The organism is Vibrio sp. S234-5 (assembly GCF_000960595.1).
In the GTDB taxonomy this organism is placed as follows: domain Bacteria; phylum Pseudomonadota; class Gammaproteobacteria; order Enterobacterales; family Vibrionaceae; genus Vibrio.
On record NZ_JZAM01000181.1, the window covers coordinates 1 to 57,273 of the forward strand.

Genomic DNA, 57,273 nt, shown 5'->3' on the forward strand with positions numbered 1-57,273 from the left:
GTAGAGGGTGTGAACAACCGAATAAAGACGCTGAACAAAGTCGCCTATGGGTATCGTGATTGGGAATTTTTTGAGTTAAAAATCAAAGCCAGTCATGAGGCGAAGTATCGATTTTCCGGATGAACCGGAAAAACGCGGCAATTTCGTAGTGAATCTGCGTGTCCGCGTGGATCATCACCGCATCCACCTTCATCTCCAGCAGTTGGCGATAATCCTGACACACTTCAGTCACGCGATACTGCTGTGCTAACTGCGCTAAAGTTTGCGCGTTGCGGGTGCAAAACACCAGTTCAATCCCAGCTCTTTGGCAAATCACAGGTAGGTAAGCTTTCTGCGCGATGTCGCCCAGCCCAATGATGGCTATTTTCATATTTTCCCCAGCGCTATTCAGCGATTGATGCTTCTATCGGTAAGATGAGCAACGTAATGAATGGGTTGGCATTCGGTCAACAATTCTCTACCAAGCTTGTGCAGCGAATCGCTTTGTTTAGCCTGTTGCTCATTTTGTATAGTAAAAACCAGCCCCAAAGCGGGGCTGGATAGGTTCAGTCGAGGGATTTTTTAAACCTGAAAGACGCGAGAATCAGGCCAAATAGGGTGAAACCAATCATCCAGATGGTGTCGCGCCATAGGTCGAATAAATCCGCGCCGCGCAGCACAATGCCGCGGATCATTCGCATAAAGTGGGTAGCGGGCAGCACTTCAGCAATCCATTGCGCCGCGACGGGCATCCCCTCGTAGGGGAACATGAAGCCTGAGAGCAAAATCGAGGGCAGCAGGATAAACACCGTCATCTGCATGGCTTGTAATTGGGTAGTGGCGATGGTGGAGATCACCAAACCGAGCGTCAAACTGGCGGAAATAAACAGCAGTGTCCCGAGCAAGATCTGGCTGACCGCGCCATTAATGGGCACGCCGAAAATAAAGTGACCCAAACCCAAAATGATGAACACCTGAATCAGGCCGACAAAAATATACGGCACAATTTTCGCCACCATCAGCTCAAATGAGCGCACGGGCGTGGTGATGAGCAGCTCCAAATTGCCTCGTTCGCGCTCACGCACAATCGCCGCGCTGGTGAACAAAATCATCGTCATGGTGAGGATCACCCCAAGCAAACCCGGCACGATATTGACCGCAGAGCGGCGACTCGGGTTGTAATAAAGCGCCACTTCAAAGGTTTTCTGCACTTTGGGCCTGAGCTCAAAATCAAAGTCGGTCAACGGCATATTTTGCAAACCAAGGATCGCCGAGCTGATCATGGTATCGGAGCCATCGACAATCCACTGCCCGAGCTCGCGCCCCTGCGCCATACGTTGTGTCAGATCAGGCGGCAAGATCAGCGCCGCGCGCACAATACCGTCTTGAATCGCCTGCTCAGCTTGCTCTGCGGTGGCGTAGTGCTGGGTAACGTTCACCACTTGTGTCACCCTGACTGATTGGGTCAAGAGGCGTCCTGCGGTACTTTCGCTTTGATCGACCACTGCCACGGGAATATCGCGAATATCGGTGTTGATCGCATAACCAAAGAGCAGCAACTGGATAAGCGGGATCATCACCACCATGCCAAAGGTGATGCGATCACGAGATAACTGACGAAGCTCTTTAACCACAATCGCTTTCATGCGAAACAGCGCGTTCATTGGCGACCCTCCCCAGTGACAGAAACAAACACATCTTCCAAACTGGGTCGGGCCAGATTCATTTCCGCTTGTTGCAGATGAGGAAATTGGCTTTTCAACCACGCGATTGGATCGGGCACGCTTTGGTCAATCAGCACCCGCAAACGAATACCGAGCTGAGCGGCGGAGCGCACTTGCGGCAGTGGCAACAGGGCTTCTTTTAGGGCGCGCAACTGGTTTGCTTTTACTTCAACAATCTTGACCCCCATTTGCGCCATCAGCTCTTCAGGCGCGCCATCGGCGCGGATCAGGCCCGCTTCCATAATCGCTAAACGGTGGCAGCGTTCGGCTTCGTCCATGTAGTGAGTGGTCACCAAAATGGTGGTGCCTTGATCGGAAAGATCGAACAACTGCTCCCAAAAATCGCGGCGATTTTCTGGGTCAACCGCCGAAGTCGGTTCATCTAAAAACAACAGCTCAGGATTGTGCATGGTGGCCGCTGCCAAAGAAAGACGCTGTTTTTGTCCGCCGCTCATGCCAGAAACCCGCTGTTTGCGGCGCTGATCCAGCCCATAGGTGGCGAGCTGCTCGTCCACGCGCTGCTTGAGCGCTTTACGATCCATACCGAAGATCTGCCCGATAAATTGCAGGTTCTCTTGCACGGTTAAGTCGTCGTACAGGGAGAACTTCTGCGTCATGTAGCCAATTTTAAGTCGCAGTTGTTCCGATTGACGCGGTATCTGCAATCCGAGCACATCCACCTTACCTTCGGTTGGGCTCAGTAGCCCGGTCAGTACGCGGATGGTGGTCGATTTACCACAGCCGTTTGGCCCGAGAAAACCGTAAATGCTGCCCTTGGGAACGTTAAGCGTGATGCTATCTATGGCGGTAAACTCGCCAAATTTCTTCACTACATTTTCGGCTTGAATCGCGTAATCGCCGCAGTTGATTTGATTCATGCTCAGTCTCCCAAATCGATCTGCGCGGGCACGCCGGAAGGGAGCGATTGGGCAGCTGCGTCGAGATCCACCTCGGCGAGATACATCAAACGTGAACGCTCCTCTTCTGTCAGAGCAAAATAGGGGGTGAATGACGGCTCGTCAGAGACCCAACGCACGTTGCCACTGAGCGGGTTGTCCACACCATCGACGTGCACCGTGACCTGCTTACCGGGCACAAAATCGACGCGATATTTAGCGGGTACGTAGACGCGCGCATAAGGAATGCGGTTGGCCTGAATCACCGCGACCATGCCATTGACAGGAACGCGCTCACCCAAGTTATACGGAAGATTATCGAGAATGCCGTCACGGGTAGCGACGATGGTCAACTCGGCCAATTTTTGCTCTTGCAGCGCGACATCGGCATCGGCAACCGCCAGTTGCGCTTTGGCTTGCTCAATGTCTTCCGGACGTGCACCCGAAGTCAATTTACTGAACTCTTCGTTGGCCGAGTCAAGTTCGGCTCTGGCGGAATCACGCGCGGCGAGAGCGGTGTCTTTCTCGGATTGACTGATGAGTTTTTTCGCCACCAGCTCGGATTTGCGCTTGTAGGTTTTCTGCGCTTCGATCAACTGCGCTTCGGCTCGTGCCACCCGCGCTTGCGCCGCAGCGATGTCTTCAGGGCGCTCGCCGTTGGTCAGCTTGAGTAAAGAAGCCTGCGCTTTGGCTTTTTCGGCCAGCGCACGCGCTAACATGGCTTGCTGATTTTTACTGTCCAAACGAACCAGAACATCGCCTTGCGCTACTGCGCTGCCCTCTTTAACGGGCAACTCTCGAATGATTTCATTGGCGGTAGCGGTAAAGGTCACCCTATCGCGCTCAAGCGTGCCGAGTGCTTGGGGTTTGGAATCGCTGGTGCAAGCGGTAAGGGCGGTTAAAACCAGTGTTGCAAATAGCAGATGTCTCATTGTTTTGTCCTGGTTAATTCAGCAGTGATGATTTAAGCACAGTGTAGCCTCGCCGAGTGAAAGAGCGAAAGTGGCATAATTCTGCAAATATTACGCAAGTGATGAATTTGCGTGACTAACACCTTGAGTATAGTAACTTACTGATTAAGCGTTATTTGTTGCATGTGGTACGGGATCAAGATCGCGCGAAATACTCTGTGTGGAGGCGAGTATGGTGAGCAACTGCTTTCCCGATCGCGGGTATTTGTTAAGAGGAAGTTGCATGAAAAGTGGCACAATTAGAGGCGTGTTTTGATTGAATTTAGACTCACCTCAAATTAATTCTGCCCTTTAAAACGGATTGCTTTGCTATATTGCGTGGCAGGTATGGATTGCAGAGAAAATGAAGGAATAACAATGAGTAAACGCACATGCGTTTTGACGACCGCAATGTTGCTGGTGGGTTGTGGTGGCGGTGGTGGAAGCGCGACGCCAAGCGAGCAAGGTTCCGCGAATAACAGCAACTGCGGCAATATGCCAGAGATGGCGTGTACCTATCCCTTAGAAAAATTAACCACCAAAGTGACTTTTTCGCATAGTTCATCCTCTCTAGAGGACGTCTATACGCTGTATATCCGAATGGAGGGGAATAACGGACAGACCTCAACGCCGATTCAAATTCTCAATGATCACAAGTTTGAATTGACTATCGGAGGTGTCTCTTTTCCGCTCAAAGCAGGTAACGGTGGGGAGGTGCTAACCGCTCATAACTTGCCGATAAACGGGCAGATTTATGAGCTGTACTGGTATAAAGGCGACGATTTGATCGAAAGAAACGCCGTGCAATCGCTGGCTGAGCCAGTCAAAGTCAATTTGTACACAGATGCTTCTGATAATGCGCAAATTGAGGTCAGCAATTGGCAGCCGGACAATTATCAATACCGTGTTGATCTGTTTAATTTGTCTTGCGACAACCTGCTTGGGGAAAAACAAACCTATGTTCCCAAAGGGACGGGCTATTTTACACTCGAAGAGCCGGTTGCTTTTATCTCCTTTTCCGACAAGTATGGCGTAAGCTATCAGCAGTTGGTCGAAGGTAACCAGAGTTGTGAGTTTATGGTTAATGTCGATGCTGAAAAGAAGCTGACGCCAACCGATGCAGTGAATAAGTTGAGCTTTAGTAGCTACTCCCACACAACTGAAAGCAAAAAACTGTTTTAAGCGTATTGGCCTAGAGCCGTTGACACAACATTTCGCTCATTAACGTCCAGTGTATTCCACTGGACGTTAATGTTTATAGGGCTTAATCCCCCAGCGGCTGCCTCTCTTCACCGCCTCGGTGGGAATCTAACGCCACTTTCAAGCGACGCAGTTTATCTCGTGAGCGGCGTTTGTTTTTCACCGCCAGCGCCATGGCGAGTACATCGATCAAAGCCAGCATTGCGTAGCGGGATGCGGAGGGTTTGTAAATAAAATCGGTCTCATGGTGCTGGATGGGCAGCAGCAAATCTGCTTTCTGTGCCAAAGGGGTGCGCGGCGGACAAATCACGATGACTTTTAGCCCATACTCGCGCGCCAGTTGCGCACTTTCCAGCAGATCCGGTGTGTAGCCAGACGCCGAAAGCATCAGCATCACATCGCTGCGCTCCGCGGTTGCCGCAACCATGCGCGTTAGCAAACCATCGTGATAGGTCACCACGGCAAAACCGAGGCGAAATAACCGATGTTGTAGCTCTTGCGCGGCGATGGTTGAGCCGCCGCCCATGCCGACACTGATGATCTGCCGTGCGCTATTGAGCCACTCTACCGCTTGGTCGATCGCTTGTTCGTTTATTAAGCGACGGTTTTGTTCCAACGTCTGTTTGATCGATTGGTAAACCATCTGATAACTGCTCGGCTCGGGTGATTCGAGAATAAATCGCTGGCCGATGGTTAACGATTGGGCCAGTTTGATTTTCATCTCACGCACATTCTTGCAGCCAATCGCCTTGGCAAAACGGGTCACGCTCGCCTCACTCACCTGCGCGCTTTGGGCAATGTCGCTAATGCTGGCATTGGCGGCGGCGCTGACCTCATCCATCACCCATTGGGCGACTTTTTTCTCCGCGTCACGCAGAGTGCTGAAACGCTCGTTGATTTGCGAAAGGATGTCGACATCTAAGTTCACAAGAAGATCCTGTACTGCTTACTGTGGGAGGAAACTAGAAACGGGTTTCTAACCACTGGGTTACTTGATATTGCTCATCTCGCAGGGCCAGAGCGCGCCATTTATCGAACGTCAGGCATGGGTGTGAGGTGGAAAACACCAAAATGTCCCCCACATCCAGCGAGCAGTCAGCGGGAATTTCGACAAAGGTGTGCTGGTCCATAATCGCTACCGCTTGGCTGTGCTGTGGCAGCGCGAGCGGCTCACCATCGCGAAATGCCAGTTGTAAAGTCGGCAGCCCTGCGTCGAAAGCCACGTCACGTTTGCCCATACCGACCAGAAGGCGAGTGGGCTCAGGGCGAGAAATCACGTGCGCCCAGATTTCCAGCGCGGAGATGAGATCGCCGCCTAACTCACACGCCGCGCCCTGATGCGGTTTGGCGCGCGCCATCACTTGTTGCTGCGCCATTTGGTAAATTCCGGTGTCATGGGTAACGTAGCAGCCGGGGCGGATCATCGTCTCAATGCCGTCGAGCTCGGCGAAGGTTTTTGCTACCACGTCATACCACGCCGAGCCTGCGCCTGTGAGCAGGGGTTTAGCTGGCAATAGCCCGGCGGTTTGCAACTGGCGCGTCAGCTCACAGGCAGTGTGGAGAAATGTGCGGATCTCGCTTTCGGCATTGTCGCCGTGGATCACCCCTTCATAGACTTCAATGCCCGCCAGTTTCAGGTTCGGTTGCCTAGCAATGTGCGTCGCCAAGGCGTGCACTTGTTGCAGCGTGCGGCACCCGCAGCGACCGCCCGCCACGCCGTATTCGATCAAGACGTTGAGCGTCAGTTGCTGCGCTGCGAAAAACTCCGCCAACGCATCGACGTTGCGTGTTGAATCCACGCAGCAGTAAAACTCAATCGGTTGTTCACTAAGCAGCTTGGCGATGATCGCCATATTGCCTTTGCCCACCAATTGATTCGCCATGATGACCCGTTTGGCACCCGCCATAACCGCCACTTGCGCTTGAGCAGGGCTGGCCACGGTGATGCCCCAAGCGCCATGCTGCAGTTGCTGGCGAAACAGTTCTGGTGTCATCGAGGTTTTACCATGGGGAGCGAGTTTGACCTGATGACGATCGGCAAAGTCTTGCATCCAACGCAAGTTGTTTTCCAGCGCGCTGTGGTTTAACACGGCGGCTGGCAGGCTGATCTCGTCATGAGCAAGAGAAGGGAGATGAGCATGAAGCGCTTGCCCTTTTTCACCTTCGGCAGGGAAATTGTCTGCGTGCTTCTGATAGTTTTTATCAGGTAAGTCCTTTATTTTGCTCATAATCTTCCGCTCCTAACATGATTTAATTAATTGAAAAATAATACTTATTTTTGATAATGCTAAGCGTCGTGATAGAAACTATCAAACTTTGCTCGATGCTTTGCGGGAGACATCACTGATTCGAAATGACCAAGCTTTAAGATCACTTCCTCTTATTTTGGCATGGACGCAAACCCGCATGCAGTTCGATACCCTCATCAAACAGGCAGAGATTTACGACGGCACAGGCGCGACGCCATTTATTGCCGATGTCGCGATAAAGCAAGATCGCATAGTCCAGCTTGGACAGCTCGCGAACGCTTCGGCGCAGCAAGTGATTGAAGGACAAGGTCTAGCGCTAGCGCCCGGATTTATCGATGTGCATACTCATGACGACACCAATGTGATCCGCTTCCCACACTGTTTGGCCAAAATTAGCCAAGGTGTCACCACTGTGATTGTGGGCAACTGCGGCATCAGCGCCAGCCCTGCGGTGCTGAGCGGTGAACCGCCGGATCCGATGAATTTGCTTGGTGAGCAGAGTGATTTCGTTTATCCCACATTTGCTCACTATGCCGCGTCGGTCGAGCAGGCCAAGCCAGCAGTGAATGTTGCAGCGCTGGTTGGCCATACCACGCTGCGCAATAACCTGATGGACCATTTGCAGCGCCCAGCCACGCAAGCGGAAATCGAGCAGATGCGCGCGGCACTGACAGAAGCGATGGAGCAGGGCGCACTGGGGCTCAGCTCGGGTCTGGCGTACGCCAGTGCCAAACAAGCCACCGCCGAAGAGGTGGTGCAACTGGCTAAGGTGTTGGCCGGGTATCAAGGCATTTACACCACGCATATGCGCAGCGAGTTTGCGGAGATCCTCACCGCGATGGAAGAAGCGTTTGCGACGGGCAGACAAGCGCGGGTGCCTGTGGTGATCTCCCATTTGAAATGTGCGGGCGCGGGAAACTGGGGACGCAGTGTGCAAGTACTGGAGCGGATGGAGAGCGCAGCAGCCCTGCAAGAGGTCAGCTGCGATTGCTACCCATATTCGGCCAGCTCCTCAACCCTAGATTTAGCGCAAGTGAATGACGAAATTGATATTTTTATTACCTGGTCAAAAGGATTGCCACAGCAGGCGGGCAAAACCCTCAAACAGATCGCAGAGGATTTACAGTTGCCGTTGCTGCAGGCCGCAAAAGCACTGCTGCCTGCCGGCGCTGTCTACCACTGCATGGCAGAGCAAGATGTTAAACGAGTGCTCAAATACCCGTTAACTATGGTGGGATCCGATGGTTTACCCAACGACCCGCATCCCCACCCGCGTTTGTGGGGCGCTTTTCCCCGAGTGCTTGGACACTACTGCCGCGAGGAGAAACTCTTCTCCCTTGCCGAGGCGATTTTTAAGATGACCGGAATGTCGGCGCAGCGTTTCAAACTGGCGGATCGCGGCGTGATTCGGCTGGGCGCTTTTGCCGACTTGGTACTGTTTAACCCGCACACCATCAAAGATACCGCGACCTTTGCCAACCCAATTTCAGCCGCGCAAGGCATTGAAGCGGTGTTTGTCAACGGGCACCTCTCTTATCACGCTGGCGAAGTATCGCCGACTCGAACGGGTAGGTTTCTCTATCGAAGTCAATTTAAACCAGAAACCGTGTGAATCGCCGCTGGGCAGACAACGGGTTTCTCTAACAAAAGGACAATAACAATGACGATAAAACGATACGGCGTGGAAGGTGGCGTAGGAACGGGTGGACAGCATTTGCCCTTTGCCCGTGCCACCGAAGCGGGCGGCTTTTTGTATGTTTCGGGGCAAACCCCGATGAGAGAGGGTGAAGTGGTCGAAGGCGGGATCGTCGAGCAATCGCGTCTCGCGCTGCAAAACTGTGTCGATATCATGCACGAGGCCGGTTACACGCTGGAAGATGTGGTGCATGTGAAAGTGATCCTTACCGATGCGCGCTATTTTCAGTCGTTCAATAAAGTGTTTAGCGAATTTTTCGCCGCTCATCCACCGGCGCGCATCTGTATGGTGTGTGACTTGGTGGTGGATGTAAAAGTGGAAGTGGACGTCACCTGCTACCGTGCGGATCGCGTATGAGCGCCAGCAAGCTTAAGGTTGGCTTTTTCGGCGAATGCATGCTTGAACTGAGCGGCCAGCCGCTCAAACAACGTTTTGGTGGCGACACGCTCAACAGCGCGCTTTATCTTGCTCGACTATGCCAAGATAGCCCGATAGCGGTTTATTACGCGACTGGGCTGGGAGACGATGACCTGTCGCAACAACTGCTCTTGGCTTGGCAAGCAGAAGGCATTGATACCTCGCTCGTGACGCGCCATGCAGGGCGGCTGCCCGGGCTGTATCTGGTGAGCAATGATGCCTCTGGTGAGCGCCGTTTCCACTATTGGCGTGACAGCGCCGCCGCTAAATTTTATTTTTCCGAAGTGCAGCTAAGCCCGCTGGAGCGTGCATTGCAAGCCGGGGAACTCGATTGGCTTTACTTGAGTGGTATCAGCCTCGCGATTTTACCTGACGCTGACAAAGCGCGGCTGATTGACAAGTTACGCGCTTTCTCGCTAGCGGGAGGCAAAGTGGCGTTTGACAACAATTTTCGTCCTCAGCTTTGGTCGGCGCAGCAGGCGCGGCACTGGTATGGGGAATTACTGCCTTGGGTCGATCTCGCTTTCATCACGCAAGAGGATGACGAGCAAATATGGGGGCAAGAGCGGCCTTTGTATGAGCGATACCAACAATGGGACTGCCCTGAAGTAGTGATAAAACGTGGCGCGCAGCCTTGCCAGTTGCTTTTGCGTCAGCAGGGGGAAGTGCAATCGTTGAGTGTGGCGGCCGAAGAAGTTGCTCATGTTGTCGATACCTGCGCCGCGGGTGACGCATTCGCTGCCGGGTATCTGGTTGGGCGATTCACCGGGAGTGGGCCACAGGCATCGGCTGAGCTTGCTCACCGTTTGGCTGCGCTGGTTATTCAGTATTCAGGCGCAATCATTCCGGCTCAGAGCATGCGTCATCTACAGCTTGAGTCTGGCGAGGTTTAGCGCTGCTCGCGCAGAGTTCTATTTCTTATTTTAGGAGGCAGCATGGCGGCCAACCGTGAACTTAATCTCATGCCCTATCCGCAGCAAGTGCAGCTCCTTTCTGGGCGAATTGCTATCGATGCCGACTTCAGCATGCTGCTTAAAGGTTATCGATGCAACGCGGTGGTGAAAAAACTCAAGCGCACATTGGAGCGCCTCTATCGGCAAACGGGCGTGCCGATGTTGCACTGGCAAGCCTCGTCGCAGCAAAGCGCGACGTTAGTGGTGGATATCGCGAGTGCGCCGCCAAGCGATGTGCCGAATCTGGGTTGGGATGAGTCTTATCATTTGCACGCCGCAGAGGGGCAAGTGGTGATCCGCGCGCCGCAGCCAGTGGGGGCCTTGCATGCGCTGGAAACCTTCTTGCAACTGATTGAAAGCGATGCTCAGGGCTACTACCTACCAGCGCTGTCTATCACGGATGCGCCGAGATTTGGCTGGCGCGGCGTTTCCTATGACACGGCCCGCCGCTACATTGAGCTACCCGTTATTTTGCGCCAACTTGATGCGATGGCCGCCGCCAAACTCAACGTATTCCACTGGCACTTTTGGGACGATCAAGGCATTCGTATTCAGTTCGAAAGCTACCCCAAACTGTGGCAGCACAGTGCTGATGGCGATGTGTACAGCAAAGCCGAGGTGTCGCAGGTGATCGAATATGCTCGCGCGCTGGGGATACGGGTGATACCGGAGATCTCCTTGCCCGGCCACGCCTCTGCGGTGGCGCATGCCTATCCGCATCTGATGTCTGGCCCCAGCGGGCAAACCTACCCACAGCAACGTGGATGGGGCGTGTTTGCGCCGCTGATGGACCCAACCAATCCCGAGCTGTTGAGCTTTCTGGCGAGCATTTTTCACGAAGTGGTGGCGCTTTTCCCCGACCAGTACGTGCATATTGGTGGGGACGAACCCGACTACCAACAGTGGCGCGATAATCCACGCATTCAGCGTTTTATCCAAGAGCATCAGCTCGATGGTGAACGCGGTTTGCAGTCTTACCTCAATACCCAAGTAGAGAGTATGCTGGCGGCGGATGGGCGTAAAATCATTGGTTGGGACGAAGTGTGGCACCAAGATCTGCCGACGTCGGTGGTCATCCAAAGCTGGCAAGGGCACGACAGCATCGGCCGTGCGGCTAAGCAGGGTTATCAAGGGATTTTATCCACGGGTTACTATCTTGATCAGCCGCAACCCACCAGTTATCACTATCGCAACGATCCCATGCCGCAAGGTTTAGCAGTGGATGATCAGTTGGCAACTGGCGACAAGTTTGTCTGTTACACGTGGCATAAGCCGCGGCCTAAAGGTGAGGCGCTAAGTGGCAATCTGATCATTATTGAAAGTGCGCAAGGGCAGGTACGCGCTTTTAGCGATTACCACGGCCGATCTCGTCAGGCAGTCACCGTGTTGGAATATCTTCCCGGCGTGCGTTTTCGCGGTCATCTCGACACCTTTATGTCCTACACGGAATTCCACTACCAGTTTGCTGGCGAGCAGCTTGCTAACGGCAGTTATCAACGGATTGGCAATGTGCGTTATCCCGTTACTGGCGTGTTAAGTGCCAGCAGTGATTGGCCGCAAAACACACTGCCAGAGGCAAAGGGCGGCTACCCCGCTGAACTTAGTGAAAAAGAGCGCGCGTTGATCCTCGGTGGTGAAATCACCATCTGGGGAGAACTGGTCGACTCAATGACGATCGAATCGCGTTTGTGGCCGCGCAGTTTCGCTATCGCAGAACGTTTTTGGTCGAGTGTTGAGCAGCGCGATGAGCAGAGCATGTATCGCCGTATGCAGGTTATCGATACTTGGTCGCAGCTTTCACTCGGTTTACGCCATCAGGCCGACGCGCAACTGGGCTTAATGCGGCTGGCGATGGGCTTTGACAGTACGCCGCTGGCGGTGCTCGCCCAGTACACAGAGCCTGGGCAATACTACGCAAGGCATTGGCAAAAGTGGCAGGCAACGCCGACTTGTGGCGAACGTTACAATCAATATGAGCGACTCAACCGTTTTGTTGATGCGTTGGCGGTGGAAAGCCTTGCCGTCTATCAGATGGAACAACTGCTCCGCGACGTGGATTTCGGCCAGAGAGCAGAGTGCCAAGTGATTCTCGCCTCATTAACCAGCCATTATCAGACGGCAAAATGGGCCGCCACGCAGTCGCTTGAACTGCTGGCACGAAGCGTCTCTGGGGCGCAGAGTGTACCACTGGCACAAGCGACCATTGAGGTGGCCGATTTGGCCTTGATCTTATTGGAGAAAGTGTCCGAGAACGCCACAATAAGCGCAGATCAATACTACGCTTACCAAGCCGTGTTGGATGAGAACTCGGCGCTATTTGATGAGGCGATTGTGGCGCTTGTCAGGCCGACAGAGCAACTGCTTCACAAATTTGCGCACTGATTAGCAAAAGCCGTTGCCGCCTGCGCCGACAGGCGGCAAGGTAGAGAGATAACGAGAAGCAATGGAAGCAAATTCCCATGACGACAGGCAATTTACATTTTTATCTTGGCACTTATACCGATCAACCCAGCATCAGCGAAGGCGTCGCGCAACTGGAATTAAATAGCGAAACGGGTGAGTTGATCCCGTTCAATGAGTTGGTGGTGTTAGCCAATCCCTCTTACCTCACCCAAACTGCACGCGGTTTATACACGTTCAATGAAGTGGCGCAGTCGCAAGCACCGCAACTGGTGTGGCTTGGCTGCCACGATACGGCGCAAATTGAGATCGAAGGCGATTACCCGTGTCATCTCGATATTGACGGTGAGCAGCAGTTTTGCGCGGTGGCCAGTTACGGCTCCGGCAACACTTCAATCTTCAAGTTGGATGAAACCGGTAAGCCGATTGGCAAACTGACAGAGCTGTTTGTTGATGGCAGTGGGCCAAATCAGGCGAGACAAACCGCGCCGCACGCGCATCAGGCTATCTTCCTGCGTCACAGCCCGTATTTGATGGTGGTCGATCTGGGCACGGATCGTCTCAATATTTTTGCCATCGATAGACAAAATGAGACCTTCCGCCTGCATCAATCTCTGTCATTGCCGCCGGGTTGCGGCCCTCGTCATCTGGTATTGACGCAACAGGAAGATCGCATTTATCTGGTCGCAGAGCTTTTTGAAACCTTGATGGTGATTGAGCGCCGCGGCGAACAGTGGCATCTCTGCTCGCAGCAACCGTTGCTCCCGGGCGAGAGCAACGGCGAAGCCGCCTCGGCGATTCGCTTGTCCCCAGATGAGCGATTTCTTTACGTCTCGTGTCGCAGGCAGAATAAAATCGCCATTTTTGCACTCAGCCACGCCCAGCCTGAATGGATTGGCGCTGTTGACACTGGCGGCCAGTTTCCACGCGATTTTGTGCTGTCGCGTGATGGTAAATGGTTGCTTGTTGCCAATCAGCACTCGCATAATGTGGTCAGTTTTCGCCGCGACAGGCAAACGGGGTTACTGAGCCCAAGTGGGTTTAGTTGCCAAGTGGGTAGCCCGGTCTGTTTACTGGAACATCAAGGGGCATGTTAACGCCTCTTGGCTGGAAAGCCTGATGATAACTTGAGATACTTCTGCGCTTGGTTTGAAGTCAAAGAGAAAATAAGCATGACAATTCATCGCATTAACCCCGGCAATCGCTGGTCAGATATTACCGTTTTTAACGGCATCGCCCATTTTGTTGAAGTGGCGGACAGTGATACTTCGGCAGATATGAAAGGCCAAGTGGAACAAATTTTGTCTCAGGCAGAAGTGCAGCTTGCGAAGATTGGTAGCGACCGCTCTCGCGTTCTTTCGGTGACCATCTACGTGACCGATTTCGCCCATTTTGATGCATTAAACCAAGTGTGGGACAACTGGTTCCCACAAGGTTGTGCGCCGAGCCGCGCGTGTGTCAAAGCTGAACTAGCCGATCCGAACTATTTGGTTGAGATGGCGTTTGTCGCCGCTGCGGGTGCAGAGTTTCAATAGCTGCAGACACCATGTAGACGTAATCATTCACAAAGGGGCCGTTTGCCCCTTTGATGTTAGTACTGGTTGCTAATGTTGACCGCTGAGCTGAGCCAATACGTCAGTCAGCGAAGGGAAGATGTGGTGGCCAAAGCGTTTCACTTCGGCGCAAGGTTCAACCAAATCGGGAATTTGGTAGGTGATCATCTGCGCTGCCACCGCCGCACGTACGCCGTTGTTGGAATCTTCAAAAGCCAAACAGCGTTCTGGTGCGATCTTGAGTCGGCTGGCGGCGAGTAAGTAGATTTCTGGGTCGGGCTTGCCGTGGCTTACTTCGCACCCGGTGGTGATGCTGTCGAAGTAGTGATCCAGCCCGGCGAGCTTGAGTTTGACTGACGCGACCTCTTTTTGCGTCGAGGTGGCCACCGCCGTTGGGATCTGCTGAGCTTTTAGCCACTGTAACAGTTCGATCACGCCAGCTTTGACCGGAATAGCCTCATGAAATACAACCTGGTTGTAACGCTGGCGCCACTCGGCGTGCAGGCGGTCGAGGTCATCCCCATACGCTTCGCGCAGCACCGCTTCAATGCCCGCGGCATTACGGCCAATCACCGAGAGGTAAGTCTCTTTGTAAAAAGGTAGGTTTTGCGCATGACAGGCTTGTTCGAAAACCTGCATACAGACACGTTCGGTGTCGAGTAGAAGTCCATCCATATCGAAGATGGCGGCAGCAAAATTCATAGTGACAGCTTGTTTTTATCTCAATAGGTTGGCGCCATTCTGACATAAAGCGGCGCAATTGGGGAAGGGATATGGTCGCGAGCGCGGTTTTTCAGTTATCATGTGCGGCGCGAAATCGATAACAAGTTGATTGAAATTGATAACAACGTCATTGGGGAGAAAGAATGGAAGTCAAAACAGTTGCCTTTATTGGATTGGGAGTCATGGGCTACCCAATGGCAGGCTATTTGAGCAAAGCGGGCTACCAAACGCGGGTTTACAACCGTACATTTGCCAAAGCAGAAAAATGGTCCCAGCAGCATCAAGGGCAAGCGTTTGAAACCCCACGTGAGGCCGCGCTTGGTTGTGATGTGGTGTTTGTTTGTGTCGGCAATGATGACGATGTACGCAGCGTGGTATACGGTGAAAATGGGGTACTGGCTGGGCTAAAAGCGGGCGCGACCTTGGTTGATCACACCACGACCTCCGCTGAGCTGGCGATTGAGCTGGCCGCCGCATGTCAAAAAGTGGCGGTGAACTTCATTGATGCGCCTGTCTCTGGCGGCCAAGCCGGAGCCGAAAATGGCGTGCTAACCATCATGTGTGGTGGTGATGCCGAAGTGTTTGCTAACGTCTCGCCGGTGATGGATGTCTACGCCAAACAGATCACATTGCTGGGTGAAAATGGCCAAGGACAACGCTGCAAAATGGTGAACCAGATTTGTATCGCTGGCGTGCTGCAAGGGCTGAGTGAAGCGCTGCTGCTGGCGCAAAAATCGGGCTTAGATATCGAGCAGGTTGTCAACACGCTAAAACACGGCGCGGCAGGTTCTTGGCAGATGGAAAATCGCGCCCAGACCATGGCACAAGGCAAGTTTGATTTTGGCTTTGCCATCGATTGGATGCGTAAAGACCTCGGCTTCTGTCTGCAAGAAGCGGAACGCGTTGGTTTAACGCTGCCACTGACTGAGCAAGTCGACGCTCAGTACGCCAAGCTGCAGCAGCAGGGGTTAGGACGAATGGATACCTCAGTGCTGATCAAAGCGGTAGCAAAAGAGTAAAAATAATCCTCAGCCGAAAACCTTAATTTTCGGCTGAGTTTCTTATTGGCAGGCGTGTTTGTGTAGGCCATAAATGGCATGATCCAGCACTCTATCTTGCACCTTCTCATTACGAGTGATGATGCCTTCGAGCGTCATACCAAGGCGCTCCGCCACCGCCCGGCTGGCAAGGTTCTCTTTTGCTGCTTGCAATTGCACTTTCTCTAAACCTAGCGTGTCAAACGCATGCTTAATCAGCGTCTGCGCCGCACGCGTGACGATGCCTTTGCCTTTATGCGATTCAGCCAGCCAATAGCCGATACAAGTGCGGCCAAGCTCCGGATTAATTTCATGCAGGCCAATATTGCCGACCAGATCTCCATGGTAAAAAATCGCGCAGGTGAGTGATTTTCCATCGGCGTAATCGTGCAGCGAACGGTGCACAAACAGGCGAAAATCTTGCTCTGAGGAGCAGAAGTCAGGCCACGCGAGCCATTGAGAGAGGTAGGCTTTATGCTCGGCCACCAATTCCACGTACAAAGGGGCAAAAGATTCTTGCACCAAAGCCAACTCAATCTCGTTATCGACGTTTAAAGTAAACATAGCAGGTCCATCAGGTAGGTGTATTTCTATAATAGATATCTATTATTTAATTTTATCAATAAGTTATTTCTTGTTTGGTCACTAAGACCACTCAAAGCCATGAAACGCTATTTCACGCTATTCGTCCACTCTGCCTGCCTAAGTTGAGCAGAAATAGTCAGGAAAGAAATAGATACAGCTGGCTAATGGGCTTACCTTTTCTGCTGCGTGCTTATGTCGTATTCGCTATTCTCCTTTGAGTGACATGATTAATTTTGGGATAGCGTCCAGCGTCACAATGTGGTCGACCGCACCCAATTTGACCGCTTCTTTGGGCATGCCATAGACGACACAACTGCTCTCATCTTGCGCTATGGTGAGCGCGCCTGCCTCGTGCATCTCTTTCATTCCCTGAGCGCCATCGTCGCCCATGCCGGTCATGATGATGCCGGTAGCATTGGCTCCGGCCGCGTTGGCCACCGAGCGAAACAGCACATTTACCGAAGGGCGATGGCGACTGACGAGAGGGCCGTCTTTGAGTTCCACCCGATACTGAGCGCCACTGCGCCTAAGCAGCAGATGTTTGCCTCCATTGGCGATCAGCACTAACCCCGGCAGCACGCGATCATTATGTTCTGCTTCTTTCACGTTCACTCTGCACAATTGATTGAGCCTTTGAGCAAAAGAGGCGGTGAACTGTTCTGGCATATGTTGCACGACAACGATGCCCGGCGCGCTGGGGTCAAGCTGTTTGAGCACCACCTCTAATGCCTGAGTACCCCCCGTTGACGTGCCGATGGCGATGACTCGGTCGGTCGTCTCTGCCATGGGTTTGGCTTTGTTGGTGGACAGGATGACATCGGCACTCAGTTTCGGCGCGCTTTTAAATGGTGTGAGAGGCTGTGGAGAGTGCGGTTTTTTCGAGGTTGATTGAATTTGCAGTTTGTTAAGGTTAGCTGCGGCCGCTCCTTTGATGGCTTGAATCATGGCGATTTTACTCTCTTGCAAGAAAGATTTTAAACCCGCTTTCGGTTTGGTGATGATATCGACTGCACCGGCTGCCATCGCTTCCATGGTCACTTGTGCGCCAACGCCAGCCAACGTTGAGCAGATCACTACGGCGGTTGGCCTTTCCGCCATCAGTTTTTTAAGGAAGGTAATGCCATCCATACGAGGCATTTCGATATCGAGAATGACCACATCGGGCCATCGTTGCTGCATTTTTTTCATGGCGAAAATCGGGTCGGAGGCGGAACCGATCACTTCAATATTTGATTCGCCATGCAGTTGTTCGGTTAATACTTGCCTCACCACGGCTGAATCATCGACGATTAATACTTTGATGCTCATAGGTTATTCCTTTTTACTGCCAGCATTATTTATTACCAGAACTGGATTGGGCGTGATTTTTGTTGTGATTGCTGTAATAGGAAGGCTTTTTCTTGCTTGGCGAGCGTTTGCTGATTTTGTCGGCCAATGCGTTTGACATAAACGCTGAAGTTATCGTCTGGGGTGAAATAAATAACCCTTGCATCCGCTCCGCCTAAACTGGAGGCAACCAAGGGTATTCCCTCCTGTTTAAGAAATTCGACCACAAATTGGCTATTGAGCTGACCAATGGTAAACGGCAACACTTCTTTCCCTTTGTTGTCGAGCAAGTTACAGCCGCCAAACGCTTTCGCTTGCAAATGCTTACGTTCGGCGCCTTTCTTCAGCATGGCGTTGATCAGCAATTCCATGGCGTGAATGCCATAACGGCCAGCCTCAGAGAAGATCAATGGTTCCCGCCGCTGGCTTGTGGTGTTTGCCAGCAGAAAATGGTTCATCCCCATCACATGATGGACAGGGTCCCACAGACAAGTCGCGACACAAGAGCCCAAAATGGTAGAAAAAATGGGTTTTTGGTGGCAAGCGTGATACTCCCCGGGGCCTATTGTGATATGAGTTCTACCTCGGTGAATCGATGAACGCATACCGTTATTCACATTGCTTGCGATAAATCGAGGAGCGAATTAATTTCGCTTGATGATCTAAACCATTCAGGGACTCGGAATGACCAATAAAAAGCAGCCCATTTGGTTTCAACTGCTTTAAGAGTTTTTGGACCACCTTCTGTTTGGTATCGCGGTTAAAGTAAATCATGACATTGCGTAAGAATATCGCATCAAATAGCCCCAAGTTGGGCAAAGGTTCGATGAGATTGACTTGGTGGAAGGTGCAGCGTGAACGCAAAAAGCGCTCAACCAGAAAATGACCTTCTTGCTGCCGAATGCCCTTAAGGCAATATTGGCGCAGATAATAGTCACTCATGGAACCACGGCGAGAGAGCGGATAAACTGCTTTTTGGCAATGGTCGAGCATGCGCTGACTGACATCGGACCCCACCACTTCCCACGCTTTATGCGGCAATGCTTCGGCCAGCGTCATCGCCAGCGTATACACCTCTTCACCGGATGAACAGGCCGCGCTCCAAATGCGAAATGTCCCGCTGGGCCGAGATTCTTTGAGATGTTGTCGCAAAAACTCAAAGTGATTTGGCTCGCGGAAAAAGTAGGTTTCGTTGGTGGTGAGAAGATCCACCATTACTTGCATTTCACCGGGGTACTGCTGCGTATTTCGCACTAACTGATAATACTGTTCGAAGGTATTCAGATGATAGTGGCGCAGCCTTTTGGCCAAACGTCCAGAGACTAACACTTTCTTTTCGTCGGCCATCGATATTCCCGCTGTACGGAAGATTAACTCTCTGAAGCAGCTAAACTCGTCATCCGTAATCGGGCGAAAGCTTTCCAGCACCGTTGCTCTTTGAGTTTCTGGCGGCATCAAGTTCATTATGCATGTACCACTTCTGGTAAGTGTTCCACTGCGGATTGATGTTGTGATATCTCTTCTAAGGTGAGAACACGGTTGATGTTGAGGAGGGTAATAAAGTCCTCGTTATATCTCGCCATATGGTGGATGTACTCGTTGGCAATGTCCGTACCAAACTCAGGAGGAGATTGCAGCTGTTGGTCGGCAATATCGAGAATTTCACGCACATTGTCGACCATCATTCCCACCAGACTATGTTCTTCATCGTGCTCGGTTTCGACGAAAACGATACAACTGCGTTTACTCATCTTGGCGGGTGTGCCGAGTAGGCGAAACGGTAAATCCACCACGGGCACGACATTTCCTCGCAGGTTGATGACGCCCCGAATCTCTTGCGAGGTCATCGGTACTCGCGTCATTTCGGCGAGTTCGATGATCTCTTTCACATCAAGAATCGAGATGGCCAATACTTGGTGATCAACGGAAAACGTCAGATATTGACGGCTGTGGCCGTCAATATCGCGAACGTCTTTTCCCTGAGCAGTCAGTTGCTTCATGGCGTCTCCTAAAATCGTTCAAAATCCCTTTCATCAAAACCGGTCGCAGCCGCATAGCTCAATGAAGGTTGCGGCTTCGGCGTATGGGAGGAGGCCGAATTTTTAGCCGACGAGGCTGTCTTGGATGGCGTTGACACGCTATCGCTTGCCACGTTTAATCTAAAGAAAGCGACCGCTTGTTGCAGTGCTTCGGCCTGCGCACTCAGTTCCTCAGCCGTCGCAGCGAGCTCTTCCGATGAGGCGGCACTTTGCTGCGTGGTTTGGTCTAATTGCGACATAGCACTGTTAATTTGCGCCACACCACTGGATTGCTCATCAGAAGCGGCGGCAATTTCTTGTACTAAATCAGCCGTTTTACTGATGCTGGGTACGATCTCTTCTAGCAGTTTGCCAGCTTCTTCGGCAATTGAGACGCTGTTGGTCGCCAACTGGTTGATTTCTTGGGCAGTCACTCGGCTATTTTCAGCCAGTTTGCGCACTTCGGCAGCCACGACAGTAAACCCTTTGCCATGCTCCCCCGCTCTTGCTGCTTCTATTGCGGCGTTGAGGGATAACAGGTTGGTTTTATACGCAATGTCTTCAATCAAACTGATTTTGCTGGCGATCTCTTTCATCGCTTGCACGGTGCGGCCAACGGCTTTGCCGCCTTTCTCTGCTTCGCCAGAGGCTTTGGTCGCCATACCATCGGTCACTCGCGCGTTCTCGGCATTTTGCTGAACAGAGGCGTTGAGCTCTTCGACTGATGCGGTGGTTTCTTCAACGCTGGCCGCTTGTTCCGTTGCCCCTTGACTTAAGGTCTGCGCGGTGGCGTTAACCTGTTGCGAGGCGCTGACGAGGGCATCTGCATTGCTGCGTACTTGCTCTATGATGCTGCTAAGGCGCGTGACCATCTCTTGCATCGCCCCGTAGACACCAGTGGCCTGACCGTGATGCTCGAAACGGATGTTCAGGTCACCATCGGCAATTCTGCGAGCGATGGTTTCCATGTCTCTTGGTTCGCCACCAAGCGGTTTTTTGATAATACGGACTAACAACCAAGACAAGATGATACTGACAACAATCGCACTGATAGACACCCAAATTACGGTTGTGATGGTATTTGCATTGTCCTGTTTGACTTGTGGCCCAAGAGTATCTTGATCTTTTTGCACCGATAGGGTGACTTCCTCACTGGCCGTTGAAACGATTTTTTCAAGGCGATCGAGGTCATCGGTGATCATTTTGTGTAAGCTGTTGGCGATTTGATTCATATCTGATAGCGCTTGAGAGTAGAGCGCTTTTGCCGCCATGAAATTTTCCAGCAGACGTCTGCGCTCTGGGTTTTCTAAACTAGCATCGAGACTTTTTTCTCTTTCCACCATAGCCACATTGAGTTCATTAAATGCGCGATCAGCATCGGCTTGATCGTAAGAGAGCAAATATTTCGTGACGTAAAGGCGGGCCAGAAGAAGAGACTCTTGGGTTTCACTGGCAAAGAAAGTCGCATTTGGATCGGCATCTCGATAGGCGGAATCCATGATACTACTCATGGCGCTGACCATGGTACCTCCCTGAGGCTCCAACTGCTGTTTCATGATGGCATCACGCTGCTCCATTAATTTGGTGATGCGGGAAAACGTCTCGTCGTATTGCGTAATCGAGCTTAAGATGAGCTTAATATTCTCTGCCCGTTCTGGCTTTTGTATGCTTCCATCAGCTTGTTTGACTAATTCCATCAACTGAGAGAAATAGTCCCGATACAGACGCAACGAATCTTGACTCTGGTTGATGATGTAGTCCTTGGCATAGACTCTCGTCAGCAGCATGTGGATTTCCACTTGACTGGCGAGATTGGAGGTCCTAGCCAGTTCACGGTAGTCGTCAAAGCCAGAAGTTGCCTTTGATTGACCGAAATAAGCGGTGATTGATACGGCGATCAACATCGCCATGACTAACGCGTAGCCCAAACTAATTTGAGCGCTTAATTTTAAACGACTAAACATGACGCCATCCCCTTGCCAATCAATTATTCTGAGTTCGATGAAATTGTCATTGAGCGTTCAGAGAACGCCGTTGAATGATGTGTTGCAATGCTTTCCCATTGTTGTGCTGCAATGTTCTCCACATGCGAGAGAAGGTGCTTGATATCCAATAGAATAAAAAACAGTTCATTGGTGCGAGCCATTGCTTTAATAAACTGTGTATCGACGGATTCACCAAAGGTTGGTGGCGGATGAATACACGCTTGCTCGATCTCGACGATTTCGTCGACGCTGTCGACCAACATTCCAATCGGTAGTGCCGGTGGCTTACCCGTTCCCTGTACGAGAATAATGCAACTTCGTCGGTTTAAGGCTCGCTGCCCTTTGCCTAGACGAGCAGAGAGATCAACGACCGGGACCGCTTGGCCGCGCAGATTGATGACTCCGCGAATAGAATTGGGCATCATCGGAACCTGGGTCATCGATCCAAACTCAATAATCTCATTCACTTCCAAAATGCCAACTGCAAACAGTTCATTGGCAACTTTAAAAGTCAGATATTGCTCGATTTGTTCGTCGTTAGGATTTTGCTTTTCGTCTTGTTCAACGCCGAACCCTGTGATCAGTTCCACCATGTTATCCTCCTAATAGGCGTGCGAGCTAATGGAGAGTTTGGAGCGTTTAGGATGTGAGCTCTCACCTTGTTTAATCGCAAGTGTAATGAGCCCTTGAATATCCAGGATTAAAGCGATGTTGCCATTACCTAACACCGTTGCTCCACTGATGCCCTTAAGGCCTTGGAAGACTTTTCCCAATGGTTTAATCACGGTTTGCAGTTCGCCGAACAGTTGGTCAACAACCAGCCCTGCTCGGCTGCGACCAAATCGCACCACCACCAAGTTTTCGCGATCAGTGCGGTCCTCATCCACCACGTCAAAGAAGTCTCGCAAGCGTAGGCAAGGCATCATATCGCCGCGCAGGCTGATGTGATTGCGCTGGGTGTCTAAGGACCATTGTGCTGGGTCCAGCTCCACGCACTCTTCCACCATGCTAAGCGGGATTACATAACGTTCAGAGCCGACGCCGACCATAAATCCATCAATAATGGCTAACGTCAAAGGAAGGTGAATGGTGACCAGCGTTCCTTTGCCTTTTTCACTGTCGACTTCCACGTTGCCTCTCAGGGCGTCAATATTGCGTTTCACCACATCCATGCCGACTCCTCGGCCGGAGAGGTTGTTCGCTTGTTCTTTAGTGCTTAAACCGGGCTCGAAAATCAGCCGAGTGAGTTCACGACGGCTTAATGTCTGATCGGCTTTGATGAGTCCGTTGACTTCGGCTTTTTTGCGTATTTTTTCCAGATCTAGCCCTGCACCGTCATCGGCTATTTGAATCACGATGTGTCCTGAATCGTGCAGCGCATTGAGTCGCAACGTCCCTGTGCTGGGCTTGCCATTGGCAAGTCGTTCTGCAGGGGATTCAATGCCGTGGTCGAGGGCGTTGCGAACAAGGTGTGTGAGCGGATCAGCAATTTTCTCGACCACGCTTTTATCCAGTTCGGCTTCCCCCCCGGTGATCACCAGCTCAATCTCTTTGTCTAGCTCTTGGCTGACGTCTCGGACCACGCGGCGAAAGCGCGAGAAGGTATCGCCAATCGGTACCATCCGTAGTTGCAGCGCGTGGTCGCGAATTTCTTCAACTAACGCCTCAACGTTGGCGACCACATCTTGCGCGTCTTGCATCTGATATTTATCGACCATCAAACGCACCGCAGCGTTTGAGATGACCAATTCACCAACCAAGTTGATTAAATGGCCTAAGCGGTTGGCATCGACGCGTATCGATTGGTTCTCTTTGTTGGCTTTTTCTCGGTTGGTTTGCTGCTTGTGTAGTGCTTTATCGAGAACGGGCTCGGAGACGATTTGGCGCTTGACCAAGATCTCCCCCAAAGGTTTTCCACTCTCTTGTTGGCTGGCTGATGGGCTTGGCGAGCTTTGCTCTATCAGAGCCAAAGCGAGCTCTTGTTCAGTGATTGCGCCGATGTTAATCAACATCTCGCCGAGGCGTTGAACATTCTCTTCGGGAAGATCATCGAGCAAGTCTAAATAACTGGTTTGCAGACTCTTTGGCGGAAGAATACGGATGTCGCAATCTTCTCTGGCGAACTCAAACACTTCTTCAATCTTGCTTTTGCTTGCATCGCTAACGAGCGAGATGCGAAACGAAAGGTAGCAACTCTCTGCATCCATTTCCTCAGCGGGGGGCAAGTTTTGTGTGAGTGTCACGATGTCTGTGATGTTCCCAATACGTGGCAGATAGCGAATAAAGGAGAGCGGGTCTAGCCCATTACGAAGGGCGTCAGGTTTGAAATCCAGTGAAATAATCCAAAAATCACGGCCGCTTTCTTGTGCGCTTTGCGCATCAATCTGGGCCGTTTTTTGCGTTGCGAGCGGGGTAGGCGGCACGGTTCCTTGCAGCAGCTTTTCTATCAGTTCTTTTCCTGCTTGTTCTAGTTCTTTGGGTACTTCAGCGTCCATACCCTCAGCGACGGTACTCACTAAACGTTCTGTGTGGTCTTTACACTTCAGTAGCAGAGCCACAAAGGCACTGTCGATATTTCTCTGCCCTTTTCTCACCAAATCCATTTGCGTTTCAACCGGGTGAGTAAAATCGACAATACAGTCAAAACCAAAGATGCCAGCCGCGCCTTTGATGGTATGCATTGCTCTAAACACTTGGTTTACGGGCTCTTCATCCTGCGGAGATTGCTCCATGGCGAGTAGCGCATCTTCCATCTGTTCGAGCAACTCTGCCGATTCTTGAACAAAAATAAATTTGGCATCATCGGACATGGCTATTTCTCTCCTGCTGGCAACAAAATAGGGTCGCCGAGGGTGGCAACAAGGTTGAGTGTTTCGAGTACATCAATCACTGCGGGGCTGTGTTTAGCCAAATGCACTTTTTTTTCCAGTCGGCGCGATTCGTTTCGAAGCATCAGCAGGAGCTGAACGCCAGCAGTGTCAATCTCATTGATGGCTTCAAGATCAATTTCTAGTGAGTCGAACTGGCACAAGGCCTCGAATAGGGCTTGTTTCATTTCAGTGACACTGTAAATGGTTAACTCGTCTTGAATGCTCACCTGGGCATGACCTTGCTCGGCTTTTATTGCTATCGTCATGGTGCTTCCTTGTTTCACAAATCAAAGGGAAAACAGCGTTAAACAGCGCTACTGAGCGCTAAGGCAGAACGAGCTTGGCGACAGCATCCAGCATTTTGGGTGGCTGAAAAGGTTTCACAATCCACGCTTTGGCGCCAGCCGTTCGGCCTTCAGACATCTTGTCTTGGCCAGCCTCGGTGGTCAGCATGATAACGGGCGTGAACTTGTAGCGAGGGTGCTGTTTGATCTCTTTGAGAAACGCAATGCCATCCATGATTGGCATGTTGACATCGCTGATGATCAGGTGAATTTTATCCCCAGTCATTTTGCTCAAAGCATCTTTGCCATTGCTTGCTTCGATGACATCGTAACCAGCACCACGTAACGCAATGCCAACGACTTGACGGATGGAGGTTGAATCGTCAACAACCAGTATTGTTTTAGCCATAGTGTCGTCTCTTCAATCAATTGAAATTCTCTGCAAGCTCTCCCACTTGCGCCTTGTTCTGCTTCTTTCTGTTAAAATGGAGCTAGAAAAAACTCACCGAGCCACTTTCTGCTGATGCGCTTACATGACGAGCTTTAGGGTCGTGTTGCCTGTGTTCTTCCACCGTGGTGTAACTCGATTTCATTTTGGCTAGTAGCTGATCAATATCTTTCTTACTCAGCGGAGTCTCTTGATCGAGCACCTTGCTACTGAGCTCATCCATACTTTTGCTTATTTGGCTTAAGATTTGGCTCACTCGGTCTTGGAACTGTAACTCGATCAGCACTTGCTCAATTTGTTGTTGAATCTCTTGTTGAGTGACCAGCAGTTGTGCGGCTTCGTCGTGCAGCGATTGCGTATAAGCGCCCAAGTTCTCAATCACGTCTTGGATGTGATGCTCGCTTTCTTCAAGGGTTTTATCTTCTTGATCTTTTGTTGACGAGGCTGAAGCCAATATCGAGCTCATCACACCTTTTACTTCATTGATTTTCTTGGCAATTTGATCGCCCGTTGTACCTGATTGGGCTGAGAGATCGCGCACCTCTTGTGCTACGACCGCAAAGCCCCGTCCTGCTTCACCTGCTCTTGCCGCTTCTATCGCCGCGTTGAGGGCAAGCATGTTGGTTTGGTTGGCAATATTGGCGACGGCAAGCGCCATTTGGTCGAGATCGTTAGTGAAGTTTTCCAGCGATTCGATTTGTTCGAATAGCTGGTCGGTGACGTCGTCATACGCCTTTAACTGCGAAAAGATAGTGGTCAATTTATCTCTATCTTGTTCAATGTTGTGATGGCTTTGAGAGCCATTAATCGCACTGGACTCGCCTTGGGTTTGGATCATCAGGGCGACCAGATTGGAAAAGCGGTTTGACAACTCATTAATCGCATTTTCCGAGATGTCTTTACAACTGGTAATGTGCCGCTGCCAAATGGGGATCACCTTATGCCAGATATGATGTTCTTGCTCGCTAAGCTCGTGCTGTTTATGGGATTGAGACTGCTCAGCTGCGATTTGCTGTTTAGCGTTACCAATTTCTCTGTCCATCTCGTTGGCGGCAATGTGGAGGAGAGCAATGAAGGCCGCGCTGCACATCAGCCAAAGCACGACAAAGTAGAGTGCAAAGTCTGGAAATACAAAGAAAGCTACCGCCAATCCGACGGAAAGAAGGAACAACAGCCAAGAGTAGGTTTTCAAATTCACAATCATTAGCGTAGGCAATCCGGTAATTTGATTTTCCTCTTTAGACTAGATAGCAATCAGGTGAGGCAGCGTGATTTAGATCGGAAAATTCAACTTTAAGCAATTTGTAGCACATTTAATTGGTTTTATATTGTTGAAGGCGTATCGCAGATTAAGTGATGTGTTTTGTGAAGAAACTTGTTTATCTGTATGAAAATTAATGATTTTATATTGAGGAGGATTGCGCTGAGGTGATTGCGCCGTGCAAGACAGTGAGGTGACGGGTTTACGCTAGTTCAAGCGTAATACGCACAAATTGCTCATCTTGGTACTGAACCGAATAGCCGTAGGTATTGTTGGCGTAGATTGCGCCAAGGAACAGTGAACGTTGGCTCATCGGGCCGCGAAACAGCATCGAAATGGGTTTGATCAAGGTATTGTGGCTATCAAAATGGTCGTTGAGGTTTTGCGTCAAAACACACAGCAGGCAACCATTTTCGTCATGAGAAAGGTCAACATCTTCAGCGCGCGATAGCAGCACTGTGGTACCGAGTTTTTTCTCGATCTCATTAATCAGCAGGAGGTAACTGTCTAGATGCGGTTGCGTTGGTGGTGTTTCGGCACCGACACATTTTTCCAGCAGTTTTTCCAAGTTGCCTTGATCGCCTTTGGCTTGCTGGGTCAGGGTTTTAAGCGGCTTTTTGATCAGTTTGTAGCGATTGCTTTTCAGTTTAGGCTTGAGCCATTTTTGCAGCAAATCGTTACTGTCTTTAATAGACAGGGATTTATCGGCAGTAGCAAGGCGACGAAATTCAAGATGCAACAAAGCGTGAACAGCAAGTTCCCTGAGAAGTTGATTTGCATCTGCAGCCTGTCTGGCCTGCTTAATACCTTGCATCACATTGAAATTATCTAATAAGGGAATGGTGCCGAGAGAGGGACTCGAACCCTCACACCATAGGCGCTAGCACCTCATGCTAGTGTGTCTACCAATTTCACCATCTCGGCATAGGATGTTGAAGCACTGCTTCAATATTGATGTGGTTCATTTCAAACCGGAGCGAATTGTATATCCAAAAATTTCGTTAGGCGAGTGTTTATTGAAGAGAAATTGATGATTTTGGTTTGTTTGGACATTTGTTGCGCAAAGAGCGGCAAAATTCAGCATTAACCTTGGTTTTTATATTGTTATGAAGGCGGTGGAACAGCGTTTTGTCTGTTTTATAAACGCTTGAACGTTTGCGTAAATAAATGTGATGAATATCTCATTCATATCCCTATACTAGCGACCCGTTTAAACGGGATTCAGGGTAGCACTGCTCGCTGCTCTTACCCATACAAGCCGTCACAAGGAATTAGGCTCCCGCCTGAGTGAATGACCCCACGGATCGGACCAGCTTCCTACCAAAGCTTGTATAAGGTAATAAAAATGTCGAACTATACGTTCTCAGTGATTCACTCTTCTTGGTGTCACACTTCACCATTTCATGCTGCTCCCTCTTTTGCTGATTTCGTCAGCATTTCACTCTTTTTCAAACGTTAAGCAGGTCATCACACATGAGCATTCTATTTGGTCTTCTGGGTGTGATCGCCCTTCTTGGCTGCGCGGTTTTGTTGTCTGAAAGCCGCCGTTCGATTAACTGGCGTACGGTGTCTCGCGCTTTACTGCTGCAAGTCGGTTTTGCTGCGCTGGTGCTGTATTTTCCTTGGGGACAAGTTGCGCTGGCGTCACTCAGTGGTGCAGTATCAGGTTTGTTGGGCTTTGCCGATGAAGGTATTGCGTTCTTATTTGGCGATTTGGCGTCTTCAGGCTTTATTTTTGCTGTGCGTGTATTACCTATCATCATCTTTTTTAGCGCTCTAATTTCGGCACTTTACTACCTTGGCATTATGCAAAAGGTGATTCAGTTTCTTGGTGGTGGCATTCAAAAATTTCTTGGTACCAGCAAAGCCGAGTCTTTGGTTGCAACCGGTAACATATTCCTCTCGCAGGGTGAGTCGCCTTTATTGATCCGTCCTTTCTTGCCGAAAATGACCCGCTCGGAGCTGTTTGCAGTGATGGTAGGCGGCATGGCGTCGGTGGCGGGCAGTGTGCTTGGCGGTTACGCGGGCTTGGGTGTTGAGCTTAAATATCTGATTGCGGCCAGTTTCATGGCGGCGCCCGGTAGCCTATTGATGGCGAAAATCATCATTCCTGAGCGCGCAACGCCTTGCGATTACAACGACATTGCGCTGGACAAATCGGATCAAAGCAATGTGATTGACGCGTTAGCCAGCGGCGCGATGGGCGGGATGAAAGTCGCAGTGGCGGTCGGAACCATGCTGATTGCGTTTGTCAGCGTGATCGCGATGGTGAACACTGGGCTGGAAAATCTGGGTGAACTGCTGGGCTTTAGCGGCATCACATTGCAAGCGATGTTCGGTTACCTCTTCTCACCTTTAGCGTGGCTGATTGGTGTGCCTGCGCATGAAGTGTTGGCGGCGGGCTCTTACATCGGGCAGAAAATCGTAATGAATGAGTTTGTTGCCTTTATCGATTTTGTTGAGCACAAAGCACTCTTGTCTGAACACAGCCAAGTGATCATCACCTTTGCTCTGTGTGGTTTTGCCAATATCGGTTCTATCGCCATTCAGTTGGGATCAATTGGCGTGATGGCACCAGAGCGTCGTGGCGATGTGGCCAACATGGGCTTGAAAGCCGTTGCGGCGGGCACGTTGGCGAACTTAATGAGTGCGTGTTTGGCGGGCATTTTTATCGCCTTGTAAGAGAGCGATAACAGCATGCCTTCGTTCGCGGGGGCATGAACAGCAAAAAAGCCTGAGTGATCGTCGCTCAGGCTTTTCTTTTCTCTTAGCGCTTAAAACGCTTTTGGCGCAAAGCCTGTCATCACATCCAGACGCAGTTCTTTACCGATTTTGGTCATTGGATGGACGATGACCAAGCCTTTGACGCGTTTTTTCAGTTTACCAATGTCTGCTTGCTCTTCTTTGGTGATTTCACGCGAGAAAGGCATGTCGAGCAAACTCTTACGCTCTTTATTTAGCTCGTAATTTTGCTTGTGCTTGAGTTGGGAAAGTGACTTAGACAGTTCATCCACTTCATTGGTGAATTTGGTGATCATTTCCTGATCACCGCGAGTACGTGCGGTTTCAAGTTTACGCTGACAAGTGTCTAAACGGTTGTGCAGCTTCTGGATGTCGTTTTTTATGCTCATGAACACTGGGCTCTGGTAGAAATGGTCGGGAAGTATAGCATAGCTAAGCGTAGCACTTTACTAAACTGCCCGACATTTTATCATTCGCTGATTAACTCGTTGCCGCTGGTTGTGCCAGAGAAATAGGCGTCGATGTTGTTTAGCGTCACCGAGGCGATGTTATTGAGTGCCTCGTGCGTCAAAAAGGCTTGATGGCCAGTAAACAGCACGTTGTGGCAAGCGGAGAGACGGCGGAAGACATCGTCGATAATCACATCGTTGGATTTGTCTTGGAAAAAGAGATCTTTCTCGTTGTCATACACATCCAAACCGAGCGCGCCAATTTGCCCCTGTTTTAGCGCTTCAATGGCGGCAAACGAATCGAGCAGTTCGCCGCGGCTGGTGTTGATGATCATCACACCGCGTTTCATTTTAGCAAACGAGGTTTTGTTGAGCAGATGGTAGTTCTCTTTGCTCATTGGGCAGTGCAGGCTAATGATGTCTGACTTCGCATACAACTCATCCAACGACACGTATTGTGCGCCAAGTTCCAGCGCGAGAGGGTTCGGATACGGATCGTAGCAGAGGATAGTCATCCCCAATCCTTGGAAAATACGCATCGCCGCCACGCCGATTTTGCCCGAGCCGATCACTCCGACAGTTTTGCCGTAGAAGTTGAACCCTACTAAGCCATCAAGCGAGAAGTTCGCATCACGGGTGCGCAGATACGCTTTGTGCAGGCGGCGGTTTAAGCACATCATCATGCCGACCGCGTGTTCGGCGACGGCCTCCGGGGAATAGGCCGGCACGCGCACCACTTGCAGGCCGAGCTCTTTGGCCGCCGCCAAGTCCACTTTGTCAAAGCCCGCGCAGCGCATAGCGATCAGTTTGGTTCCGCCTTCCGCCAGTAACTTCAGGACCGGTGCAGAGAGATCGTCGTTGACGAATGCGCAAACCACCTCGTGGTTTTTGGCCAGCGAAGCGGTTTTGCTGGTTAAGCGAAAATCGTGGAAATGATACTCAACCGGATGGTCGCCTTTGGCTTTATTGAAGGAGACTTCGTCGTAGTTTTTCGCACTATAGAAAAGCACATTTACCATAGTAACCTCACAGAATTTAATGTTTTTATAAAGCTTTCTGTTTATAAACTACTTGAATGCGGTGGGGTTGGGTAGGATAAATTGCGTCGAATAAGTTTGCCCAATAGTGTTTGCTTCATTAGTATGCAAATGGCATGGATAGCGATGGAAGGTGCGTGTTGAAAAGCAAAGCAGTGTGGATGTTTTCTCTCTTTTTGACCTTGCCAGCGCTGGCGCAGGTGGATCTGGTTAAAGTCGATAAATCCAAACGCCGCCTCTACCTGATGCAAGGAGAGACAGTCATTCGCGAATACCGCATCGCGCTAGGCAAAAATCCACTGGGACATAAACGGCAAGAGGGCGATCACCGCACCCCAGAGGGCGATTACACGCTGGATTACGTCTCTGAAGAATCCGCGTTTTATCGCTCAGTGCACATCAGCTACCCCAATGAAACCGATTTAGCGCAAGCGCGCGAACGGGGTGTTTCGCCCGGTGGTGATATCAAAATTCATGGTCTGCGTGATGGCGAGCAGCGCCCACCTCAATTTATTCAGAGTTTCGATTGGACTAACGGTTGCATTGCGCTGAACAATACCGAGATGGATGAGTTTATCCGTTTAGTGAAAATGGGCACGCCGATTCACATCGAATGGTAGTTTAATCGTTTTCCTTTCTCACTGGGTGAGAATTTAACCGACCTTTGTCTCGATAGCATCGGTACGTTTTGGCATCATGTCGCTTGCTCAATCTATTTTTGCGTATCTGCAACAATAGCTTATAACCAAGAGAAGGAGGCTAAGACCGCCTTCCTACCAGCACGAGTAATCATATTGACTTCTGAACGCAAAGCTTCCGCCATCTTGATCATGGCCACCATACTGTCCGCTTTTGGCTGGATCTTTTCCAAAGAGACTATCCAAGGGTTACCGCCGTTCGGCTTCGTCGGTTTGCGCTTTCTTATCGCCTCGCTGTGTTTATTGCCGTTTTGCTTTCGCTCGTTGCGCCGCGCGAGTTGGCAAGATATCCGTTCGGCAGCCTTGGTCGGTTGCCTACTTGCAACGGCACTGATCAGTTGGATTCACGCCATTTCGATTAGCGATACCCTCGGTGAAGGGGCGTTTATTCTTAGCCTGTCGATGTTGATGGTTCCGTTTGTTGCTTGGATCTTATTTCGGCAACAGCCCAAACGCATTTTTTGGCTCTCACTGCCGATTGCCATGTCGGGGCTGGCGTTTTTATCGCTCAAAGATGGCTGGCAAAGCTCGTCCAGCCAGCTTTGGTTTTTGTTTAATGCCGTGGTACTGGCACTGCACTTCAATATCAATAGCAAGTATTCGCAGACTTTACCCATTTTGCTTCTCACCTGTATTCAACTGTTTGTGACCGGATTGATTGGTTTAACCGCCAGTGCGCTGTTTGAAAGTGTGCCGCTTGACGTCGAGCCGAGTATTTGGGGCTGGTTTACCGCCAGTACCATACTGGCGACCGCGCTGCGCTACGTGATGCAAACCATGGCGCAAAAGCAGATCAACCCGGGTAACGCGGCGTTAATCATGATTTTAGAGCCGGTTTGGACGGTATTTCTCAGTATTGGCTGGTATGGCGAGGTATTGACGTTGAGTAAGTTAGTCGGCTGTAGCCTGATTTTGTTTTCACTGATTTTGTATCGCACCGACGGCAAACTGCTCTCCTTACTGCGGCGTACACAATCTGCGGCAGGTGATTAACGGTTGACCAAGTCGCAGTGCCATGTACTAACTTTTGTGTTCATCATCGCCATTTACACCAAATTCATTACTCAACACCAAATTAAATTAGATAGACATCAATAATCGCAGTTAAAATTAAACTTTAGTTAGTGTTTTATCAGGGAAGCGAAAATGAAGATTGGTGTAATTGGCGCGGGAGCCGTTGGCGTGGGAGTGTGCAATTATCTGCTCACCTTAGGCAGTGTCAGCGAATTGGTGTTATTGGACCAAAACTTAGCCAGAGCCGAAGGGGAAGTGTATGACTTTCGCCATACCGCGGCGCTCACCTTCTCAAAAAATACCCACATCTTACCGACGCAAAATTATCTTGATTTGCTCGGTGCCGACATTGTGGTGATTACCGCGGGTGCGCAGATCAAACAAGGGCAAACGCGTCTGGATATCGCTGAAATCAATGCCAAGATTGGTGTTGAAATCGCTCATCAGGTTGAGCGTGTTGCACCGAATGCCACTTTGATTGTGGTGTCGAATCCTTGCGATATCGTCACCCACTTCATCGCCAAAAACAGCTCGTTCAAAGCATCGAAAATCATCAGCAGTGGCTGTGTGATCGATACGGCTCGTTTGATGACCATTGTGGCAAATCGCGTGCAACTGGATCCGAAAAATGTCTTTGGCTATGTGCTTGGCGAACACGGTAGCCAGTGTTTTACCCCGAAGAGCCTGATTTCGATCGCCGGGCAGCCTGCGGATTACTACTGTGACACTAACCATATCAAACGCATTGACGCCGATGAACTGTTGGAATCGGTCAAGCAGGCGGGGTATGAGATTTTCAAACGCAAGCACAATACCACCCATGGCATCTCGGCCAGCGTGTTTCGCATCATTCAGGCGATCATGATCAATGAAAAATCGGTTTTACCGGTAGGCACGCTATTGTCCGGGCAATATGGGCTAAAAGATGTGGTGCTCAGCTTACCGACGGTGATTGGCAAACAAGGCGCAGAAAAGATTTTGCACCACCCGTTTAGCCAAGAGGAGCTCGAGACGTTAAGTGAGATTGCCAAAGCGGTGAATGTGGTTGTGGCGCAAGTGGCCAACGCTACGGGACTAAACGCTTAAAAAAATCGGAAATGAAACAGCGCCCGAGAAAACGTGGGCGCTGTTTTTTTTATTCGCTGGGTTGATTCAAGTCACGCACTTGATCCGGTGGTGGATTTTGCCGAAAACGTTTGACGGCGATGGTGGTTTTTTCTTGCATGATGCATTTGGCGATGCGGTGCATGCCGTCAAAAACGCGGTAATCTTCGGTGAGAATCACCGGGTAACTGAGATCCGCGTTATTAATCCGTCGGCAATGCTCTGCAATCGCGCGACAAGTCGGTCCGGGCCCGGAATCACCAAACCAAGTGACTTCGTCCGGGCCACAAATATCCGCAATTGGGATCTCTTCGGTTGGCAACGTCTCGGCCAGTTGCCAGATCCGTTCAATCATCCAAACTGATTGGATGCCATCATTAATTTCTACATATCTTGGTGTTGTCACGTTTTACTCGACTCCTTGAGTTAAATAAATGGCATGCGCAGTGATGCTCTTGATAACAATTGGTGAACCTGTCGCGTGTTTTTTAGCACGAAAAATCCGTGGTTTTCCAGTCAGTTCGCGCTCAGCCCTTGAGCATAAACCATGTTAGGAATAACAACGAATATTATTCATAACGATTAATTAAATTTTCTTTCAAATCCTTAACAATTGCCTAATTATGCGCGTGACCCCCAGCGCGGTGCTGGTTAAGTCTGGATAGCAAACTATGAAATTATTAATCAAAGGACTGGTTTTGAGTGCGCTCTCTTTTAGCGCGGTCTCTCAGGCAGAGAGCGAAGTGCTGAACGTTTATGCTTGGGGGAGTTACCTACCTGAAGCTTCTCTAAAGGCGTTTGAGAAACAAGAAGGCGTCACGATTAACTATTCAACATTTGAAAATAATGAATCGATGTACACCAAACTCAAGCTGCTGAAAGGTGGCGGTTACGATGTGGTGTTTGCCTCCGCGTACTTCATCGAAAAAATGGGTCGGGAAGGGCTGTTGACCAAACTGGATCACAGCAAAATCCCTAACATGAAAGACACGATGGATGGTCTGCTTGGTCAAGCGCACGATCCGAAAAACGACTACTCGCTGCCTTATATTTGGGGCATTACTGGTATTAGTTACAATGAAACCATGGTCGACGCCCCTCTGACTCGCTGGGCCGATCTGTGGGATAAAAAGTACGCGCAACAAGTGATGCTGATTGACGATATCCGTGATGTTTTCGGTATGGCGTTAAAACTTAACGGCTTTAGTATCAACACTAAAAACGAAGCGGAAATCAAGAAAGCATACGAATCTTTGGTTGCGTTGAAGAATAACGTCTTACTGTATAACTCAGATGCGCCGCAAGTGCCGTATGTGTCTGGTGAAGCGTCTGTCGGCATGCAGTGGAACGGGAACGCCTACCAAGGCCAAGTGGAAATGCCAGAACTGAAGTTCGTGATGCCTGAAGAAGGCGCGGTTCTGTGGATGGATAACTTCACCATTCCATCTGGTAGTAAACACAAAGAATTGGCGCACAAGTTTGTTAACTTCATGTACCAACCAGAAAACCAAGCTGAGATTGTCAACAGCCTAGGCTACGCTTCAGCAACCAAATCTGGCCGTGAGTTGCTACCCGCTGAGTTGAAAAACAACCCAACCATCTTCCCATCAGATAAAGATATGAAGAAGGGAGAGTTTATTAATGATGTCGGTCCAGAAACGCTCGCGATTTATGAGAAATACTGGCAGCGCCTAAGAACGCAATAAGGCAAGAATGAGATTATCCCAAGGAGCGCAAAGGCGCTCCTTTTGTTTTGCCGTTACTAAATGCGAATGCTTAAGCGGCGCCACCCGATGCTTTGCCTACATCCATTTCGTGCTGTGCTTTTTGAATCGGTGTAAAAACATCGTTAGGAAACACTTGCTTTTTTTCACTCTTAATGGCACTAAAAGCACATATTTTGCGGAATTTTTCGAGAGAAAAGGATATGGACATCACCTTAAGCCACATCGATAAAAACAACTACCAAGCTGTATGCCAATTAGAGTTAGCCAAGTATCAGGAAGAGCTGGTGGTCAGCAATACTTGGTCACTGATTGAATCTTTTTACCACGAGAGTACTCAAGCGCGAGCAATCTGCTTAGAAGGCAAAGTTGTCGGCTTTATCATGTGGGAAACGGGCTCGGACTCTTTGGTGACGCTGCGTCGTATTATGGTGGATTACGCCCATCAGCGACAGGGTATTGGTCACGGTGCCATTAACCTGTTGCTCGCCGAAATGGCGAGTCTACCGGCGGTGAAAAAATTGCAGGTCGAATATCCACGCAATAACCGTGCCGCGAAAGCTTTTTTTACAGCGGTCGGTTTTGAAGTGGAAGAGGGGCAAAGTGACAGCAATATTCTCTCTGCCAGCATGCTAGTCGACAAATAACAGCACCTTACGCCAATTTTCGTCCATATCGATAATCCTGTGACTAAGCGATAGTCACGGGATTTTTTATTTTTCAATCCCTGTGTTTTCTATTTAAAAGCATACCGTTTTATTTGATTTTGCTTAGAACAGAAACAATTTTTCCAATGATCTTGGCTTGTTTCAGGATCTACTACTTTAAATAATACTTAATTAAAACATGATCTTCTGGGCAGAGTTTGAACAAATTTATAAAACGGCGTTGAATGAATAGGATGGAGTGGTATTTTGGTTATGAATAGATCTTTAACTCTACTCATAATAAAAATATTAAGGGGTATTACATGAAAAAAATCATCTCCCTCTCTGCTCTTTGTGCATTAGCGCTTGTGGGTTGCCAGTCTGAAGAGACGAAAGTGACCACCATTTCTAACGACAAAGCGGGGGAAATTACCAATACAAAACGTGATTTGGCCAAACAACTGAGTGAACATTTTACGGAGTTAGAAGGTACACTGCGCGCCAATATCACTTCTGAGCAACTTAACGTTTCACTTTCCACTCTGGCTGAGCAGCAACCGAAAGCGCAATTTAGTCGCCAATTTATCCAAGCAGATAGCCAGATTCGTACATGGAAAGGCATCTCTGAATACACCGACGAACTCTTAGAAGTGCGCTTAGCCAATGAAGCGATGTTAGCCGCTTGGCAAAATGGCGAGCAAAGCCCACTGTTCGCCTTTGAGCCAACGGGTGATGATGAGCAGTGGCAGTACATTGAAGCCTTTGATATCAATGGACAAATACATCAGTTAAGTGTGAGTGAAATGCCGGAAGTGCCTGTTATCGTGATTGATAACAATAGCTCGGTCGAGTTGAAAGCAGGCTTACAAGCGATGAGAGCCGAAATGCAGCGCCTTGGTCAATCAACGGTCGTTTTGCCTTATCAGAATGAACGTGATCGCGCTGCAACGTCTGTGAAGGCGTTCGCAGCAGGAGAGGCACAGCCAATCCATACCACGCAGCTGAAGAAAATTCGTCTAGCCGATGACCAAGAGCCATGGATCTCAGGAAAAGCAGAAATCTACGCCATTGTGACAGGGGTAAACCCAAGTCGTGATGAGCCTGCGCTTGATCTGGTCGAAATGCCTTATCTCGATTACGACAACAAAGATTACTACCCAAATCAAATTGTGATTCACTGGTCTCGCTACCGCTGGGGCGCCGCTGATATGGTGTTGATGGAGCAAGACGATGGTACGGATTACAAGCAGCTTGCCAAACTGTTGGTACAGGTGGCGGAAGAGGTGCTCAAAGCCATTCCCGATCCAGAAGTGCAAGCCTACGCGATTATCCCGCAGCTGACTAACAAGATCATTGATGCCATTCCAGATGGTGCGCTAGCCAATGATGATGACTTTGTCGATGTCTACTACACCTTGATGCAAGACACGTCGTATGTTGATCATCCGGGAGCGGGCGTAAACGCGGTAGTGACCTTGGAGCCGCTGACGATCAATCCAACCCGTCCATAAGCACTATTCGTCTATAGGTATTATTTGTCCACAGGTACTACTCATCTATAGGCATAAGTCTCACGCCTGATAGGGCGAAATAAAAAGGTCGAGTTCCGAAGAACTCGACCTATTCCAGACGCGCAAGCGAAAGCGTCAATTCGTTTATATACCGCTAATGTAATGACTTTCTTGTTGGCGTGTAAACAGTTAATACGCGCATTCACAAAAAAATCATATTCCTTGAAGTAGGATCATACATTGCGTCGTTAATCCGATTTAACTGAGGCTTTGCTGGAAAGGATTACTGCTCGATCACGACTGCGGTACCGCTAGCAGAAACCATCAACATGCCGTTACTCTGGCCTAAGACTTCATAATCGATATCCACGCCAACAATCGCATTAGCGCCTAAAGCGCGCGCTTTTTGCTCTAACTCTTCAAACGCTATGGTTCTTGCTCGCTCTAATTCTTTTTCGTAAGTACCAGAGCGTCCACCAACCATATCTCTTATTCCCGCAAAAAGATCTTTAAATAAGTTTGCGCCAAGAATGGCTTCGCCTGCAATAACGCCTTTGTAGGCGATAATTCGCTTGCCTTCAATTTGCGGAGTAGTTGTTACTATCATCATTTGCCCTCGTTTAGGTTAAAAGTTGCAATTAAATTTCTTCAGATAAGGGCAGGAGCAATTTATATTTTATCCAAGCAGATAGCAAGTTAGTATTTATTAAAAATCAAATCCTTAGAGTTAGAATTGATTTCTTAGATAATTCTTCACTCGCTCAATATGAGTATTTCGATCCACCTCTGAGAACTGTTTTGGATTAACAAACGTTTTCGCGTATTTCTGATCCACTTCGCGCAGTAAAAAAAGCAGATAGATTTTTGGGTCAATATGCCCGGAGGTTGCCATATTAGTCATAATTTCCAGTGACTCAGCTAAGGATTTGCCTTTTTTATACGGGCGATCGTTTGAGGTTAACGCCTCAAACACATCCGCAACCGCCATCACTCTTGCGGGAATCGATAACTGTTCTTCGCTTAAACCAAGCGGATAGCCTTTGCCATCCATGCGCTCGTGGTGGCCGCCCGCAATTTCCGGAATATTTTTCAAATGCTCTGGATACGGCAGGCGATTGAGCATGACTTGTGTCTGAATGATGTGATCGTTGATGATAAAGCGCTCTTCATCATTCAAGGTGCCATAACGTATGGTGAGGTTGTGTAACTCACCACGATTGTATTTACAGTTGCCGGGTTTGAGCACATAAGGCTGTTGCCAGTTTTGGCTCGGATGACCACCTTGTTCCCACGGAATCATATGCACGGGTTTGTCGGCCAGCAACGGCTCCATGACGGGTAGCGATGGTTTGCTGGTGTGGCGTTTTTGCTCTATCCACGATACGCCGAGTTGATCATCTAGCGTGCGTTTCCACTCGCGTTGAGCGATCCTGCGCAGACGCTCGACATCTTGCTGCGCCATATCCTCGCTACCCACGTTACACCGGGCGACAAAAGCAAACTCCTCATCCAACTGGCGATGTTTCTCGTCTAGCGTCTGTTTGGCTTGTGCCGCTTCTACGCCATTGTAGAGCGCTTGCCAGTAGCTGACTTCTTCTTGCAATTTCAGCACTTCAAAGCGCATGCGGATTTCGTGGATGCGATCGTAAATCGTCTCAAGCTTAGTCGCTTTGTCAACCACATATTCAGGGGTGGTCACTTTGCCGCAGTCATGCAGCCAAGCTGCCAGTTTGATCTCTTCCCACTGCTTGTTATTGACGGAAAAGTTGGGGAAGTATTTTTTGTCTCGATGAATTTCTTCCGTCAGCCAAGTGACCAGTTGTGGCACGCGCTGACAATGCCCGCCAGTATAAGGGGATTTGGTATCAATCGCAGAGGCAATCAGCTCGATAAAGGCGTTGAGCATCTCTTTTTGCTGTTGCATCTGGTCGATATTGTCTTTAGCAATTTGCGCGAAACTGAGCAGCTCGCGTAAAAAAGCATGTTTATCCATTTGCGCATCGGTGGGAGTGCGCTCGTAACCGATAGTGACAATCCCGACCAGTGACTTTTCACGGTTGAGTAACGGGAAGAAGAAGATATCCGTATTGAAAATGGTATCGTGATGGCGTTTTAACGCGTTCGAGGTACGGTCAAGGTGAATGGTTTCCCCCTCTTTCAACTGCGCCATCATCCAGGGCGTTTCGTTGATGAACTCATTGATGTCGATTTTGAGCGGAATAATGGCGTGATTCGCCGCTGTGCTCAGTTTCTTCTCTTCGTCGGATTGGATGTAAAGCATGATGGTTTCTGCTTTGGTCACCAAATAGGCTTGATGGGCGATGGTTTTCGCTAGCAGATCAAAATCTTGATTGCTGGCGGTATCTCGCAATAAACGCAGTAAATCATGCAGAGTATGTTCCATCAACTCGATGGAGTTGGTTAGGTTCATCACCTCTTTAATCATGCTCTGTGGGTAGCGCGTGCGTTTGAAATCAAAACGGGCGATGTTGTCAGTAAGTAAGATTAAATTTTGCAGTGGTCTAGCGAGACGATTCGCCACCACCCAGACAATGGCGAAGCAAATCAGTAACATAAAGATTGCCGTCACCACCTGCTTATCACGCATGGATATTAAATCGCTGAGCAGTTCGTTGGTTGGCGTCGCCTCTGCAAGCGTCAACTGCACTCTGTCAGTCAGGTAGACAGGCGTCATGGTGAGTGACCACTCATCGCCCTGATATTGCTGAGTTTGGAAGCGCGTATTTCCCTGACCAATATTGTCAAGCAGAGGCGCAAATAAGGTAGAAAACGTCTTACTTTGTTGTAAATCCTGTCCTGTCTTATCCTCAGTTTCTAACTGATGCTGCGCCAACAGGCGACCTTCCGCATCGAGCAAGGCTAATTTTGTGCGTGGCGCAAAGGCGAGCGCCTCCATCTGACTAGAAAGATTAGAGAGGGTAAAATCGGCGCCGATAACGTGTTGTCCGTCGGCTGAACTACGTGACAATGTCACGCCGGTGGTCTGCAAAAAGTAAAAAAAATATGGCTGAGTCAGCCGAATCTGCCCATCGGGCTCTGCATTGACAAACCAAGGTCGAACTCTCGGGTCAAATTGATTGTCGTTTTGTAGCCGATAGTCGATTTGTTGAAAATCTTGGTCGAGATAGACAAACTCGTTGCGACCATCGACGTGCGTGGTGTTAATTAAGAAATAAGCCCCCTCTGGCGCGTCAAAGCGGGTTCTCATCATCTCGGAAGTGAGCATTCGATACTGGGTGAATATGCCACTTTCCGAGGCATGATAAAGCGCGACCAAATTGGGGTTTTGGTTAAAGATCAACGCCAGTGATTTGAGCCAAGGCGCAAATCTAGCGGCATCATTCTGCTCATCCAAAAACGCACTTTCTGCCATGAAATTGAGCGTGGTCAGCACTGGGCTCACCGACGTTTGGTAGGACGATTCCAATTTGTGTGCGTGTTCAAGGCTTAGTCCTTCAGCGCTTTTACTGAGTAACGCTTGTGAATGGTTATAACTGATGGCAATCAACACAATACCGATGATAGTGGTTAAAACGAGAAACAGACTCGTAATATGGATGCTCAGCGGATAGTGTTGTTTTTTCATTCAGTGCTCCGTGCTTTCTAACGTTAGGGGGAAATACACAACTTGCTGCTCAAACAGGGGGCTGCTGTTGTGTTAGCGCCTTAGTATGTTTTTAATTTGCGAGCGCTTTTTCTACTTCTACGTCTGTTTAAGTATTGTCGAAATTAGCCGCCTTGCCAAAAAATAACTGGTTGATTTTTAGTCTGTATGCGCTAGCGTGTTACTGGCATGCTTCAGGGAGGAAAAGCCATGTTGACCTTGAATTATCATATTGAGATAGACGCAACACCGGAAAAGGTGTGGCAGGTGTTGACGGATCTGGAACTGTATAAACAGTGGGCAACCGCTTTCTCACCGCAATCGCAGTTCTCTGGTGATTGGCGCGAAGGTGAAGATATAAAATTTTTTGACCCCGAAATGGGCGGGACCCGCGCCGTCATCGATGCCATTGAGCCCAGCCGCAATATCGAGCTTCATCATGTGGCGATTTTCAATCCAGATCATGTGCAAGATATCGATAGTGATGTCGCCTGCAAATGGATTGGCTCCAAAGAGCGTTATCAACTGCGCCCCAAAGAGGGCAAACTACTGCTAATGGTGACCATCACCACCCACAGTGACTTTGTCTCCATGTTCAATCACGGTTGGGAAAGGGCGTTGCCGCTGATTAAAGTACTCAGTGAACGCTAGTTTTTACGGGCTCTCGTTTGCCTAACGGGGTAAACTAACCGTACTGATAGCGCGATGCAGAGAGTGATGATGGAACTGAAGATTGATACGCACACCCACACTTACGCCAGTGGTCATGCTTACAGCACACTGATTGAAAACGCACAACGTGCCAAAGAAAATGGCTTGGCCATGTTTTGCAGCACCGACCATGCTGAATCGATGCCGGGAGCGCCACACTATTGGTTTTTCTCCAACCAGCGTGTATTGCCGCGTTTTATCCACGACGTTGCGATTCTTCGAGGTGTCGAAGCGAACATCTTAAACACCGAAGGCGAAATTGATATTCCGCTCAGTGTGGACCCCAATCTGGATTGGGTGATCGCCAGTTTTCACGAGCCCGTGTTTGCGCTTTCAAGCAAAGAAGCCCATACCCAAGCTTTGATCAATGTAATCAAAAGTGGCCGCGTTGATGCACTTGGCCATCTGGGTAATCCGCACTTTGATTTCGATTTCACCGCCGTGCTGCAATGTGCCAAAGAGTATGACGTGGCGATTGAGATCAACAACTCCACTTTACGTGGCCACAGCCGAGTGGGCAGTGTCGAGCGCTGTTACGAAATCGCCCGAGTCGGTAAAGCTATTGGCGTCTATTTCACGACCGGAAGCGATGCCCATTTTTGTCAAGATGTCGGAAAACTCGATCTGGCTAGTGAGCTGCTGGATACGGTTGGCATTGAATCCACTCAGGTGATCACGCATTCTGCCAAGCAGTTTCTCGCCTTTCTTGCGCTGCGTGGTCGAGGAGAGATTGCCGAATTTGCCCATTTGAGTCTGTGACTTTTTACATTTTCTTTGCTTATTTTTCGCGGGCTATGCAGTACACTAGCGGCGAAAAAATGATAAGAACAACGGAGAAGTAATGAAGTTTGGTTCAATTTTGCTCGGCTCAGCACTGATTTTGTCTTCCTTCCACGGCGCAGCGAATGCGGCTGGAGTGGACTTAAAACAAAACATGCAACAGATGAAACTGGAGTTTCGTCATGCAGCAGAAGCGCAAGATATTAACAGCATGCAGGCGGCGGTGACGCAACTGCAAGCACTGGTTGAAAGCTCTAAGCGAGGCATCTACCCTGCCGAGAAAGATGGCGTTTACCAAGAAGGTTTTAACAAGCTGTCGGTAGTGCTGAGTAAAATCGATCAAGAGCTAAAGCAGGGCGATCTGCAACAAGCAAAACAAGCACTGCGTGAGATTGACCAGCTGCGCGAAGAGTATCACGACAAGCGTAACCCGAGCATCTGGAGCAAGCTGTTCGGCTAAGCCTCTCTCTTATCACATTAACGATCAACCCGCTTTTAAGCGGGTTTTCTTTTGCCGTTTTTCATGCGGTTACTGGATTGATGTGATGAACAAATCAGTTATTTGTTGCCATTTTTGCAAGCCATGCCGCTTTACTATAAGCTTTTTGCAAACCTTCAATCCGTAATGGCAATGCGTTTCTCCCGATTCAATCGCGCTATGTTGCTGGCAACCGCCTTGAGCTGGACGCTGGTATCACTGATGCCTGTTATCAATGCACATGGTAGCAGCGCTGGCGTGTGGGCGACACTTTGTACACTGAACGGGTTTGAACTAGTACAGATCGAAGAGGGCGATCAAAGGCCAACTCACAGCGGCAAGCCCTGTCCGTTCAGCCATTTTTCTTCTTTTCATCAAGATTCACTTCCAACTACACCATTACTTTCCCGACTGAGCTTCGTTATTTCAGACAGCTACACTTTTTTGGCTCTAAGTGTACGATTTGAAAGACAAGTTCCGAGAGGGCCGCCGTTGCCTCCTTTTGTTGCTTAAACCCTTGCTGCTCACCTCTCCTCGTTTACATCACGTTGCCTTTTCTTAAGCGCGTTAAAACACCAAGTTTTCATTCACAAAATCAATAAACACCCTCAGTCTTGCGGGCATGTACTTGCTTTGTGGGTATTGCATGGCGATCGCGCCATGGTAGTTACTTTTGATCATCCAATCAGACAGCACTTCCACCACTTCGCCACGCTCTCGTGCTTCGCGGATGACAAAATCATGGAAGATGCCAATGCCAAGCCCTTGCTTGACGCCGTTAAGGCGCATCTGCGAGTGGTTGACGGCATAGCAGCCGGACACCGCGACGGAGTAAAACTCTTCCTCTTTGGAGAACGACCAGAGATTGTCTTTGTCGTTTTCCGCCAGATACAGGCAATCGTGTTGCACTAGTTCAGTCGGGTGATGCGGGGTTCCTCTGCGCTTGAGGTAATCTGGCGAGGCGCACAGCACTAAACGGGTTTTGCTCATCTCTTTGAGCACCAAGTTTTCATCGGGTTTGTCCGTGAGTTTAAACGCCAGATCGATACCATCGCGGAACAGATCAATCTCTCCGTCTGCGGCGCGCAGCTTAAGTTGGATGTGCGGATAGCGAGTCAAAAACGGCACCACAAACGGCTGTAATACCGAATTAAGAAACGCTTCGGGTGCGGCAACGGTTAACGCGCCAGAAGGTTCGCAGTGCTCAGCTTCCGAGACTTCAATCGCCTGCTGCGCCGCATTCACCATCGCAACGCTTTGGTCATAAACCTTTTGCCCAGCTTGCGTGATGATCAACTTGCGCGTGGTGCGTTCAAAGAGCTTCACCTTTAAGGCCTGTTCAAGACGGGTAATGAGTTTGCTCAGCGCCGAAGGCGTGACGCCGAGTTTTTTGGCCGCCGCGGTGAAGCTCCCTTCGTTGACGACCAAAATAAAGCTGGCGAGATCAGGCAGTAAAGCGATGAGTTTCGGATTAACCATAGGGTGCTATCTCTTTTAGCAAAGCGCAGATCGGGCGAGCATTGTAACAGAAAGGGCACAAATCACTGCATGGGGAAGGGAAATGAGCGCGAATTTTGCCCATCTGAGAGGGACAATGAATGGGTAATCTCCAATAAAATTTGTGGCTATTATTTTTGTTAACAACTTTTGTTAACAACGGGTTACATATCCTGCGTTGTGCCCCTATACTGGGCGAATTATTCATCCAATCACCTATTTACGCCTGCCATCAGGTTGTTCACGTCAGTCAGAGCAAGGAGCCACAATGCAAGAAGAGAGTTTGTTTCAAAGAGAGCGTGTCAGGCGGTTTAATTTTTCGGTTTGGACGGTGCTCAGCGGCACTTTGTTGGCGCGAACCAGTTACTTTATGGCGTGGCCATTTCTGATTGTGTTCTTGTATCAAGACTACGGCGCGAGCGCGGCGCAAATTGGCGGCATGCTGGCAGGCTCGGCGATTGTTGGCGCCTTGACCGGCCTTTATTCGGGGTACTTGTCAGACAAATTTGGCCGAAAATGGGTGATGGTGTGCGGCAGCTTGGTTGCCGCAGCGGCGTATTCTGGCATCGCACTGGCGAGCGAGTTGTGGCACTTCTATGTCCTCATTTTACTGGCAGGCTTAATGCGGCCGATGATTGAAGCGCCCGCCAAAGCGGTGCTTGGCGATAACTTAGCCGATGTAAAAGATCGCGAACTGGCGATGAACATTCGCTATTTCTTACTCAATTTGGGCGGCGCGATTGGCCCACTGCTCGGGGTGACGATTGGGTTGAGCTCACCGCAGCATCTGTTTTACATCACGGGTATCACATATCTGCTCTACACCTGCTGGCTGTTTTTTGGCATTGAGCGCAAGCAGGCGTTTAGTAAGCCCGATCCCTCCCAACTGCCGAATTTTCGCGCCACCCTCAAAGTCATCAGCCGTGATGCGATTTTCGTTAAGCTGATGATCGCCAACTTCCTGATGATGTTTGTGTATGCGCAGTTGGAGTCGTCTATTCCGCAAGTGATTGTACGCTCCGACATCATCGACGCGGCGAAGATTGTCGCCGGTTTGGTTTTGGTCAACACCATGACGATCATCGTTTTTCAGTTTCCGATGTTGAAATGGCTGGAGCATGTGCCGCTGTTTGCGCGTACTCGCATCGGTATGATCTTAATGGCGTTGGCGCAGGTTGGCTTTATGCTCACGCCAGCCGATATGCCGCTCGGCTGGGGGCTGGCCTGCTTTGTCATGAGCCTTGGAGAAGTGATCGCCTTTCCAACCCTCAATGTGCAGATTGACCGTTTGGCACCTGCCCATTTACGCGGCTCCTACTTCGGCGCCGCAGCGCTCTATTCGCTCGGTTTTGCCGTGTCTCCGCTGATTGGCGGGATGATGCTTGATTCGTTGAGCTCCAACTGGCTGTTCGGGCTCTGTTTTGTGTTGTGTCTTGCTATGATCTGGCTCTACTGGTTGGCGGAACATCATTTAGAGTGTGATGTGCCGCAAGCGGTCAGTGCTGAAAGATAAAAATAACGCCCCATGATGGGGCGTTGTGCTTATTGTGCGTAGAGCATCCTCGTCGGTTCTGGCTCGGTGTAATCAATCAACTCGCTGTGGCCAAGCTGCTCGATCTGCTGCTTCTCCCCAGTCACCACCAACACTTGTTGTTTGACGAGGGCATCGACGATTTCAATCTCGTAGGAGCGAAGAAGCTCACGCACTTGCTGCTCTTTACCTGCGTGATATTTAACGAAATAACGGGCAGGGGCAGCCGCGGCTTGTTGCACACGTTTATCGACCACCGGAAAGCCTGCGTTGTTGGCGTGTGACTGTGGCATAAACGTTAGCGCCGTGATCGTGGTAAGCACCACACTGCCAACTGACCATAGAATGCGCTTCTTCATACTCTCTCCTTATTGAAATGACAGGGTCCAGCTGTTGAGGGTACCCGTGTCTTGTTTGGCGTTGTCGACCACTTTAAGTTGCCAAGTTCCCTTCGCCTCATAGCCAGTAAAATCGGCCGATAGCGTGGTGCGAATGTTGTTGGCAGAACCGCCGCTGTTATTGTGTAGAACCACTTGGCCGCCCGTTGGGGAGATCAAAGTGACCTTGAGATCGCCGATATAAGTATGGCTGATGTTCAGATCCACGCTCACGTTACCCGCATCGCCGCTGCGCAGCACATTAAGCTCACTCACCACGCCTACCGATGCGTTATCAGGGATCGCCACCGCGTTGGCATTGGTGTAGCTCGAAGGCGTTTGGCCGTCCGTCGGTTCATCGCTGCCGTTATGCGTAGCGGTTAACGAAGCGCCGGAATAAGCCGCGTAACCATAGACCAGCACTTCATAGGTACCCGCTCGGGTGACATTAAGATTACAGCGTTCACCGTTGCCACTTTGCCAAGAGCGACAATCGTAGCTGCTGGTGGTCGGCGTGCCGTTAAAGCGCACATACATATCCGCATCGCCCGTGCCGCCGCTTAAGTTAAAGCTGGCTTGAGTGGCATCAGCTGGAACGTCAAAAGTAAACACGGCACTGGTTTTCTCATCACCAGAGAGTGGGCCTTTGGCTACGCCGTTTTCCAGCGAATTTCCATCAGGATCGACAGGTCCTGTTGGGCCGTCACAGCCTGCGTCCAGATACGCTTTCGCCGCATCGGCATTGATCAAGCCATAGCCAGTACGGTTATCGCGGCCAGCAACGTCGATGTCGGTGGCGGTAGCGCGAAGCGCTTTACGCACTTGCTGCGCGCTACAAGTTGGATGGTAACTCCACACCAGCGCCGCAACACCAGTGACATGTGGGGTCGCCATGGAGGTACCGTTGTAGTACTCATAATCTTTGCCTGTTTCAGTGGACACAGTGACGCTGCTCCCCACTTGGTTAGCCAGTTCCAAACCAAGCTGATGGTCGACCGTCACCGACACCATGCGGTAGCGGTTGTTGTCATCCAGCACAAACGGGTTTTGCAGGCCCGGTAGCGCTTGGTTACTGTAGACAATCGCCGCTTTCGCGCCAGCGTTGTAACAGGCTTTGACCGCATCGATTTCCGGATCGAGCGTCGCGGTTTGGTTGTCAATACGTTCGGTGAGACAGACTTTATTGCTCATATCGCCACAGTTGTAGCTGCCTGAAGAGACATCACAACTTGCCAGTGGCGCGGTGACACTGCCTGCAACCGGTGCTGGCGCGTAATTGCTTCCGCTGACGATCAAACGGTTGTGCGGTACGACCCCACGCTCAAAGTAGCGGTTACCAGAGAGTGAAATGTCCGACAAAATCCCTTCGCCTACCGTTACGGTCGACAAAATGGCCATGCCCGGCGCGGCAACTTCAACTTGGTTTGTCGCCTGAGAAAATGCCGCGTGATCGTTGTGGTTGTCCACCGCCGCCACTGAAACCACCGAGTCGTAAGAGGCCGGATAGCTGTGCGCGGTGTTGCCCGAGTTACCGGCGGCGGCAATCAGCAACACGCCTTGATCGTAAATCGCTTTCAGTGCGGCCTCTTCCGTGCGGCTGGACTGGCTGCCACCTAAGCTCATGTTAACGACATTAGCACCATTATCGGCACAGGTTTGAATCGCTTTGACCAAGCTGGAAGAGTAACCCCAACCCGACTCGTTAAACACCTTAACGATGTGCAGATTGACGTTCTGATTCGGCATGATCCCTTTCACTCCTTCGCCGTTAGCAATGGCCGCGATGGTGCCTGCCACGTGAGTGCCGTGGGCGTTATTGTTGCCCGGATCGCTCCACGCGCCAGTGCCACTGTCGTTGCTGCCATTGACGCGGTTACCACTCAAATCGTTGTGATTGAGATCGTAGCCGGAGTCGATGATACACACAGTGCGGTTGCCTGCGCTGCCGTCATCCAGTCGCTGCGCGTTTACCGCGCCGTAGCCCCATGGGGTGGTTTCACTCAGCAGATAGCGCGGCGGGTCAATTTCCACGTATTCCACTTCGGCGTTGTTTTGCAGTGCAGTAAGCTCGTTGCTATCGATTTCAACGCTGTACAGCGCTTGACGACCGAGCTTTTCCACTTGGCGCGCGTTGACTTGGTTAAGCACCGCTTCTCGGACCAAATTCGGGCCGAAAAACGGGTTGCTTGCCATGGTCGAACGCGTTTGAAGGTCGTCTTTGAACTTTACTATGTATTTGGTTGGAAGGTCTGCCTCGTTGAAGCCAATACCGGGTGCAGCGAGCGCTGATGCTGATGCGGTGATCGCTACAGCGATAGCAGACAGGGAAAAGATCCCTTTGGTTTTTGTTGTTGTGTAGTGCATTTGCTCTATTCCTTTTTGAGCTGTTTATTATTCACTTTATCTTCATGAAAAGTCACTTTTATGTGCGATTCATGAGCTGTCTAGCTATAGCTTATGGTTATAGAATGCCAAGATAATCGTGTCTTGAATGATAAGAATTGTACAAAATGTCACCCAATAAACAGCGGAGGTGAACATCACTTGTTTATTTAAAGTTCTTATAAAGCAAACAGTTAATTGGTTAAAATTGCATGTTAAATTATTTCTAGTGGGTAATTATTCTATTTTTATAAAATAATCTTCAATTGATAGAATGAATGTTTTTTGACTTTGATGCCAGATTTGTAAAATTGCATATTTAGGTGGTTGACTCGATAGGGTATCTGCCCAAAATGATAAAACTGTCAGCGATAAATGCTCTCATTTGCCAGTTTAAAATCATAAAACAAGAAGATAATTCGATGAAAAAGATGACAATACTGCTGGGGGCTCTGTTCCCCCTCGCTTCTGCAGTGGCTGCTGAGCCAGCGCTCTCTCCTGAATCCATAACGACTGCGCAAGTGGTCAGTACCCAAAACAAACAAACCTACACCTATGTTCGCTGCTGGTATCGCACCGGAAACTCTCATAACGATTCGGCAACGGATTGGCAATGGGCACAAAATCCCGATGGGAGCTACTACACCCTCAATGGCTATTGGTGGAGCTCGGTCTCTTTTAAAAACATGTTTTACACCAATACCTCGCAAAACGTGATTAAGCAGCGTTGTGAAGAGACGCTCGGTGTGAACCATGAAAACGCCGACATCACTTTCTTTGCTGCCGACAATCGTTGGTCGTACAACCACACGATTTGGAGCAATGATCCGGTGATGCAAGCCGATCAAATCAACAAGATGGTCGCATTTGGTGATAGCTTGTCGGATACCGGCAACATCTTCAATGCCTCAATGTGGCGCTTCCCCAACCCTAATACTTGGTTCCTCGGCCACTTCTCCAACGGTTTTGTCTGGACGGAATACATCGCCCAAGAGAAAAAACTGCCGCTGTACAACTGGGCCGTGGGCGGCGCGGCAGGCTCGAATCAATACATCGCGCTGACTGGGGTAGGGGATCAGGTCTCTTCTTATCTGACCTACGCCAAAATGGCGAAAAACTACAAGCTAGCCAACACCTTGTTTACGCTTGAGTTTGGCTTGAATGATTTCATGAACTACAACCGTGAAGTGGCCGACGTGCAAGCGGACTTCGCCAGCGCGTTAGCTCGCCTTACCGATGCAGGTGCACAAAACATCATGTTGATGACGTTGCCAGATGCGACCAAAGCGCCGCAGTTCAAATACTCGACCGCCGATGAAATTGCCAAAGTGCGCGTGAAGATCTTAGAATTTAACGAGTTCATCAAAGCGCAAGTGGCACTATACATCCTGCAAGGCTACAACATCACCCTGTACGATACTTACACCCTGTTTGAACAGTTGACTACCAACCCGCAACAGCATGGCTTTGTTAACGCCAGCGACGCGTGTTTGAACATCAACCGTTCGTCGGCGACGGATTATCTCTACAGCCATAGCTTGACCAGCGAGTGCACAGCACACAGCTCAGACAAATACGTCTTCTGGGATGTCACTCACCCAACCACCGCAGTGTACAAATACATCGCAGACAAGATGCTCGAACCGGGCACAGGTATGCAGCGTTTTGCCTTTTAAAACAATCTCTTAGCGCCTAATCAGAACGGAAGCCAAACGGCTTCCGTTTTTCATTGTGATTATTGCCTCTGATTCACTAATGCTTTTCCAATGTCAGGGATAATCGTTTTCCAAGCCATAGATTACACTTGAAAGTAATAACGGCCATTCGCCTGTGACCCTTGTCACATAAAGGCTGCCTTACAATGAGTCGGCTCTCAAGCCGCCCCCAACCATCTGCAAGGAATACTCCATGTCTTCAGCATTTTACCAACAGATCCGCAATCAACTTGAAGAAGTGAAAGCGGAAGGCCTGTACAAATCTGAGCGCATCATTATCTCTGATCAGCAAGCGGCGGTGAAAATCGCCAGCGGCGAAGAAGTGCTGAACTTCTGCGCCAACAACTATCTGGGCCTAGCCAATCACCCGGCGTTGATTAAAGCGGCCAAAGAGGGGATGGACAGCCACGGTTTTGGTATGGCGTCGGTACGCTTTATCTGTGGTACGCAAGACATTCACAAACAGCTTGAGCAGAAGCTTTCGCAATTCTTGGGTAAAGAAGACACCATTCTTTACACCTCCTGCTTTGATGCCAACGCTGGCCTGTTTGAAACCCTGCTGGATAAAGAAGACGCCATCATCTCTGACGCGCTGAACCACGCTTCGATCATCGACGGCGTGCGTCTGTGTAAAGCCATGCGTTTTCGCTACAGCAACAACAACATGCAAGAGTTGGAAGAGCAGCTGATCGCGGCCAAAGCAGCGGGCGCGCGCAACATTCTGGTCGTGACCGATGGCGTGTTCTCAATGGACGGTGTGGTTGCCAACCTGCCAGCCATTTGTGACCTAGCAGAAAAATATGGCGCATTGACCATGGTCGATGACTCGCACGCAGTCGGCTTTATGGGCCCAACAGGTGCAGGCACGCACGAGTATCACAACGTGGTGGATCGCATCGACATCATCACAGGCACGCTTGGCAAAGCGATGGGCGGCGCATCGGGCGGTTACACGGCGGGTAAAAAAGAGGTGATCGACTGGTTGCGTCAGCGCTCTCGTCCGTACCTATTCTCTAACTCGGTAGCACCGGCGATCGTTGCTGCCTCGATTCGTGTGTTGGATCTACTGCAAGAGAGCGGCGATCTGCGCGCTCGCTTGTGGGAAAACGCGGCGCACTTCCGCACTCGCATGACCGAGGCCGGCTTTACGATGGCAGGCGCCGATCACGCCATCATCCCCATCATGCTGGGTGATGCCAAAGTGGCGGCGGAGTTTGCTGAGCGCGCATTAGCCAAAGGCATCTACGTGATCGGTTTTTCATTCCCAGTGGTACCCAAAGGCCAAGCGCGTATCCGCACTCAGATGTCGGCTGCACACTCTCGCGAGCAGCTTGATAAAGCCATTGATGCGTTTATCGAAGTCGGCAAAGAGATGGGCATTATCTGATTTTTTGCCTCGCATCGCGCGGGGCATATTTGGTGAATAATATGAAAATCAAAGCATTATCAAAGCTTAAGCCTGAAGAAGGCATCTGGATGACCGAAGTGGACAAGCCTGAACTTGGTCACAACGATCTGCTGATCCGCATTAAGAAAACCGCTATCTGTGGCACCGACGTGCACATTTACAACTGGGACGAATGGTCACAAAAAACCATTCCAGTGCCTATGGTCGTCGGCCATGAATACGTGGGCGAAGTGGTCGGTATCGGCCAAGAGGTGCGTGGTTTTGCCATCGGTGACCGCGTTTCTGGCGAAGGCCACATCACGTGTGGTCACTGCCGTAACTGCCGTGGTGGCCGCACGCATTTGTGCCGCAACACCATCGGTGTTGGCGTTAACCGCACAGGCGCATTTGCTGAATACTTGGTGATTCCAGCGTTCAACGCATTCAAAATCCCAGATGGCATTTCTGACGATCTCGCGTCCATCTTCGACCCATTTGGTAACGCAGTGCACACCGCGCTGTCGTTTGATCTCGTGGGTGAAGATGTGCTGATCACCGGCGCTGGCCCAATCGGCATTATGGCCGCCGCTGTGGCGAAACACGTTGGCGCGCGCCACGTAGTGATCACCGATGTGAACGAATACCGCTTGGATCTTGCGCGTAAAATGGGCGTGACTCGCGCGGTTAACGTGGCAGAGCAAAAGCTGGATGATGTGATGGCTGAGCTTGGCATGACAGAAGGCTTTGATGTGGGCCTAGAGATGTCGGGTAACCCATCGGCGTTTAACTCAATGTTAAAAACCATGAACCACGGCGGCCGCATTGCACTGTTGGGTATTCCACCCTCAGACATGGGCATCGACTGGAACCAAGTGATCTTCAAAGGCTTAGTGATCAAAGGGATCTACGGTCGTGAGATGTTCGAAACTTGGTATAAGATGGCGAGCCTGATCCAATCTGGCCTAGATTTAACGCCAATTATCACCCATCACTTCAAAGTGGACGATTTCCAAAAAGGCTTCGACGCTATGCGTAGCGGGGCTTCCGGCAAAGTCATCCTCGATTGGGAATAAAAAAACAAAGCGCTCCGAAAGGGGCGCTTTTTGCATTGGCGACTACTGTAAGCATAAACAGTGAAATGGAAAATAAAGCCCCATTTAGCCCCCAGAATAGCCCCTTTTTAGCCCCCAACATCGCTTCACGTAGCCCCCAAGAGGGCAGTTTTAGCCCCCGAAAAGGTGAGCAATGCAATGACTGATGCTGCCGCATACCATCTTAAACAGTTTGTTAGTTGCGTATTTTATAGTCATTCAAATGCGCTCCCGACAGCAGAACTTTTACCCACAAGAAATACTCTTCTTGCTCTGGATTAAGAGTGATTTTGTATTGCAAATCTTCGGCATCATTAGCATTAAGCAGTAGCTTACCACTGTACGGTTCCAAACAGATGAGGCTAATGTTTGGTATACCATCGCCTAAAATAGTCATTGGCAAAAATTCGATGTCTATTGGGAACTGATATAGAGCCCTATCTGTTGCCGCAATGAACAGCTCGACGACATCAATAAAGTTTTCAGTTTCATCTTTACTTGGAGTGTAGTAAGCATGTTCAACAGCATTTCTTACCCGATTCAGCTTTGTTAGTATCCTTGGCGTCACAATGCCACATTTTGCTATAAATTCTAAATAATTAGGGAAGCTAGTGTACCGACTCCCTGTTGTTTTTATAGAATCAAAACCGAACAAACTAGCAAGTGTTTCGACTTGTAAATGCAACGCTCTTTTTGCATTCGAAAATGCATTTATACGCCCCTTATCAGTTTCATCCTGTTGAAAATCAGCAATAGCAAACTCAAGGTATTGCTTTGCAGATTTTCCACCTTTTACTTCAACGTTCCTGCTTGTGAACGTGAAATCGGGATCGAAGTCTGAATAACAAGTAGGAATTGGGATCATAAAACCTCACATTTAATTGAAGTAACTAGCACCTGCTTAAGGCAGACAACGCTACTAAGAAGCTTCCGCAGACCACTTTCACCACTATAATCAATGTAATCCACAAATGCCACGCATTGCGAATCTCTATTAAATACTTTGTTAGGTTTAAGTCTCACTTCCCGGACCATGCCTAAACCACCAATCCGAATACTCAGCTTCACCTAACTCCATTTTAATTAACTCTTCTCTTGTATAGCCATCAACTGGTTTGTTTACCCATTTATAGGGGAAAGCAACATTAGCTAGCTGGTACAAAGTTGGATACTCTGTTGCACTCCAATAAGGGCGATCAATCAAACTTTCCCTCGGCGGATTTACAATTACCTCAGAGTCGTCTTCGACTTCCGGTACATAATCTTTGTCCTTAATTACAACCGAACTCATTGGTAACATTTCCCAGTAATGCAATTCAGCTAGCGGAACACCTATATGAATAATGTTTGGGTGATCATTTACCTTTTCACCTTTTGTTGGAAATGGGTACTTAACTAGCTTTTTTCTTAGGCCCATTTTAGATGTGCGGTATTCCACCGTTAAAAAATCCACCTTTAGTAAGTATAGGTCCGCACGACATTTTTGATATACAGTTGCGCCGCACAAAATATCAGTACAATCCTTACTAACTGTATCTCTAAATTCATACCTAACTGTTTTTCGAACTCTTTCAGTGTTTGTTATGTGGAAATCCTTTTGAAAGCATTCTTTGAGAGTTGCCGATAATTCTCCTTCTGCTTTACCACCAATATTGAAAAGCTTTCCATCTCCAAACTTTGACGTCAATTCAGATAAAACTTTGCTCATACATTGAGATTCGACTATTGATCTTTCGATTGTTTTCCTTTCAGCAAAAACTTCTGACTCTAGCTCGATAACTTTCAACTTGTCTTGCGATACTCCGCTAGGCGCACCGAACGGCTCAAATTTCCTACCGATTTGAACTGGGCCAGGTAATTGGGAGCTTTTAACTTTAAATATAGCCCTTGCTACTTGATATTGAGTCGCTTTCGAATCTAATACATCCCAACCACTAGATTTTGTAAGATCCCTATAAAATGGTACTTCAAAATAGTATTCCATTATTCATCCTCCTTGTAGATAAAATCACCTTATAAACCTAACGCCCGCTTAAGGGGCAGACAACGCTACAACCGACTTCCGGCATAACACTTTAATCACAAAAGGCCAATGCATAGTAGGAATGCCATGCGTTGTCTATCCCTCTTAAAGCGTTTGTTATATTATTTCTTGCGATTACCGAACAACTTAATCCAAAGAGCAAACCCACGTTGTTGCAATCGGTATTCACCCATTTTTGATGGGTTTTTCAAAATAATCTTACGAGCGGTTAAAGCCTTTAGCGCATCTGTCAATGTTTGGTCACTACCCGTAAACTTTTCTCGAATTTCGCTTTTCTTGACCCAGGAGCTTAAATTTTCGGCCATTATGGACAAAACTTGACGGTAATCATCTGACTTAATTTGCTCATGGTATTGAGCTGCATAATATCGGCTACCGATAGAATCCAGAGCACCACCGACATTAAAAGCTCCATTAAGCACATCTTCTTCCGAAATTTCGCCATCCGTATTTGTATCAAATGCCGAATAAGCAAACTGTTGAATGAAGTGAGGATAACCTTCTGACAAGGTGGATATATGACGTTTCGCATCAGCAGAAATTGTCGTCTGCTCTTCGTTGAGCTTATTGCCTTCTTCCATGCCACGTTCAATAACATAGTGACGGTCTTCTGGACTTAGCTCTTTCACTTTAAGTTGATTAAAAACACGTAAGGAAGATTCGTGCGAAGATGATAATTTCTCAATTACATCCGGCAGTCCTGCCACAACGAACATTACCGTGTTGCAACCATATTGCTGAAGCATTTCAGTAACTACTTTTAGAAAATATCCTAAATGCAAATCACATGATGAATTATCTGCTTCATCGATAAAGATAACGATCCCATCCTTGGCTTGTTCACCTTTTTCTGGGTTAGCAATACGATTGCACGTTTCCGACAAGGAGTATACAAAGTCATCAATAACAAGATCTGGGTCTTCAGTGGTGCTTGACTGTTCAATACCTGAATCCAAGACTTTAATTCTTTGAACAAACGCCCATGTATCGTTTAAGAACGAACGAACGGACTCAATTTTCCCAACTTCTCGCTTCAAACTGCGTTCTATGATTTTAATAAAAGTGAGTAGGTTTGTTCTTGGAGAAATAACTGCATTAACTGTTACAAAATTAAACTTACCGTACTCGGTTGCTATATCACCATTTGCTAGTGGTTTATAAAGCATTAGTAATGATGACTTACCTATACCTCGTTCACCTGTAATTAGGAAATTGCTTGGGCTACCGTATTTTGTCTGATGCAGCCCTTTTTCAAATGCCGTTATTTCATTAATACGCCCAGCAAACATAGCCGTAGGAACAGGACTATGTGGTTTAAATGGATTTATTTTTTTCAATCGCCAACTCCGTACTTGAATAGTATAACGCTGCATTAAGGTGAGCGGCGCTTGGCTATACTTGAGAGAAGCAAAACCGCCAAGTGTTACGAATTACTCTTAAATGCTTTGTTATGTTTGGAACTGATTTTTTATGTATCTAAGTCACCTGAGTTAAATATAGCATCAAGATCATTGCCTAGATTTTTCAAGTTATTTCCAATCGCTACACTTTCAATTTTGTATTTGTCTACATAACCAGTAGGAACTCCATCTTTTCGCATAGCGTAATCTCTTAACTTAATAGAACCCTTATTTTCACCAAAATTGGAGCGCTTTAGATCGTCAATATCGGTAGGCACATCAACTACAACTTCATCGGGTGATACAACATCTGGCAAATATTCCATTACTAAGTATTTACCAGACTTACTAATACTCTTTATTTTTCCAATACACGCTAACACATCATTTCGACTGTTGTTCAGTGCATCAAAATAGTAGTCAGCTTCATTTTTGTTAGCGCCACACTGTTCATTTACTTTGATTACCCAGTTACTATGACCAGCAACATGATAAACAGATCTTGAGGTGCCACCGGGAATAGGTTGCCCAATCAGGCTTTCATAGTCGGAATCCGAGCTGTGATTTTTTGGAATTGTCATTATTTCTCCTGAAAACAAAACTACCACTAACCCACACACTACGCTCTAACTCTTACCTAAAGCGGCTTATACTGTACAACGACTTCTATCGCACATTAAGCAACTTGTATCACAAAAACTAATGATATAAGCGTCAGGTTGTTTATTTTACTCACATTATTGAGCATTGCGATGGGAAACAAAGGCGGAAGGGG

At 49.3% G+C, this 57,273-nt stretch carries 54 protein-coding genes, 1 tRNA gene and 1 pseudogene; 24 read left to right on the forward strand and 32 right to left on the reverse strand.

The features are described 5' to 3' along the window. Window positions 1-123, forward strand: a 123-nt coding sequence (locus tag UF06_RS24070; protein WP_045569239.1) for a transposase, incomplete at its 5' end; no start/stop codon positions are given. A 7-nt stretch (window positions 124-130) separates the two neighbouring features. On the opposite strand, the pseudogene UF06_RS08340 reads toward UF06_RS24070, so the two are convergent. The 4 genes and pseudogenes from UF06_RS08340 to UF06_RS08355 form a co-directional block, all read right to left on the reverse strand. Then, a pseudogene (locus UF06_RS08340) lies at window positions 131-370 on the reverse strand (Gfo/Idh/MocA family oxidoreductase); the annotation flags it as partial. Window positions 371-545: 175 nt separating this feature from the next. Further along, window positions 546-1,643: an ABC transporter permease gene (locus tag UF06_RS08345; RefSeq protein ID WP_045570039.1), complete on the reverse strand. Its 1,098-nt coding sequence runs from the start codon at window positions 1,641-1,643 to the stop codon at window positions 546-548. After that, window positions 1,640-2,581, reverse strand: coding sequence for an ABC transporter ATP-binding protein (locus UF06_RS08350; RefSeq protein WP_045570040.1), 942 nt, complete (start codon window positions 2,579-2,581; stop codon window positions 1,640-1,642). The genes UF06_RS08345 and UF06_RS08350 overlap by 4 nt, the downstream gene beginning before the upstream one ends. Window positions 2,582-2,583: 2 nt before the next feature. Continuing rightward, window positions 2,584-3,531: an HlyD family efflux transporter periplasmic adaptor subunit gene (locus tag UF06_RS08355; protein ID WP_039464107.1), complete on the reverse strand. Its 948-nt coding sequence runs from the start codon at window positions 3,529-3,531 to the stop codon at window positions 2,584-2,586. A 396-nt stretch (window positions 3,532-3,927) separates the two neighbouring features. Between UF06_RS08355 and UF06_RS08360 the strand changes: the two genes are divergently transcribed. Further along, entirely contained in the window at window positions 3,928-4,731 is an 804-nt protein-coding gene (locus tag UF06_RS08360; RefSeq protein ID WP_045570041.1) for a hypothetical protein, read from the forward strand. Window positions 4,732-4,813: 82 nt separating this feature from the next. On the opposite strand, the gene UF06_RS08365 is transcribed toward UF06_RS08360, so the two are convergent. Both UF06_RS08365 and UF06_RS08370 read right to left on the reverse strand, forming a co-directional pair. Next, entirely contained in the window at window positions 4,814-5,677 is an 864-nt protein-coding gene (locus UF06_RS08365) for a MurR/RpiR family transcriptional regulator (RefSeq protein WP_045570042.1), read from the reverse strand. 34 nt (window positions 5,678-5,711) lie between these two features. Next, window positions 5,712-6,977: an amino acid deaminase gene (locus UF06_RS08370; RefSeq protein ID WP_045570043.1), complete on the reverse strand. Its 1,266-nt coding sequence runs from the start codon at window positions 6,975-6,977 to the stop codon at window positions 5,712-5,714. Between the two features lie 178 nt (window positions 6,978-7,155). On the opposite strand from UF06_RS08370, the gene UF06_RS08375 reads away from it, so the two are divergent. The 6 genes from UF06_RS08375 to UF06_RS08400 all read left to right on the forward strand — a co-directional run bounded on the left by UF06_RS08375 (window position 7,156) and on the right by UF06_RS08400 (window position 13,999). Next, window positions 7,156-8,610 carry a D-aminoacylase gene (locus UF06_RS08375; RefSeq protein WP_045570044.1) on the forward strand — a complete coding sequence of 485 codons (1,455 nt, stop codon included), beginning with the start codon at window positions 7,156-7,158 and terminating at the stop codon, window positions 8,608-8,610. A gap of 48 nt (window positions 8,611-8,658) precedes the next feature. Further along, window positions 8,659-9,051 carry a RidA family protein gene (locus UF06_RS08380; RefSeq protein ID WP_039426911.1) on the forward strand — a complete coding sequence of 131 codons (393 nt, stop codon included), beginning with the start codon at window positions 8,659-8,661 and terminating at the stop codon, window positions 9,049-9,051. Continuing rightward, window positions 9,048-10,004 (forward strand): sugar kinase, encoded by a 957-nt coding sequence (locus UF06_RS08385; protein ID WP_045570045.1) that lies wholly within the window; start codon window positions 9,048-9,050, stop codon window positions 10,002-10,004. Before UF06_RS08380 ends, UF06_RS08385 begins: the two co-directional genes overlap by 4 nt. A 42-nt stretch (window positions 10,005-10,046) precedes the next feature. Next, complete coding sequence (locus UF06_RS08390; protein WP_226972163.1) at window positions 10,047-12,446, forward strand: beta-N-acetylhexosaminidase; 2,400 nt, start codon at window positions 10,047-10,049, stop codon at window positions 12,444-12,446. A gap of 77 nt (window positions 12,447-12,523) precedes the next feature. After that, window positions 12,524-13,561: a lactonase family protein gene (locus UF06_RS08395; protein ID WP_045570047.1), complete on the forward strand. Its 1,038-nt coding sequence runs from the start codon at window positions 12,524-12,526 to the stop codon at window positions 13,559-13,561. 75 nt (window positions 13,562-13,636) lie between these two features. Further along, the gene (locus UF06_RS08400; protein ID WP_039426923.1) at window positions 13,637-13,999 is read left to right on the forward strand and encodes a RidA family protein; all 363 of its coding nucleotides are present in this window, start codon (window positions 13,637-13,639) and stop codon (window positions 13,997-13,999) included. A 69-nt stretch (window positions 14,000-14,068) separates the two neighbouring features. On the opposite strand, the gene UF06_RS08405 is transcribed toward UF06_RS08400, so the two are convergent. Beyond that, on the reverse strand, window positions 14,069-14,719 hold the full coding sequence (locus tag UF06_RS08405) for an HAD family phosphatase (protein WP_045570048.1): 651 nt from the start codon (window positions 14,717-14,719) through the stop codon (window positions 14,069-14,071). A 164-nt stretch (window positions 14,720-14,883) separates the two neighbouring features. Here UF06_RS08405 and UF06_RS08410 point away from each other — a divergent pair, with 164 nt between their 5' ends. Beyond that, complete coding sequence (locus UF06_RS08410; protein WP_045570049.1) at window positions 14,884-15,759, forward strand: NAD(P)-dependent oxidoreductase; 876 nt, start codon at window positions 14,884-14,886, stop codon at window positions 15,757-15,759. A 42-nt stretch (window positions 15,760-15,801) separates the two neighbouring features. Here UF06_RS08410 and UF06_RS08415 read toward each other — a convergent pair whose 3' ends face one another. From UF06_RS08415 to UF06_RS08475, 13 genes are all read right to left on the reverse strand, one after another. After that, entirely contained in the window at window positions 15,802-16,341 is a 540-nt protein-coding gene (locus UF06_RS08415; RefSeq protein WP_039441862.1) for a GNAT family protein, read from the reverse strand. Between the two features lie 225 nt (window positions 16,342-16,566). Then, entirely contained in the window at window positions 16,567-17,670 is a 1,104-nt protein-coding gene (locus tag UF06_RS08420) for a chemotaxis response regulator protein-glutamate methylesterase (RefSeq protein WP_045570050.1), read from the reverse strand. A 32-nt stretch (window positions 17,671-17,702) separates the two neighbouring features. Continuing rightward, the gene (locus UF06_RS08425) at window positions 17,703-18,146 is read right to left on the reverse strand and encodes a chemotaxis protein CheD (RefSeq protein ID WP_197541311.1); all 444 of its coding nucleotides are present in this window, start codon (window positions 18,144-18,146) and stop codon (window positions 17,703-17,705) included. Window positions 18,147-18,297: 151 nt separating this feature from the next. Beyond that, the gene (locus tag UF06_RS08430; RefSeq protein WP_045570150.1) at window positions 18,298-19,143 is read right to left on the reverse strand and encodes a protein-glutamate O-methyltransferase CheR; all 846 of its coding nucleotides are present in this window, start codon (window positions 19,141-19,143) and stop codon (window positions 18,298-18,300) included. A gap of 8 nt (window positions 19,144-19,151) precedes the next feature. Then, window positions 19,152-19,688: a chemotaxis protein CheW gene (locus UF06_RS08435; protein WP_045570052.1), complete on the reverse strand. Its 537-nt coding sequence runs from the start codon at window positions 19,686-19,688 to the stop codon at window positions 19,152-19,154. Window positions 19,689-19,696: 8 nt separating this feature from the next. After that, complete coding sequence (locus UF06_RS08440) at window positions 19,697-21,670, reverse strand: methyl-accepting chemotaxis protein (protein WP_045570053.1); 1,974 nt, start codon at window positions 21,668-21,670, stop codon at window positions 19,697-19,699. Window positions 21,671-21,693: 23 nt separating this feature from the next. Beyond that, window positions 21,694-22,284 (reverse strand): chemotaxis protein CheW, encoded by a 591-nt coding sequence (locus tag UF06_RS08445; protein WP_045570054.1) that lies wholly within the window; start codon window positions 22,282-22,284, stop codon window positions 21,694-21,696. A gap of 9 nt (window positions 22,285-22,293) precedes the next feature. Next, entirely contained in the window at window positions 22,294-24,501 is a 2,208-nt protein-coding gene (locus tag UF06_RS08450) for a chemotaxis protein CheA (protein WP_045570055.1), read from the reverse strand. A 2-nt stretch (window positions 24,502-24,503) separates the two neighbouring features. Further along, a complete protein-coding gene (locus UF06_RS08455) occupies window positions 24,504-24,827 on the reverse strand; it encodes an STAS domain-containing protein (RefSeq protein ID WP_045570056.1) in 324 nt (107 codons plus the stop codon). A gap of 58 nt (window positions 24,828-24,885) precedes the next feature. Then, window positions 24,886-25,254: a response regulator gene (locus UF06_RS08460; protein WP_045570057.1), complete on the reverse strand. Its 369-nt coding sequence runs from the start codon at window positions 25,252-25,254 to the stop codon at window positions 24,886-24,888. Between the two features lie 82 nt (window positions 25,255-25,336). Then, window positions 25,337-26,497: a methyl-accepting chemotaxis protein gene (locus UF06_RS08465; protein WP_045570058.1), complete on the reverse strand. Its 1,161-nt coding sequence runs from the start codon at window positions 26,495-26,497 to the stop codon at window positions 25,337-25,339. A gap of 259 nt (window positions 26,498-26,756) precedes the next feature. Then, on the reverse strand, window positions 26,757-27,368 hold the full coding sequence (locus UF06_RS08470; RefSeq protein ID WP_045570059.1) for a DUF2913 family protein: 612 nt from the start codon (window positions 27,366-27,368) through the stop codon (window positions 26,757-26,759). A gap of 26 nt (window positions 27,369-27,394) precedes the next feature. Continuing rightward, window positions 27,395-27,478, reverse strand: a tRNA-Leu gene (locus UF06_RS08475). Between the two features lie 549 nt (window positions 27,479-28,027). Between UF06_RS08475 and UF06_RS08480 the strand changes: the two genes are divergently transcribed. Next, window positions 28,028-29,236, forward strand: a complete 1,209-nt coding sequence (locus tag UF06_RS08480) for a NupC/NupG family nucleoside CNT transporter (RefSeq protein ID WP_045570060.1) — start codon at window positions 28,028-28,030, stop codon at window positions 29,234-29,236. A gap of 92 nt (window positions 29,237-29,328) precedes the next feature. Here the strand turns inward: UF06_RS08480 and UF06_RS08485 are convergent, their stop codons facing one another. Continuing rightward, window positions 29,329-29,685: a YibL family ribosome-associated protein gene (locus UF06_RS08485; RefSeq protein ID WP_039432941.1), complete on the reverse strand. Its 357-nt coding sequence runs from the start codon at window positions 29,683-29,685 to the stop codon at window positions 29,329-29,331. 80 nt (window positions 29,686-29,765) lie between these two features. Continuing rightward, window positions 29,766-30,764, reverse strand: coding sequence for a 2-hydroxyacid dehydrogenase (locus tag UF06_RS08490; protein ID WP_045570061.1), 999 nt, complete (start codon window positions 30,762-30,764; stop codon window positions 29,766-29,768). A gap of 179 nt (window positions 30,765-30,943) precedes the next feature. Between UF06_RS08490 and UF06_RS08495 the strand changes: the two genes are divergently transcribed. The 3 genes from UF06_RS08495 to UF06_RS08505 all read left to right on the forward strand — a co-directional run bounded on the left by UF06_RS08495 (window position 30,944) and on the right by UF06_RS08505 (window position 33,580). Next, a complete protein-coding gene (locus UF06_RS08495) occupies window positions 30,944-31,402 on the forward strand; it encodes a L,D-transpeptidase family protein (RefSeq protein WP_045570151.1) in 459 nt (152 codons plus the stop codon). Between the two features lie 174 nt (window positions 31,403-31,576). Then, on the forward strand, window positions 31,577-32,473 hold the full coding sequence (locus UF06_RS08500; protein ID WP_045570062.1) for a DMT family transporter: 897 nt from the start codon (window positions 31,577-31,579) through the stop codon (window positions 32,471-32,473). 153 nt (window positions 32,474-32,626) lie between these two features. Further along, on the forward strand, window positions 32,627-33,580 hold the full coding sequence (locus UF06_RS08505; protein WP_045570063.1) for a malate dehydrogenase: 954 nt from the start codon (window positions 32,627-32,629) through the stop codon (window positions 33,578-33,580). Window positions 33,581-33,629: 49 nt separating this feature from the next. Here the strand turns inward: UF06_RS08505 and UF06_RS08510 are convergent, their stop codons facing one another. Then, window positions 33,630-34,004 carry a hypothetical protein gene (locus UF06_RS08510; RefSeq protein ID WP_045570064.1) on the reverse strand — a complete coding sequence of 125 codons (375 nt, stop codon included), beginning with the start codon at window positions 34,002-34,004 and terminating at the stop codon, window positions 33,630-33,632. Window positions 34,005-34,269: 265 nt separating this feature from the next. Between UF06_RS08510 and UF06_RS08515 the strand changes: the two genes are divergently transcribed. The 3 genes from UF06_RS08515 (at window position 34,270) to UF06_RS08525 (ending at window position 37,480) form a co-directional block, all read left to right on the forward strand. Next, a complete protein-coding gene (locus UF06_RS08515) occupies window positions 34,270-35,304 on the forward strand; it encodes a spermidine/putrescine ABC transporter substrate-binding protein (protein WP_045570065.1) in 1,035 nt (344 codons plus the stop codon). A 221-nt stretch (window positions 35,305-35,525) separates the two neighbouring features. Continuing rightward, window positions 35,526-35,969: a GNAT family N-acetyltransferase gene (locus tag UF06_RS08520; RefSeq protein ID WP_045570066.1), complete on the forward strand. Its 444-nt coding sequence runs from the start codon at window positions 35,526-35,528 to the stop codon at window positions 35,967-35,969. A 323-nt stretch (window positions 35,970-36,292) separates the two neighbouring features. After that, on the forward strand, window positions 36,293-37,480 hold the full coding sequence (locus UF06_RS08525) for a DUF3103 domain-containing protein (RefSeq protein ID WP_045570067.1): 1,188 nt from the start codon (window positions 36,293-36,295) through the stop codon (window positions 37,478-37,480). 283 nt (window positions 37,481-37,763) lie between these two features. Here UF06_RS08525 and UF06_RS08530 read toward each other — a convergent pair whose 3' ends face one another. Further along, window positions 37,764-38,087, reverse strand: a complete 324-nt coding sequence (locus UF06_RS08530) for a heavy metal-binding domain-containing protein (RefSeq protein WP_045570152.1) — start codon at window positions 38,085-38,087, stop codon at window positions 37,764-37,766. 120 nt (window positions 38,088-38,207) lie between these two features. Continuing rightward, a complete protein-coding gene (locus UF06_RS08535; protein ID WP_045570068.1) occupies window positions 38,208-41,087 on the reverse strand; it encodes an HD domain-containing phosphohydrolase in 2,880 nt (959 codons plus the stop codon). A gap of 228 nt (window positions 41,088-41,315) precedes the next feature. Here UF06_RS08535 and UF06_RS08540 point away from each other — a divergent pair, with 228 nt between their 5' ends. The 4 genes from UF06_RS08540 (at window position 41,316) to UF06_RS24075 (ending at window position 43,587) form a co-directional block, all read left to right on the forward strand. Next, window positions 41,316-41,756, forward strand: coding sequence for an SRPBCC domain-containing protein (locus UF06_RS08540; protein ID WP_045570069.1), 441 nt, complete (start codon window positions 41,316-41,318; stop codon window positions 41,754-41,756). 69 nt (window positions 41,757-41,825) lie between these two features. Next, window positions 41,826-42,575, forward strand: a complete 750-nt coding sequence (locus UF06_RS08545; protein ID WP_045570070.1) for a phosphatase — start codon at window positions 41,826-41,828, stop codon at window positions 42,573-42,575. 82 nt (window positions 42,576-42,657) lie between these two features. After that, on the forward strand, window positions 42,658-43,056 hold the full coding sequence (locus tag UF06_RS08550) for a cytochrome b562 (protein ID WP_045570071.1): 399 nt from the start codon (window positions 42,658-42,660) through the stop codon (window positions 43,054-43,056). Window positions 43,057-43,227: 171 nt separating this feature from the next. Next, on the forward strand, window positions 43,228-43,587 hold the full coding sequence (locus tag UF06_RS24075) for a hypothetical protein (RefSeq protein WP_082069640.1): 360 nt from the start codon (window positions 43,228-43,230) through the stop codon (window positions 43,585-43,587). 54 nt (window positions 43,588-43,641) lie between these two features. Here UF06_RS24075 and UF06_RS08555 read toward each other — a convergent pair whose 3' ends face one another. Continuing rightward, the gene (locus UF06_RS08555) at window positions 43,642-44,553 is read right to left on the reverse strand and encodes a LysR family transcriptional regulator (RefSeq protein ID WP_045570072.1); all 912 of its coding nucleotides are present in this window, start codon (window positions 44,551-44,553) and stop codon (window positions 43,642-43,644) included. A gap of 286 nt (window positions 44,554-44,839) precedes the next feature. Between UF06_RS08555 and UF06_RS08560 the strand changes: the two genes are divergently transcribed. Next, window positions 44,840-46,084: an MFS transporter gene (locus tag UF06_RS08560; protein ID WP_045570073.1), complete on the forward strand. Its 1,245-nt coding sequence runs from the start codon at window positions 44,840-44,842 to the stop codon at window positions 46,082-46,084. 29 nt (window positions 46,085-46,113) lie between these two features. On the opposite strand, the gene UF06_RS08565 is transcribed toward UF06_RS08560, so the two are convergent. Both UF06_RS08565 and UF06_RS08570 read right to left on the reverse strand, forming a co-directional pair. Then, on the reverse strand, window positions 46,114-46,461 hold the full coding sequence (locus UF06_RS08565) for a hypothetical protein (RefSeq protein WP_045570074.1): 348 nt from the start codon (window positions 46,459-46,461) through the stop codon (window positions 46,114-46,116). Window positions 46,462-46,470: 9 nt separating this feature from the next. Continuing rightward, window positions 46,471-48,843, reverse strand: a complete 2,373-nt coding sequence (locus UF06_RS08570) for a S8 family serine peptidase (protein WP_045570075.1) — start codon at window positions 48,841-48,843, stop codon at window positions 46,471-46,473. Between the two features lie 440 nt (window positions 48,844-49,283). On the opposite strand from UF06_RS08570, the gene UF06_RS08575 reads away from it, so the two are divergent. The 3 genes from UF06_RS08575 (at window position 49,284) to tdh (ending at window position 53,036) form a co-directional block, all read left to right on the forward strand. Beyond that, complete coding sequence (locus UF06_RS08575; protein WP_045570153.1) at window positions 49,284-50,537, forward strand: SGNH/GDSL hydrolase family protein; 1,254 nt, start codon at window positions 49,284-49,286, stop codon at window positions 50,535-50,537. 232 nt (window positions 50,538-50,769) lie between these two features. Continuing rightward, a complete protein-coding gene (locus UF06_RS08580) occupies window positions 50,770-51,963 on the forward strand; it encodes a glycine C-acetyltransferase (RefSeq protein ID WP_045570076.1) in 1,194 nt (397 codons plus the stop codon). A gap of 41 nt (window positions 51,964-52,004) precedes the next feature. Then, window positions 52,005-53,036, forward strand: a complete 1,032-nt coding sequence (gene tdh / locus UF06_RS08585) for an L-threonine 3-dehydrogenase (RefSeq protein WP_039426995.1) — start codon at window positions 52,005-52,007, stop codon at window positions 53,034-53,036. A 214-nt stretch (window positions 53,037-53,250) separates the two neighbouring features. Here tdh and UF06_RS08590 read toward each other — a convergent pair whose 3' ends face one another. From UF06_RS08590 to UF06_RS08605, 4 genes are all read right to left on the reverse strand, one after another. Continuing rightward, the gene (locus UF06_RS08590; RefSeq protein WP_052702537.1) at window positions 53,251-53,919 is read right to left on the reverse strand and encodes a hypothetical protein; all 669 of its coding nucleotides are present in this window, start codon (window positions 53,917-53,919) and stop codon (window positions 53,251-53,253) included. A gap of 147 nt (window positions 53,920-54,066) precedes the next feature. After that, window positions 54,067-55,038 (reverse strand): hypothetical protein, encoded by a 972-nt coding sequence (locus UF06_RS08595; protein ID WP_045570077.1) that lies wholly within the window; start codon window positions 55,036-55,038, stop codon window positions 54,067-54,069. Between the two features lie 161 nt (window positions 55,039-55,199). Continuing rightward, window positions 55,200-56,435: an ATP-binding protein gene (locus tag UF06_RS08600; protein WP_045570078.1), complete on the reverse strand. Its 1,236-nt coding sequence runs from the start codon at window positions 56,433-56,435 to the stop codon at window positions 55,200-55,202. A gap of 131 nt (window positions 56,436-56,566) precedes the next feature. Beyond that, window positions 56,567-57,079, reverse strand: a complete 513-nt coding sequence (locus UF06_RS08605) for a hypothetical protein (protein WP_045570079.1) — start codon at window positions 57,077-57,079, stop codon at window positions 56,567-56,569. Between the last annotated feature and the right edge of the window lie 194 nt (window positions 57,080-57,273).

Bases quoted from the DNA above. Each gene is read 5' to 3' on its own strand.
- UF06_RS08450 (WP_045570055.1), bottom strand. From the start codon at position 24,501: ATGTCCGATGATGCCAAATTTATTTTTGTTCAAGAATCGGCAGAGTTG.
- UF06_RS08390 (WP_226972163.1), top strand. From the start codon at position 10,047: ATGGCGGCCAACCGTGAACTTAATCTCATGCCCTATCCGCAGCAAGTG.
- UF06_RS08550 (WP_045570071.1), top strand. From the start codon at position 42,658: ATGAAGTTTGGTTCAATTTTGCTCGGCTCAGCACTGATTTTGTCTTCC.
- UF06_RS08470 (WP_045570059.1), bottom strand. From the start codon at position 27,368: ATGCAAGGTATTAAGCAGGCCAGACAGGCTGCAGATGCAAATCAACTT.
- UF06_RS08515 (WP_045570065.1), top strand. From the start codon at position 34,270: ATGAAATTATTAATCAAAGGACTGGTTTTGAGTGCGCTCTCTTTTAGC.
- UF06_RS08495 (WP_045570151.1), top strand. From the start codon at position 30,944: ATGTTTTCTCTCTTTTTGACCTTGCCAGCGCTGGCGCAGGTGGATCTG.
- UF06_RS08355 (WP_039464107.1), bottom strand. From the start codon at position 3,531: ATGAGACATCTGCTATTTGCAACACTGGTTTTAACCGCCCTTACCGCT.
- UF06_RS08570 (WP_045570075.1), bottom strand. From the start codon at position 48,843: ATGCACTACACAACAACAAAAACCAAAGGGATCTTTTCCCTGTCTGCT.
- UF06_RS08395 (WP_045570047.1), top strand. From the start codon at position 12,524: ATGACGACAGGCAATTTACATTTTTATCTTGGCACTTATACCGATCAA.
- UF06_RS24075 (WP_082069640.1), top strand. From the start codon at position 43,228: ATGCGTTTCTCCCGATTCAATCGCGCTATGTTGCTGGCAACCGCCTTG.
- UF06_RS08400 (WP_039426923.1), top strand. From the start codon at position 13,637: ATGACAATTCATCGCATTAACCCCGGCAATCGCTGGTCAGATATTACC.
- UF06_RS08435 (WP_045570052.1), bottom strand. From the start codon at position 19,688: ATGAAGCAACTGACTGCTCAGGGAAAAGACGTTCGCGATATTGACGGC.
- UF06_RS08485 (WP_039432941.1), bottom strand. From the start codon at position 29,685: ATGAGCATAAAAAACGACATCCAGAAGCTGCACAACCGTTTAGACACT.
- UF06_RS08580 (WP_045570076.1), top strand. From the start codon at position 50,770: ATGTCTTCAGCATTTTACCAACAGATCCGCAATCAACTTGAAGAAGTG.
- UF06_RS08605 (WP_045570079.1), bottom strand. From the start codon at position 57,079: ATGACAATTCCAAAAAATCACAGCTCGGATTCCGACTATGAAAGCCTG.
- UF06_RS08595 (WP_045570077.1), bottom strand. From the start codon at position 55,038: ATGGAATACTATTTTGAAGTACCATTTTATAGGGATCTTACAAAATCT.
- UF06_RS08590 (WP_052702537.1), bottom strand. From the start codon at position 53,919: ATGATCCCAATTCCTACTTGTTATTCAGACTTCGATCCCGATTTCACG.
- UF06_RS08345 (WP_045570039.1), bottom strand. From the start codon at position 1,643: ATGAACGCGCTGTTTCGCATGAAAGCGATTGTGGTTAAAGAGCTTCGT.
- UF06_RS08385 (WP_045570045.1), top strand. From the start codon at position 9,048: ATGAGCGCCAGCAAGCTTAAGGTTGGCTTTTTCGGCGAATGCATGCTT.
- UF06_RS08490 (WP_045570061.1), bottom strand. From the start codon at position 30,764: ATGGTAAATGTGCTTTTCTATAGTGCGAAAAACTACGACGAAGTCTCC.
- UF06_RS08565 (WP_045570074.1), bottom strand. From the start codon at position 46,461: ATGAAGAAGCGCATTCTATGGTCAGTTGGCAGTGTGGTGCTTACCACG.
- UF06_RS08505 (WP_045570063.1), top strand. From the start codon at position 32,627: ATGAAGATTGGTGTAATTGGCGCGGGAGCCGTTGGCGTGGGAGTGTGC.
- UF06_RS08520 (WP_045570066.1), top strand. From the start codon at position 35,526: ATGGACATCACCTTAAGCCACATCGATAAAAACAACTACCAAGCTGTA.
- UF06_RS08360 (WP_045570041.1), top strand. From the start codon at position 3,928: ATGAGTAAACGCACATGCGTTTTGACGACCGCAATGTTGCTGGTGGGT.
- UF06_RS08425 (WP_197541311.1), bottom strand. From the start codon at position 18,146: ATGAACCATTTTCTGCTGGCAAACACCACAAGCCAGCGGCGGGAACCA.
- UF06_RS08445 (WP_045570054.1), bottom strand. From the start codon at position 22,284: ATGGTGGAACTGATCACAGGGTTCGGCGTTGAACAAGACGAAAAGCAA.
- UF06_RS08415 (WP_039441862.1), bottom strand. From the start codon at position 16,341: ATGTTTACTTTAAACGTCGATAACGAGATTGAGTTGGCTTTGGTGCAA.
- UF06_RS08575 (WP_045570153.1), top strand. From the start codon at position 49,284: ATGAAAAAGATGACAATACTGCTGGGGGCTCTGTTCCCCCTCGCTTCT.
- UF06_RS08555 (WP_045570072.1), bottom strand. From the start codon at position 44,553: ATGGTTAATCCGAAACTCATCGCTTTACTGCCTGATCTCGCCAGCTTT.
- UF06_RS08440 (WP_045570053.1), bottom strand. From the start codon at position 21,670: ATGTTTAGTCGTTTAAAATTAAGCGCTCAAATTAGTTTGGGCTACGCG.
- UF06_RS08465 (WP_045570058.1), bottom strand. From the start codon at position 26,497: ATGATTGTGAATTTGAAAACCTACTCTTGGCTGTTGTTCCTTCTTTCC.
- UF06_RS08375 (WP_045570044.1), top strand. From the start codon at position 7,156: ATGCAGTTCGATACCCTCATCAAACAGGCAGAGATTTACGACGGCACA.
- UF06_RS08530 (WP_045570152.1), bottom strand. From the start codon at position 38,087: ATGATAGTAACAACTACTCCGCAAATTGAAGGCAAGCGAATTATCGCC.
- UF06_RS08540 (WP_045570069.1), top strand. From the start codon at position 41,316: ATGTTGACCTTGAATTATCATATTGAGATAGACGCAACACCGGAAAAG.
- UF06_RS08380 (WP_039426911.1), top strand. From the start codon at position 8,659: ATGACGATAAAACGATACGGCGTGGAAGGTGGCGTAGGAACGGGTGGA.
- UF06_RS08350 (WP_045570040.1), bottom strand. From the start codon at position 2,581: ATGAATCAAATCAACTGCGGCGATTACGCGATTCAAGCCGAAAATGTA.
- UF06_RS08535 (WP_045570068.1), bottom strand. From the start codon at position 41,087: ATGAAAAAACAACACTATCCGCTGAGCATCCATATTACGAGTCTGTTT.
- UF06_RS08455 (WP_045570056.1), bottom strand. From the start codon at position 24,827: ATGACGATAGCAATAAAAGCCGAGCAAGGTCATGCCCAGGTGAGCATT.
- UF06_RS08420 (WP_045570050.1), bottom strand. From the start codon at position 17,670: ATGAGCATCAAAGTATTAATCGTCGATGATTCAGCCGTGGTGAGGCAA.
- UF06_RS08430 (WP_045570150.1), bottom strand. From the start codon at position 19,143: ATGCCGCCAGAAACTCAAAGAGCAACGGTGCTGGAAAGCTTTCGCCCG.
- UF06_RS08545 (WP_045570070.1), top strand. From the start codon at position 41,826: ATGGAACTGAAGATTGATACGCACACCCACACTTACGCCAGTGGTCAT.
- UF06_RS08560 (WP_045570073.1), top strand. From the start codon at position 44,840: ATGCAAGAAGAGAGTTTGTTTCAAAGAGAGCGTGTCAGGCGGTTTAAT.
- UF06_RS08480 (WP_045570060.1), top strand. From the start codon at position 28,028: ATGAGCATTCTATTTGGTCTTCTGGGTGTGATCGCCCTTCTTGGCTGC.
- UF06_RS08370 (WP_045570043.1), bottom strand. From the start codon at position 6,977: ATGAGCAAAATAAAGGACTTACCTGATAAAAACTATCAGAAGCACGCA.
- tdh (WP_039426995.1), top strand. From the start codon at position 52,005: ATGAAAATCAAAGCATTATCAAAGCTTAAGCCTGAAGAAGGCATCTGG.
- UF06_RS08405 (WP_045570048.1), bottom strand. From the start codon at position 14,719: ATGAATTTTGCTGCCGCCATCTTCGATATGGATGGACTTCTACTCGAC.
- UF06_RS08525 (WP_045570067.1), top strand. From the start codon at position 36,293: ATGAAAAAAATCATCTCCCTCTCTGCTCTTTGTGCATTAGCGCTTGTG.
- UF06_RS08460 (WP_045570057.1), bottom strand. From the start codon at position 25,254: ATGGCTAAAACAATACTGGTTGTTGACGATTCAACCTCCATCCGTCAA.
- UF06_RS08410 (WP_045570049.1), top strand. From the start codon at position 14,884: ATGGAAGTCAAAACAGTTGCCTTTATTGGATTGGGAGTCATGGGCTAC.